Below are 40,542 nucleotides of genomic sequence, written 5' to 3'. Positions count from 1 at the left end.
TCCTCGTTCGGCGTCGAGGGCGCCGCGTACGCGGCCTGCTCGGCCACCGGCTCGGGCAGGGCGGCCCGGTCGATCTTCCCGTTCGGGTTGAGCGGAAGCCGGTCCAGGGCGACGACGTGCGCCGGGACCATGTAGTCGGGCAGCCGCTCCCGCAGCGCCGAGCGCACGGCCGCGGCCTCCACGGTGGCGGGCGTCACCCAGGCGGCGAGCTGCCTGGCCTTGCCCTCGCCGACGGGCAGCACCACGGCCTCGGCCACCTGGGGCAGCGCCCGCAGCGCGGTGACGACCTCGCCGAGCTCGACGCGGTAGCCGCGGACCTTGACCTGGTCGTCGACCCGGCCGCGGAACTCGATCTGCCCGTCGGCGGTGAGACGCAGCAGGTCGCCGCTGCGGTAGCAGCGTCCCTGGCCGGTCAGCGGGTCGGGGACGAACCGTTCGGCGGTCAGCTCGGGCCGGCCGATGTAGCCGCGGGTGACTCCGGGGCCGCCGACGACCAGCTCGCCGGGCACGCCGGGCGGCACCGGCCGCATTCCGGCGTCCACCAGGTGCCCGTAGACGCCGGGCAGCGGGCGGCCCAGCGGCACGATGCCGGTCCGCCGGTCGGCGGGGATCTCCTCGGTGTCGCACACCAGGCAGATCATCGTGGACTCGGTGTGCCCGTAGTGGCTCTGGATCCGCAGCTCGGGCCGGGCGGCGCGGGCCCGTTCCACCAGGTCCCACGGGCACGCCTCGCCCGCCAGGATCAGCAGCCGGCGCGGCAGCACGGCGGCCAGGTCGCCGCCCGAGGCCAGCAGCTCCAGGTGGCTCGGGACGCACTTGACGACGTCCACCCGGTGCTCGGCGAGGTAGCCGGCGAACGCGGCCGGGTCCATCGCGGTCTCCCGCGGCACCAGGTGCACCGTCCCGCCGGTGGTCAGCGCACCGAACACGCAGGTCAGGCCGAAGTCGGCGGCCGGCGTGGAGACCACCGCGAACGACCCGCCGGGCACGCCGATGCGCGGCAGCATGCCGCCCAGGTAGTTCAGGACGCCGCCGTGCTCGGCGGCCACCGCCTTGGGCGTGCCGGTGGACCCCGACGTGAAGATCACGTGGTGCAGGTGCTCCGGCAGCACGTCCACCCTGGGCCGGGTGTCCGGCAGGGACGGCGGCCGGTCCAGCGCCAGCACCTGCCTGCCGTCCCCGATCAGGGGCGCGAACTCGCTCACCGTCACCACGGCGCGCACCCCGGCGGCCTCCAGCATCGCGGCGATCCGCGCCGCCGGGTACGCCGGGTCCATCGGCAGGTAGCCGCCGCCCGACTTCTGGATGCCGAACAACGCGCACGCCAGGTCCGCCCCCGGCTCCAGCAGCACGCCGACCGGCTCGTCGGCGCTCACCCCGGCTTGGATCAGCCAGTGCGCGATGCGGTTGGCGGCCGACTCCAGCTCCGCGTAGGTCAGGGCGCGGTCGGCGCCCACCACGGCGGGCGCGTCCGGAGTGGTGTCCACCCAGCGTTCGATCAGGTGGTGCACCGCCCCGGCGGGCGGCTCCGGCGGCGGCCCGCCGGCCAGCGCCGGGCCGGTCACCGGCTCCAGCGGCACCGCGCCCACCGGCGCGTCCAGGTCGGCGAGCAGCCCGTCGAGCTGGGCGGCGTACCAGCGGGTCAGCTTGGCCGCGGTGCCCGGTTCGAAGAGGTCCGTCCGGTAGGCGAGCCCGCCGCGCAGCGGCGCGCCCGGCCCGTCGTCCACGACGTGCCAGCTCAGGTCGAACTTGGTGGTCAGCTCCGGCAGGTGGATCTCGGACGCCTCCAGGCCGGGCAGCTTCGCCCCGGCCACGCCGGGGACGTAGTTGAGCATCACCTGGAACAGCGGAGTGGCGGCCAGGTTCCGCTCCGGCCGCAGCCGGTCCACCACCCGGTCGAACGGCGTGCCCGCGTGCGCGAGCGCGCCCAGCGCGGACTCCCGCGCGCGGGCCAGCAGGTCGCGCCCGGTCGGGTCGCCGCCCACGTCGGTCCGCACGACCACGGTGTTGAGGAAGCAGCCCACCACGCCTTCGGTGTCCGGGTGGTCGCGTCCGGAGACCGGCACGCCGACCGCGATGTCCGCGCTCGCCGACAGCCGGGCCAGCAGCGCCTGCAACCCGGCCAGCAGCACGATGAACGGCGTGGACCGGTAGGCGGCGGCCACCGTCCTGATCCGCTCGCTCAGCTCAGCCGGGAGCTCCAGGTCGAGCGCGGCTCCGCCCGGGTCGGGCACCGCGGGGCGCGGCCGGTCGGTGGGCAGGTCGAGCACCGGCGGCAGGCCGTCCAGGTGCCCGGCCCACCAGTCCAGGTCGGCCGGGTCGGGGACGGGCGACACCTCGGCGTACTGCGCCGGGGGCGGGTCGAGCGGCGGGCGCAGGCCCAGGCGGGCGGCGTACAGGCCGGACAGCTCCGCCAGCAGCAGCCCGCGCGTCCACGCGTCGGTGGCGATGTGGTGGAAGGTGAGCGAGAGCACGTGCTCGTCCTCGTCCCCGGGATCGCCGACGGCGAGCAGCACCGCCCGCATCGGCGGCTCGCGGTCCAGCGCGAACGGCGTCGCCAGGTGCCCGGCCAGCACGTCCTCGACCTCGGACCGGTCCACGCGCGCGGTGGAGACGGGCACCTCGGCGGCGTCCCGCACCACCATCACCGGCTCGGGGCCGGAGTCGTCGACCACGCCGCGCAGCACGTGGTGCCGTCCGGCCAGGTCGCGCACCGCGTCCAGCAGCGCCTCCGCGCGCAGCGGGCCGCGCAGCCGCAGCGCCACCGGCACGTTGTAGGCGCTGCTGTCCGGTTCGAGCTGCGCCAGGAACCACAGCCTGGCCTGCACCCCGGACAGCGGCACCGGCCCGTCCGCCGGCGCGCGCCGCACGCACGCCGCAGCGGCCGGACGGGGCAGCGCGGCGGCCAGGTCGGCCAGCACCGGGTGCTCGAACAGCAGCCGCACCGGCACCGCCGCGCCCAGCCGCTCCCGCAGCCGCCCGGCCACCCGGGTCGCGGCGAACGAGTGCCCGCCGAGGGCGAAGAAGTCGTCGTCCGCCCACACCTCGGCGAGTTCGAGCACGTCGGCCCAGACCTCGCCGACCAGGCGCTCGGCGGGCGTGCCCAGCGGCACCCGCACCGCGGGCGCCGCCTCGGGCACGGGCAGCGCCGCCCGGTCCACCTTGCCGTTCGGCGTGAGCGGCAACGCCTCCAGCACGCCGATCGCGGCCGGCACCATGTAGTCGGGCAGCCGCTCGCGCAGCGCCGAGCGCACGGCCGCGGCCTCCACGGTCGCGGGCGTCACCCAGGCGGCCAGGCGGCGCTCCAGGCCGTCGCCGACCGGCTGCACGTACGCCTCCGCGACCTGCGGCAGAGCCCGCAACGCCGCGACGACCTCGCCCAGCTCGACGCGGAAGCCGCGCACCTTCACCTGGTCGTCGATGCGTCCCAGGAACTCGATCAGCCCGTCCCCGGTCACCCGGACCCGGTCGCCGGTGCGGTACCAGCCGCCGGTGAAACGCTCCGCGGTGAGGTCGGGACGGCCCAGGTAGCCGCGGGCCACGCTCGGCCCGCCGATCCACAGCTCACCGGGCACGCCGGGCGGCAGCGCCCGTCCGGACGGGTCGGCCACCCGGCACACCACGTCGGCCAGCGGGCGGCCCAGCGGCGCCCGGCCCGGACCCAGCTCGGCCAGCGCCTCGCCCGCGTCGCAGGCCAGCACCGACACCGTGGTCTCGGTCGGGCCGTAGTGGATCTGCACCTCCAGGTCCGGCCGCGCCGCCCGCACCCGCGCGACGAGGTCCGCCGGCACCGCCTCGCCGGCCAGGATCAGCAGCCTGCCGGGCAGGGCGGCCGTGCCGAGGAGTTCGAGCTGGCTGGGCACCATCTTGATCGCATCCACCGGGTGCGCCGCCAGGCGGGCGGCGAACGCGGCCGGGTCGGTGGCCGTCTCGTGGTCGATCAGGTGGAGGGTGGCGCCCGTGGTCAGCGCGCACCACACGTTCGTCATGCCCAGGTCGGCGGCCGCGGTGGAGACCAGCGCGAACGACGTCAGCCCCGCGGGGAGGACCTCGGCCACCGCGCCGAGGTAGTGCGTGATGTGCCGGTGCTCGACCGCGACGCCCTTCGGCCGCCCGGTCGAGCCCGAGGTGTAGATCACGTACGCCAGGTGCTCGGGCCGCACCGCCACGCCGGGACGCTCGCCGGACGCCTCCGCCGCGGCGGCGAGCTCGGCGCCGGCGAGCACGATCCGCGCTCCGGCGTCGGCCACCACCGCCTGGTTGCGCCGCTCCGGGTAGACCGGGTCGAGCGGCAGGTAGGCGGCGCCCGCCTTGAGCACGCCGAGCATGGCGACCACCAGCTCCGGCCGCCGCTCCAGCAGCACGCCGACCGGCTCCTGCGGCCGCACCCCGTTCTCCAGCAGCCAGTGGGCCACCTGGTTGGCGCGGCGGTCCAGCTCCGCGTAGCTGAGCGGGCCGACCGCGACCGCGTCGGGACGGGCGTCGGCCATGCGCTCGACCAGCGTGTGCAGCGGCACGTCCACGGGCAGGACGGCGTCCGGGCCGCGCAGGTCGTCGCCGGCCGGCAGCCGCACCGGCGCGCCGGGGTCGGTGAGCATGCCGTCCAGCAGCTCCAGGTACCAGCCGGCGAGCCGGCGCACGGTGGCCTCGTCGAACAGGTCGGTGCGGAAGCGTAACTCGCCCGAGAAGCGGGTGCCGTCGTCGCCGAGCTCCAGGTTCAGGTCGAACTTGGCGGTCGGCGCAGGCGGCGTCCCGGTCTCGACCGCCAGCCCCGGCAGCGACGGCGGCGTGCCGGTGTCGTAGACGTTGAGCATCACCTGGAACAGCGGCGTGACCGCGAGGTTCCGCTCCGGCTGCAGGCGCTCCACGACCCGCTCGAACGGCGTGCCGGCGTGCGCGAACGCGTCCAGCGCCGCCGTGCGCGCCCGCGCCAGCAGCTCGGCGCCGGTCGGGTCGCCCGAGGTGTCGCCGCGCACCACCAGCGTGTTGATGAAACAGCCGACGACCCGCTCGGCGTCGGGGTGGTGGCGGCCCGCGTGCGGCACGCCGACGGCGATGTCGTCCACGCCGGACAGGCGGCTCAGCAGCGCCTGCAGCCCGGCCAGGAACACCATGAACGGCGACGTCCCGGCCACCGCGCGCACCTTCGCCGACAACGCCTCGGGCACCTCCACCGCGACCGCCGCCCCCTCCCAGGTGGGGACGGCCGGGCGCGGGCGGGCGAGCGGCAGGTCGAGCACCGGCGGCAGGCCCGCCAGGCGAGCGGCCCACCAGTCGAGGTCAGCGTCGGGCCGCCCGGCCTCCCACGCGGCGACGTCCGCGTACTGCAGGGCCGGGGGAGCGGGGGGCGGCTCCAGGCCGAGGCGGGCGGCGTACAGGTGGGCGAGATCGTCCAGCAGCACGCGTTCCGACCAGGCGTCGGTGGCGATGTGGTGCAGGGTGAGCGCGAGCACGCACTCCTCGTCGCCGAGCCGGTAGAGCGTGGCCCGCAGGGGCGGCTCGGCGTCCAGCCGGAACGGCCGCCAGGCGTGTTCGGCCAGCTCCCGTTCGAGCTCCGCCGGGCCCGCGTCCGACAGGTCGACCACGGGCACCGGCACGGCGGCGACGGGTCGCACGCGTCCGTCCTCGATGACGCCGCGCAGGATCCAGTGCCGCTCGGCCAGGTCGGCCGCCGCGCCGGTGAGGGCGGGGACGTCCACCGGGCCGCGCAGCCGCAGCGTCAGCGGCACGTTGTAGGCGGGCGTGCCGGGTTCGAGCTGGGCCAGGAACCACAGCCGCTCCTGCGCCGGCGACAGCGGCATGTCCGCGGCCGACGTAGCCGGGATCCGGGGGACGGCGGCCTGCTCCTTCTGCTTCAGGGCGGCGGCGAGCCTGGACCGGACGAGTTCGGCGATCCGGTCCTCACGTACCTCGGTCATCCCTCGTTCCCCTCGATCAGGTCGGCGGCCAGCAGTTCCTCCAGCGCGGTGGCGAAGTCGGCCAGCACCGGCCGGTCGAACACCAACCGCACGGGCACGGTGACCTGCAACATCTCGCGCAGGCGGGCGGCCACCCTGGTCGCGGCGAAGGAGGCTCCGCCGAGGGCGAAGAAGTCGTCGCCGGCCCACACCTCGGGCCGTTCGAGCACCTCGGCCCAGACGGCGGCCACCAGGAGCTCGGCCTCGGTGGCGGGTTCGACCCGCGCCGGGGCCGGGCCGGTGTCCGGCTCGGGCAGCGCGTGGCGGTCGACCTTGCCGCTGGGCAGCGTGGGCAGGGCCGGCAGCACGACCCAGCGGCGCGGCACCATGTGGCCGGGCAGCCGGGACCGGGCGTGCCGCTCGACCGCGGCCAGGTCCGCCGTCTCCGGCGCGACGTAGCCGACCAGGTGGGCCTGCGCGTCCGTGCCCGCCACGGTCACCGCGGCCTCGGCGACCTCGCGCAGCACGGCCTCGACCTCGCCCAGCTCGATCCGGTAGCCGCGGACCTTCACCTGGTGGTCGCGGCGGCCGTGGAACTCCAGCGTGCCGTCCGGCCGCCGGCGCGCCAGGTCGCCGGTGCGGTAGCAGCGGCCGTCCGGCGTGAACGGGTCGGCGACGAAGGCGGCCGCGGTCAGGTCCGGACGGCCCCGGTAGCCGCGGGCCACCCCGGCGCCGCCCAGCAGCAGCTCGCCGACCGCGCCCGGCGGCACCAGCCGCAGCCGCGCGTCGACCACGTACGCCCGCTCGCCCGGCATCGGCGACCCGATCGGCACCCGGTCGCCCTCGTGCGCGCGCACCCGGTGCAGCAGGGAGGTGACGGTGGTCTCGGTGGGCCCGTAGGCGTTCCACAACTCGCCGACGCGCAGCAGGACCTGCTCGGCCAGCGCCGGGTCCAGCGACTCCCCGCCGGCGACGGCGCGCAGCGCGGGGTCACCCGCCCAGCCGGCCGCGATCAGCATCCGGTACGCGGTCGGCACCAGGTCGACCACCGTGGCCCCGCTGGTGGCGATCAGCTCCGCCAGCGCGTGCCCGTCGGTGGCCGTGGCCCTGTCCACCACCACGGACGTGCCGCCGGCGGCCAGGACGCTCCACAGCTCGGAGGCGGAGACGTCGAAGCTCAGCGGCGCGACCGCGGGCTGCACGTCGGCCGGGCCGAGGCGGAGCGTCGAGATCATGCCGGCCACGAGGGCGGCCAGGGCGCCGTGGGTGACCTCGACCCCCTTGGGCGTGCCGGTGGAGCCGGAGGTGTAGGTGACGTACGCCAGGTCCTCGGCGCGCACCTCGGGAAGGTCCGCGCGGGGGCCGGCCGCGAGCCGGTCCGCGTCGAGAGGCACCGGCCCGTCCCCGCCGGGCGCCGTCTCCAGGGGCGCCGTCTCCAGGGGCGCCGTCTCCAGGGGCGTCTCGCCGCGGGTGAGGACCACGCGGGCGCCCGCGTCCGCGGCCAGCAGGCGCAGCCGCTCGGCCGGGTGTTCCGGGTCCAGCGGCAGGTACGCCGCACCCGCCCGCCACACGCCCAGCAGCGCCGCGGGCAACATCTCGTCCCGCGGCACGTGGACGCCGACCACGTCGCCGCGCGACACGCCGTGCGCCAGCAGCCCGGCCGCGATCCGGTCGGCGCGGTCGTTCAGCTCGGCGTGGCTCAGGGTGACGCCGTCCGGGCCGACCACCGCCCTGCCCGCCCCGCCCGCCGTGCCGGTGGCGTGTGCGGCGAGCGACAGCGGCACCGGCGGCAGGTCGTCCGGCAGCAGGGGGCCGGCCGCGCGGGCCAGCAGCGCGGCGCGTTCGTCCGGGGTGACCGGCTCGAACGTGGCGATCGCCAGGTCCGGCTCGGCCACCACGCGGCGCAGCAGCCACAGCAGCCGGTCCAGGTACGCCCCGGCCGCCTCCCGGCCGAGCAGCGCGACCGCGTACTCCAGGTGCAGCTCGGCGCCGGCGGCCGTGCGGTTGACGAGCACGCTGAACTCGTGGACCGCCGCGCCCGGACCGATCTCGGTCAGCAGTTCGAGGCAGCCGGCGCGCACCGGCACCTCGGCGTGCTGCATGGCCAGCAGCACCGGGGCGCGGGGCACGTCGGCGGGCGGGACCTCCTGGTGGACCAGCGCCCGCGTGGCGGCCTGCCCGGCCTGCCGGACCAGGTCGCGGAAGGTCGGCGCGGCGTCCGGCCGCAGCCGCACCGGCACGGTGTCGATCAGCGGCCCGACGACCCGGGCCAGCTCCGGCCGGGCGCGCCGCGCCGCGACCATGCCGACCAGCGTGTCCGGCTCCCCGGCGACCAGGGCGAGCGCGGCCAGGTAGACCGCGTACGGCGTCGCGCCGCACGCGCGGGCCAGCGCGGCCACGCCGTCCGTGAACTCCTCGGTGAGCGGCCTGATCACCCGGCACGTCGTCAGGTCGCCGGGCGGCGGCCCCGCCACCGGCGCCCCCGCCAGCTCGCCGCGCCAGAACTCCCGCAGCCGCGCGAGGTCGGGCCGGTCCTCCTGCTCGCGCACCGCCACGTCGCCGAGCTGCACCGCCGGCTCGGGGACGGGCTCGCCCGCCAGCTCGGCGGCCAGCTCGTCCATCAGCACGCCGGTCGAACCGCCGTCGAAGGCGATGTGGTCCGTCACGAGCACCAGCTCGGCCACGCCCTCTCCGACGGGGCACAGGCTCGCGCGCAGCAGCGGCACCTCGGTCGTCACGTCGAACACGTGCTCCACCGCGGCCCGCGCCACCTTCACCGGGTCCGCGCCCGCCGGATGCTCGACCAGGGGGACGGCGACGGGCGGGTGCACGACCGCGTACGGGACGCCGTCCTCGCCGACGGAGACCGTGCTGCGCAGGGCCTCGTGCCGGCGCAGGACCGCGTCCAGCGCCCGGCGCAGCGGCGCGCTCCCGCTCAGGCCGCGCACGCGCAGCCGGATCGACACGGTGGTGACCGGGCTGTGCGGGTGGAGCTGGCGCAACGTCCAGAACTCGCGTTGCGCGGCGGTGAGCGGGTGCCGGGTCCGGCCGGTCCGCCGCACCGGCGCCGATCCCGGCTCGCGCAGGCGCGCCGCCAGCCCGGCCGCGGTCGGCTCGGTCAGGAACGTCGCCAGCGGCACGGTGTGCCCCAGCCGCCGGGACAGCTCGGTCACCACCCGGGCGGCGGCCAGCGAGTGCCCGCCCAGGTCGGCGAACCGGTCGTGCACGCCCACCTCCGGCAGGCCCAGCACGTCCGCGATCACCTCGGCCACCTGGCGCTCGTCGTCCGTCCGGGGCGCGACCGGCGCCGCGGTCCCCGTCCGGGCGGCGCCCAGCTTGGGCAGGGCCGCGCGGTCCACCTTGCCGGTGGGGGCGATCGGCAGGTCGCCGGTCACGCCGATCCTGGCCGGGACCAGGTGGTCGGGCAGCCGGTCACGCAGCCAGTCGCGCAGCTCGGGCTCGCTCACGCCGGAGGCGGCCACGTGCGCGACGAGGTAGGCGATGCCGTCGTCGTCGGTGTGCGCCAGGACGACGGCGCGGCGCACCGCGGGATGGCGGTCCAGCGCGGACTCGACCTCGCCCAGCTCCACCCGGTAGCCGCGGATCTTGACCTGGTCGTCGGCGCGGCCCACGTAGCGCAGCTCGCCGTCCGCCCATCGGACCAGGTCGCCGGTGCGGTAGACGCGGGTGCCGTCCGGGTCGGTGCCGAACGCCTGCGAGTCGTGGCCCAGGTAGCCGCGGGTCACGTTCGGCCCGCCGATCCACAACTCGCCGACCTCGCCCTCGGGGACCGGCCTGCCGTCGGCGTCGCGCACGCTGAGCAGCGCGCCCGCCATCGGCCCGCCCAGCGGCGGGTCGCCCTGGTGGTCGCGGCTCACCTCGAACAGGGTGGAGCCGGTGGTGCACTCGGTGGGGCCGTACATGTTGAGCACGCGGCGCACGCCGGGGTTGGCGTACACGCGCGCGACCAGCGCGGCGGTCAGCCGTTCGCCGCCGGACAGCACCATGCGCACGCTGTCCGGCAGCGGCTCGCGCAGCAGCACCGACAGCGCGGACGGGACGCCGAAGACCGTGCGCACCTCGTCGCGGGCGGGAAGCGTGGGCAGCGCCAGCACGTTGTCCGCCATGATCACGGTCCCGCCCGCGAACAGCGGCGTGAAGATCTGGGTGATCGAGGCGTCGAAGCAGATGGAGGAGCCGGCGAGCATGCCGCTCAGCTCCTCGGCGGTGTAGGCGGACGCCTCCCAGCGCACCAGGTTGAGGGTGTTGCGGTGCTCCACGACCACGCCCTTGGGACGGCCGGTGGAACCCGAGGTGTAGATGACGTACGCGGCGTCGCCCGGTTCGCCGGGCACCCGCGGCCCGTGCGCGGCGGGCGTCACGTCGTCGACGAGCACGGTGTCCGCGCCGGTCGGCGCCGCGGTCTCGCGCCGCGCCGCCGAGGTGACCACCGCGGTCATGGCGGCGTCCTCGGCCATGAAACGTAAGCGCTCGGCCGGGTAGGCCGGGTCCAGCGGCACGTAGGCCGCGCCCGCCTTGAGCACCCCGATCAGCGCGGGCACCAGCCACTCGTCGCGGTCGAGGCAGATGCCCACCAGGTCGCCGCGTCCCACACCCCGCGCGGCCAGGGCGTTGGCGATCCCGTTGGCCCTGCGGTCGAGCTCGGCGTAGGTCATCCGGCTCGTGCCCGCGACGACGGCGAGGCGATCGGGTGTCCGCCGGCACTGCGCCTCCAGGGCCTCGTGGAGGCGTCCCGGCGAGTCGGTGGGAGGGCGGTTCGCGCCCGTCACATCCGTAGTCATGTGTCCTCTTTCCAGCAAAGATCAACGTGCCCGGGTGGGCGGTCCGGAACAGCCCGTTCCTCGGGGACGCACGCGGGCCCGGGCGAGGTCGTCGCTGGGCGCGTGGGGTCGTGCGGGCGGTTCAGTGTCGCGCGGTCGCGGGGGTGGCGGGGGGTTTTCGCGGCAAATGTCGGAGTCTGCGGTTACGTGCTCCTTTCGCCCATGGTCGTCCGCGCAACAGGATCGGTGACCCGGCTTGCCGCTGACTTGGAACCTGCCATGATCTTGCTTGCAGGAGGGGCGTCATCGGCCGGTGGCGGCCGCGCGGCTCGGCAGGCGGTCAGCGACGTCCCGGCGCCCGGCGTCGGCCGGAGCGCGCGAACCTCCTGGACCGGCGACAGGCAGACCCCGGGCTCCGGACGTGGGCGAGGAGCGCGGCCTTCTCGCCACTGCCCCGGAACGCCGCACCGACATGATCCTCTTCGCCGGGGCGGTCCCGCAATCGGGGTTGAGGCGCGAAAACCGTGGACGGGCAAGCACATCCGTCGCGGGACCCCACGGGACGGTGAGGTCGGGAGCGCGACGGGAAAGGCCCGGCCCTCGGGGCGTCGGCGCACGGGAGGGCTCGGAAAAGGAAAGCCCCCGCCGGGGCAGACCCCGGCGGGGGAGGGGCGGCGTCACGGACGCCGTGGTGCGCGCGGTCAGGGACGGCGCGGCCGCCGCACGCGAGACCGCGGCGTCACGGACGCCGTGATGTGCGTGGTCAGGGACGGCGTGGCCGTCCCGCTCGCCGCCCGCACGTGGCGCCGCGGCGTCCGGGCCCTGCTCCCGCCCGTGATGGCCAGGCCGCGGACGCGGCCGACGGGCAGGAGCGGAGGGACGTCACGCGGCTGCGACGTGTCGTGCTGGGACTTGTCGTGCTGGGACGTGTCCTGCTCAGCCGGTGTAACGCGGCTTGACGGCGACCGGCTCCTTCGGCCCCGCCGTCTGCTTCACCGTAGGACGGCCTTCGGCGGGCACCGGGGAGGGCGCCGCGGAGGGGCCCCCGGCGGGCACGGCGGCGGGCACGGCGGCGGGCACTGCGGCGGGCTTCTTGGGCTCGGCCGAGGCCGTCCCCGACAGCCCGGCGAGACCCGCCGCGAGGGCCAGCGCCGCGACGCCGCCGACGAGCATGGTTCTGATCTTCATAGGGTTCCTCTCATCCTTCGAGCAGGGCCTCAGCCCTTGACGACGACCGGAGTGCCGATCGCCAGGTTCTTCGCCATCCAGGTGATGTCGTCGTTGCTGACCCGGACGCAGCCGTGGCTGGCCCGAGTGCCGATGGCGGAAGGCTTGTTCGTCCCGTGGATCGCCAGCTGGCCGGGGCCGCCGGCGAAGCTCTTCAGCACCGGCGAGAAGCCGCTCAGCCCGAACGCGTAGGCGCCGTAGGCCCCGCCGTCACCGGTGGGCCTCACCAGCTCGGTGAAGAAGTAGCGGCCCGGCGGCGTCGGCGTCCCGGCCTCGCCGGTCGCGACCCTGCCCGTCCTGACGGGCCGGTCGCCGTCGTAGACCGTGAAGCGGAACGCCCCGCGGTCGATCTCCACGCGGTGGGAGGTCTCCGCGAGCGTCACGTCGGCGGCCTTGATCCAGCCCTTGCTGCCGTTGGGCCGGATCGGCAGCAGCACCCGGAGCCAGTCGCCCTCGTCGCGGTCCACCAGGAAGACGCGCGTCGCGCCGTAGTCGTTGGGACTGGTGATCGTCCTCTGGGGCGCGCCCTTCTTGTCGCGGTAGATCGTGATCCGGGCTCCCCTGACGCTCGCGATCTTCGCTCCGGCGCCGCCCGCCGGCTCGGTGCGCGCGGCGCTGCCCGCCGTGGTGCTCGCCGGGGTGGCCGCCGTGGCGCCCGCGGGCCGTACGGCGCTGTCCGCGCTGCCCGCGCAGCCCGCAGTCAGGAGGGCGAGTGCCGTCGCCGTGGCCGTACGAAGCAGGTTGGTTCTCACCCGGCGCAGCCTGGCGGCAGAATGTGTGGAACCTGTTTGCCTGTCATGCGGATCCCGTATGCACTCGCGGAGTGCGCATAACCTCGGGCCATGTGCGCGTACGTACTGGTCGCCGAGGACGACCCCAAGCAGGCCGAACTGCTCAGGCGCTACCTGGAGCGGGAGGGCCACGAGGTCCGCGTCGTGCACGACGGACGTTCGGCGATCGACGAGGCCCGGCAGGGGGACCCCGGCCTCGTGCTGCTCGACGTGATGATGCCGAAGGTCGACGGGCTGGACGTCTGCCGGGTGCTGCGCGCCGAGTCCGACCTGCCGATCCTGATGCTGACCGCCAGGTCCACCGAGGACGACCTGCTGCTCGGGCTCGACCTCGGCGCCGACGACTACATGACCAAGCCGTACAGCCCGCGCGAGCTGATGGCCCGTGTGCGCACGCTGCTGCGCCGTGCCGGCAGGTCGCCGGAGGCCGGCCGGCTGTTCCGGGCCGGTGACCTGGTCGTCGACCCGGTCAGGCACACCGTCACCGTGGCGGGCACGCCGGTCGACTGCACGCTCGCCGAGTTCCGGATCATCGAGACGCTGGCCGCCGAGCCGGAACGGGTGTTCACCAGGAAGCAGCTGCTGGAGCGCGTCCACGGCTTCGACCGCTTCATCACCGAACGCACGGTCGACGTGCACGTGATGAACCTGCGCAAGAAGATCGAGCCCGACCCGCGCCGCCCGTCCCGGCTGCTGACCGTGTACGGCGTCGGCTACAAGCTGACCCAGGCATGAGGTCGCTGTTCGTCAGGCTGCTCACCAGCTCGGCCGTCGTGGCGGTCTGCTCGATCACGGCGACGGCGTGGCTGGCGGCGAGCAGCACCTCCGGCGCGATCCAGCGCGAGCAGGGCCAGACGCTGGCCAGCGACGCCCAGATCAACAACAGCCTGCTCGGCTACGCCGCCCGCCATCCCGACTGGTCCGGCGTCGCCGCCACCGTCCGCGACCTCGCCGCCGCCAACAACCGCCGCGTCGCGCTGACCACCGAGAAGGGCGCTCTCATCGCGGACTCGGCGGCCGCCGGGACCCCGCTGCCCGCCAGGGTGTCGGCCGTCGTCGATCCGCTGGCCGTGGACGTGACCCTGGTGCCGGGGGCGGCCGAGGACCGCATCGATCCGCGCGCGGTGGGCCCCTTCCTGCTGCCCGACCGTGACCGGGTCCGGCTGGGGAAGGCGGCCGACGCCTACGCCGCCTGCATGAGACGTACCGGGCAGGCCGTCAGGACGACCGTCTCCCGCACCGGCAGGCCGTCCGTGACGACGACCGGCGAAGGGATCCCGCAGGAGCCGAGCCCGGTCCCCGCGGTGAAGGCCCCCTGCGACGCCGTCACCTTCAACACGCCGACACGCACCGAGAAGGCCGCGTTGAAGCAGCTCAACCTCCTGGTCGGCAGCTGCCTGAAGGGCAAGGGCGCGGAACGCGGCTCGGTCGGCCTCGACTTCACCTGGGTTCCCAAGGAGAAACGGCCGGGTCCGGCGGCCGCCGAACCCGGCCAGACGATCTCCTCCTGCATCGTCGCGGCCCGCAAGGAACAGCTCGACCCCTACGTCGCCCCCGCCGCCTACCTGTACATCGGTTCCCCCGCCGAGGCCACCGGCCCGCGCATCCCGCTGCCCTCGATCGCCGGCGCCGCCCTCCTCGTGCTCGTGCTGACCGTCGGCGTCAGCGTCATGGCGGCCAGGCGCCTGGTCGGCCCGGTCAACGCGCTCACCCACGCCGCCCGGCGGATGCGCGACGGGGACAGCTCCGCCCGCGTCCAGGTCAGGACGACCGGCGAGATCAGCGAGCTGGCCACGGCGTTCAACGAGATGTCCGAGCACCTCCAGCGCATGGAGGAGCAGCGCAAGGCCATGGTCAGCGACGTCTCCCACGAGCTGCGCACCCCGCTGAGCAACCTCAGGGGCTGGCTGGAGGCGGCGCAGGACGGCGTCGCCGAGCTGGACCCCGCGCTGATCGCCTCCCTGGTCGAGGAGCTCCTGCTGCTGCAGCACATCGTGGACGACCTCCAGGACCTCGCCCTCGCCGACGCGGGCAAACTGCGCCTGCACCTCGAACCCGTGCACCTCGGCGACCTCCTCGACCAGGTGGCCACCGCCCACCGAGGCCGCGCCGAGGCCGCCGGCCTCACCCTGACCACCGGCGTCATCGGCGCCCCCGCCCTGACCGCCGACCCCGTACGGCTCCGCCAGGCCATCGGCAACCTCGTCACCAACTCCCTGCGCTACACGCCGGCCGGCGGCCGCATCACGCTGGGCGCCCGCCGGGACGGCGATCACGTGGTCATCGAGGTGACCGACACGGGGATCGGCATCCGCGCCGAGCACCTTCCGCACGTCTTCGACCGGTTCTGGCGGGCGGAGAAGTCCCGCAACCGCCGCACCGGCGGCAGCGGCCTGGGCCTCGCCATCGTCCGAGACCTGGCCGAGGCGCACGGCGGCACCGCCACGGCCGCCAGCACCCCGGGCGTGCGCACCACCTTCACCTTGCGCCTTCCGGCACGACCGTGATCCTGTGAGGACGGGTCCTAGGGTGACGGTATGGCGGGATCGGCGGTGGTCGTGCGGACGCAGGAGCAGGTGCGGCAGCGGAACCTGAGCGAGGTGCTGCGGCGCGTCCACCACGAGGGGGCGGTGTCGCGCGCGGCGCTCGGCCGCCTGATGGGGCTCAACCGCAGCACCATCATGGACCTGACCGCCGAGCTGGCCGCGGCCGGGCTCGTCCGCGAGGGCGTGCCCGCCGGGCGGGGGCGGGCGGGGCGGCCGTCCATCGTCGTCATGCCCGAGCAGGGCACGGTCTACGGGCTGGCGTTCGACGTCGCCGTGGACCGGCTGGTCGCGGCCCGCGTCGGGCTGGGCGGCCGGGTCCTCGACCGCAGGGAGGCCGTCCGCGCCCGCGCCGGGGTCGACCTGGAGGACGTCGTCGGGGTGCTGGCCGCCTTCGGCCGCGAGCTGGTCGCCGGGGCCGGGCCGGGCTCGTTGTGCGTGGGGGTCGGCGCCTCGTACTGCGGGCTGATCAGACGCACCGACGGCGCCGTGCGGTACGGGCCGCACCTCGGCTGGGTGGACCAGGCGTTCGGCGCGGAACTCGGCGCCGGGCTCGGCCTCGGGCTGCCCGTCGAGGTGGGCAACGAGGCGCACCTGGGGGCGATCGCCGAGCACGTGCGCGGCGCGGGACGAGACGTCGACAACCTCGTCTACCTGCACGGGGACGTCGGCGTCGGCGGCGGGATCATCGTCGGCGGCGAACTCCTGGACGGCGACACGGGCTACGGCTGCGAACTCGGGCACATGCTGGTCAACCCCTTCGACGGCCGGCCCTGCCTGTGCGGGTCGCGCGGCTGCCTGGAGGCCGAGGTGGGGGAGGAGGCGCTGCTCGACTACGCGGAACGGTCCGGCGACCTGGTCGGCCGCGACGGCATCCGGTCCGTCGTCGCCCTCGCCCGCGCCGGTGACGCCAGGGCGCGCGACGCCCTCGACCGCGTCGGCGACTGGCTCGGCGTCGGCGTCGTCAACCTCATCAACCTGTTCAACCCGGCGCTCGTGGTCTTCGGCGGGATGTTGCGCGACGTCTACCCCGGCGCCGAGCCACGCGTCCGCGCCCGGATCGACGCGCACGTGCTGCCGGTGTCGCGGGAACGCGTCCGCCTGGCCGTGACGGCCCTGGGCGACGACACCACGCTCGCCGGAGCCGCCGAACTCGCCTTCGCCGGTCTCCTGGACAACCCCCTCACCACCTTGACCGCCCTTCGCTGAGACGGCCGTCCGGCTGCTGCCGATCGCGGCGGGCGCACGCGCCCCCGGTTCGATCCGCGGGCCCGGGGGGCGTGCGCCGCACGGGGTCAGGCGTAGAGGAAGTAGTAGCTGTACTTGCTCTCCCACTGGCATGAATAGTCGTCCCACCAGTTCTGGTCGACGCCCTGGGTGCCGATCCGCTCGCACTCCGCGTGCTCCCTGAAGACGCCCGCCAGTTTCTCGGCGTTCGCCGGGGCGGCGCCGATCGTCAGCGACACTCCAAGGACCATGACGGCCGAGACGAGAACAGCGCGTGCCTTTCGCATTCGTCCTCCTGCGACTGGGGAGATCATGTCGGTGGACATTATCACTCACCGCTCCGGCGGGATTGTCGCGTAGGAATCGCGGGCCCGCCGGGTCATGAAACTTTCATCGGCGTGAAAGACGCCGTGGGGGTGTATCCGACCGCCTGTGCACGCCATGGATGATCTGGGATCGTCTCCGCGCCTTACAGCCCCAAAGTACGATTTATGCCGCTTTCCCGTTCTAAGGGAAACGAAACTTCGAAAACTTTGACCATCGTCGCGTTGGTGGCATATCGTCGCCCCGCCCATATCGATGTGAGCCGCGACACTCGAACAGGACGTTGTTCTCACAGGCGCGACAGGCCGGCGTGCTCATCACGGCCGCCCTGCCATCGACCGAGACACGGACGGCCACCCGGGGAAGCGGCGACCATCCGACCCAACCGGAGTCGCACCATGCAAGCTCGAATCCGCACGGCCGCCGTCGGCTTGGCGATGACCGTGCTGGCCGCCGTCGGTGTGCCGGCGGCCTTCGCGCCGCCGGCACACGCGACGCAGACGATCACCGACATCGCCTACGCGCCCGCGCAACCGGCCGGCAGCAGAGGGCATCTGCTGGATCTCTACCTGCCCGCCACCGGCATCACGCCCCGCCCCCTGATCATCTGGCACACCGGCTCGGCGTGGAGCAGCGACGACGGCAAAGCCGGCGCGGACGCCATCGCCGCGATCTTCAACCCGCTGGGCTTCGCGGTGGCCGGCGTCAGCGTGCGCTCCAGCGCCCAGGCGATCTTCCCGGCCCAGGTGCACGACATCAAGGCGGCGATCCGCTGGCTGCGCGCGAACGCGGCCACGTACCAGCTCGACCCCAACCGATTCGCGATCATGGGCGACTCCTCGGGCGGCTGGCTGACGGAGATGGCCACGCTGTCCGGCGGCGTGTCGGCGCTGGAGGGCACCATCGGCACGACCGGCGTCTCCAGCGCCGTGCAGACGGGGCTCGCCTTCTACAGCCCGACCGACTTCCTGCAGATGAACGCGCAGAACCTGCCGACCGGCGGGCTGGACCACAACTCTCCCGCCTCGCCGGAGTCCCTGCTGGTCGGCTGTCCCATCCAGACCTGCCCGGCCACGGTGGCCCAGGCCAACCCGATGACGTACGTGGACGCCAACGACCCGCCGCTGATGTTCCTGCACGGCCAGGCCGACTTCCTGGTGCCGCACGGGCAGAGCGTCCTGCTCTACAACAAGATCAAGGCCCAGTGCGGGTCGGCCACCTTCGTCTCGGTGCCCGGCGCCGACCACATGATGCCCCAGGTCATGGACCCCGCCCATTACGGCACGCAGACCGTCCGCACCACCAAGAACTGCGGCGAGACCGTCGGCACCGGCACCCTCGACCCCACCTGGCCCAACTTCACGACCTTCTTGCGCGGCGGGCTCAAGATGGGCACCTCCTGCGAGGTCAGCTACGCCACCGAGGTCTGGAACGGCGCCTTCAACGGCAGCCTGACCATCAGGAACACCGGCACGACCCCCATCTACGGCTGGACCGTCACGTGGGCCTGGTCGGGCAACCAGCTGATCACCAACGCCTGGAACGCCACGGTGACCCAGACCGGCACGCAGGTGACCGCCCGCGACGCCGGCACCAACACCTACATCGGCCCGGGCTCCAGCCAGAGCCTCGGCTTCTCGGCGTCCGTCACCGGGACGAACGACATTCCCGCCCAGTTCAAGCTCAACAACATCGTCTGCACGAGAGTGCCCTGAGCCGACCCGGGTTCCGCCGCCGCGGATTCCCGAATTTTATTCGGCGAATCCGCGGGCGGGGAGCTGAATAGCGGCTTTCCCTTATTGCGCCACGTTCCGTCGAACCTCGGTCACGGAAGGTCGCGGATCACCTTATTGCTTTATTCGGCGGGCCGCCCCTATCCTTACCCGGGACGGCCCGCCGGCTCATTTACCGTCGTATTCACCGACCGGCCGGGGGCCACGTGACTCCTGGCCGGAAATAAATCGGATAAGCGCTTTTCCCTGGCGCGGGCCGTTGTCCGGGATTCGTCGATGAGTTAGGGGGCGTGTGCGTACACCCAACATGTTCGTCAGGAGCCTGGGCGTTTACGTGCCTGACAGCGTGAGCGTCGAACAGGCCGTCCGCGAGGGCTGGTACCCGGCCGCGGACGCCGAGAAATACCGGCAGATCGGCGCGGCGGTGGCCGGCGACATGCCGGCGCCGGAGATGGCGCGGCTCGCGGTCCTGGACGCGTACGAGCGGTGGGGCGAGTCCTCCCCGCGCGATCTGGACCTGCTGCTCTACCCGTCGGTCTGGCACCAGGGCCCCAACGGCTGGCAGCCCCAGCACTACCTGCAGATGCACCTCCTCGGCGGCGGCGTGCCGGCGCACGAGATCCGCAGCGGCTGCGTCGGGATGATCAGCTCGCTGGAGCTGGCGGCGAGCTACCTCCAGGCCGACGCCGACCGGCGGACGGCCATGGTGGTCTCCGCCGACAACCACGGCACTCCGCTGGTGGACCGCTGGCGGATGACCCCCGGGGCGCTGATCGGCGACGCCGCGGCCGCGCTCGTCCTCGGCAAGGACTACGGCATGGCCGAGCTGCTGTCGGTGAACATGACGGTGATCCCCGAGGCCGACGCGGTCAACGACGGCGCCTACCCGCTCTTCCCCCCGGACGCCACCGTCGGCAGGGGGCTGAGCTTCGGCGACCGGCACGAGGAGTTCCGCCAGCGGCTGCTCAAGGCGCAGGGCACCGGCATCCACCTGACGATCCAGAAGACGATGATGCAGCAGGTCGAGCAGACCCTGGACGAGGCCGGGATCGGCTTCGGCGACATCACCAGGGTGGCCTTCCCGCACGGCCGCCGCGAGGACCTGGACGGGCAGATGTCCTGGCTGGGCATCGACGAGGACCAGACGACCTGGGACTACGGCCGGCGCGTCGGCCACTGCGGCGCGGTCGACCAGTTCATCGCCTTCGAGCACCTGATCGCCACCGGCGGGCTCGTGCCCGGCGACCACCTGCTCATGGTCGGCTTCGGCTCCGGCACGTCGGTCGCCGCGGCGGCGTTCCGGGTCCTGTCCACCACGCCCGTCACGGAAGGAGCACGCGCGTGAGCGACGACCTCACCCGGCGGCTGGTCGACTTCGTCCAGGACAACCTCGTCCTGGACGGCGACGACGTCAAGGTGGACGAGACCACCCCGCTCCTCGTGTCGGGCCTCCTGGACTCCCTGCGCACGGCGCGGCTGCTGAACTTCCTCAGGAAGGACGTCGGCGTCCGGGTCACCGCCGCCATGCTCGACCCCGAGAACTTCAGGGACGTCGCGACCATCGTGACGATGGTCAGAGAACTCCGATCCGCTTAGCCGGGACGAGGACGGAAGCCATGCGGTACGCGGACACCTACATCGGCGGCGTGGGAACCTACCTGCCCAGGACCGTCGTCAGCGTCGAGAAGGCCGTCGCCAAGGGCTGGTACCCGGCGGAGGACGCCGAGCTGCACAACCTGGCGGGGACGGTGGTCGCCGGCGACGTGCCGGCTCCCGAGATGGCCCTGCACGCGGCGCGCAGCGCGATCAAGCGCAGCGGCCGGGCGCCGGGCGACCTCGATCTCCTCCTGTACACCTCGACCTGGCACCAGGGCCCGGACGGCTGGCCCCCGCACTCCTACCTGCAACGTCATCTCGTCGGCGGGGACGTCCTGGCCACCGAGATCCGGCAGGGCTGCAACGGCATGTTCATCGCCCTGGAACTGGCGGCCGGCCACCTGGCCGCCGCGCCCGGCAGGCAGGCCGCCCTGCTGGTCGCCGCCGACAACTACGGCACCCCGCTGATGGACCGGTGGCGGATGGGGCCCGGCTACATCGGCGGGGACGCCGCCGCCGCGCTCGTGCTCACCAAGGACCGCGGGTTCGCCCGCCTGGCCTCGGTCTGCACGACGACGGTGGCCGGGGCCGAGGAGCTGCACCGGGGCAGCGAACCGCTGTTCCCGCCGGGCGTCACGGTCGGGCGCCGGATGAGCTTCGCGGCCCGCAACGAGCAGTTCCGGCAGCAGGTCATGCCCAAGGGCGAGGCCACCGCGGCGTTGTTCAACATCCAGCGGGCGCTGATGGAGATCGTCGAGCGCGTGCTGGACGAGAGCGGGATCGAGGCCCGCGACCTGACCCGCGTGGCGTTCATGAACTACTCCGAGGAGATCGTCGAACAGCGGTGCATGGCCGTGGTCGACCTGCCCATGTCCCGCTCCACCTGGGACTACGGCCGCACCATCGGCCACTGCGGGGCGAGCGACCAGGTCCTCTCCCTCGACCACCTGCTCACGACCGGGCAGCTAGGCCCCGGCGACCACCTGCTCATGCTCGGCACCGGGCCCGGGGTGACCGTCTCCGGGGCCGTGCTCGAAATCCTCGAAACTCCTCATTGGGCCTGACATCGAAGGGAAACGAACGCAGATGGTCGACACTCCGCGCGGAGCCCGGGTGGAACCAGTCGCGGTGGTCGGGATCGGATGCCGTCTTCCCGGCGACGTCCACTCGCCGGACGAGTTCTGGGACCTGCTGTGCGCCGGCCGCAACACGACCGGGCCGCTGCCCGCCGAACGCTGGCGCGGCTACGAGACCCGGAGCCCCGAGCACGCCGCCGCACTGCGCGACGCCGTACGGCACGGCAGCTTCCTGAGCGACATCGAGGGCTTCGACGCGGAGTTCTTCGGCCTGTCGCCCCGCGAGGCCGAGCTGATGGACCCGCAGCAGCGCATCCTCATGGAGACCGCGTGGGAGGCACTGGAGCACGCCGGCCTGCCGCCGCACGAGCTGGCCGGGACCGACGCCGGGGTGTTCGTCGGCGTCTGCACGGCCGACTACGGCGGCCGGCTGCTGGAGGACCTGCCCCAGATCGAGGCGTGGACCGGGATCGGCGCCGCGACCTGCGCCGTGGCCAACCGCATCTCCTACTCCCTCGACCTGCGCGGCCCCAGCATGGCGATCGACACCGCCTGCTCGGCGTCGCTGGTCGCGCTGCACCTGGCCGCGCAGAGCCTGCGGCTCGGCGAGAGCGATGTCGCCCTCGCCGGCGGCGTCAACCTGCTGGTCACCCCCGGCCAGACCCTCACGCTCGGCACCGCCGGAGCCCTGGCGCCCGACGGGCGGTCGAAGTCGTTCGACGCGGCGGCCGACGGCTACGGCCGCGGCGAGGGCTGCGGCGTGATCGTGCTCAAGCGCCTGTCCGACGCGCAGCGCGACGGCGACCGCGTGCTCGCGCTGGTCATCGGCAGCGCCGTGAACCAGGACGGGCACACCAACGGCATCATGGCGCCGTGCGGCGAGGCCCAGGAGCACGTGATGGCCCGGGCGTGCCGGCAGGCGGGCGTCGCGCCGTCCACCGTGGACTACGTCGAGGCGCACGGCACCGGCACCCGGCTCGGCGACCCGCTGGAGGCGGGCGCGCTGTCCTCGGTGTACGGCGCGGGGCGGCCCGCCGGCGACCCGTGCCTGATCGGCTCGGTCAAGTCCAACATCGGCCACCTGGAAGGCGCCGCCGGCATCGCCGGCGTCATCAAGGCGGTGCTCGCCCTCGACCGCGGGGAGATCCCGCCGAGCGTGTTGTCCTCGCTCAACCCGGCCGTCCCGTGGGAGTCCTCGGGGCTGCGCGTGGTGACGCGGCGATCGTCCTGGCCGGAGCGCGACCACCCGCGCCGGGCGGGCGTCTCCAGCTTCGGGTACGGGGGCACGGTCGCGCACATCGTGCTCGAACAGGCCCCGCCGGCCCGCCACGCGGCCGCGCAGGAGGAGCCGCCTCCCCGCGCGGAGCGGCTGTTCCCGCTGTCGGCGGCGTCGGAGCAGGCCCTCCGGCAGTACGCGGGCCGGCTCGCCGAGCACTTCGGCACGGGCCTCGACCCGGCGTCGGCGGGGCACACGCTGGCGCTGCGGCGCACCCATCTGGCCCGCCGCGCCGTCGTGATCGGGACGGACGGCGACGAGCTGGCGGCCCACCTGCGCAGGCTGGCCGACGACGTGCCGGCCGAGGCGGTCCTCACCGGGGACGTGCTGCCCGACCTCGGCCCCGGCCCGGTCTGGGTGTTCTCGGGGCAGGGCTGCCAGTGGCCGGGGATGGGGCGGGAGCTGCTCGCCGTGCCGGACTTCGCGTCCCTGGTCGACGAGGTCGAGCCGATCTTCGCCGAGGAGATCGGCTTCTCCCCGCGGCAGGTCCTGGCCGACGGCGATCTGGACACGATCGACCGCGTGCAGACCATGATCTTCGTGATGCAGCTGGGCCTCGCCCGGCTCTGGAACGCGTACGGGGTCGCTCCGCGGGCCGTCATCGGCCACTCCGTCGGCGAGATCGCGGCGGCGGTGACGGCCGGCGCGATGAGCGTCGCCGACGGCGCCCGCCTGATCTGCCGCCGCTCGCGGCTGCTGCGGCAGGCCGAGGGCAAGGGGGCCATGGTGATGGTCGGCCTGTCCTTCGAGGAGGCGGCCGAGCGGCTGGCCGGGCGGACCGACCTGGTGGCCGCGATCTCGTCGTCGCCGGGCTCCACCGTGTTGTCCGGCGACGTCGCCGCGGTCGAGGCCGTGGTCGAGGACTGGCCGGCCGAGGGCATCGTGGTGCGGCGGGTGGCCTCGGACGTCGCCTTCCACAGCCCGCAGATGGAACCGCTGGCCGTCGAGCTGGCCGCCGCCGTCGCCGGCCTGTCGTTCGGCCCGCCGCGCATCCCCATGTACACGACCGCGCTGGCCGACCCCCGGGCGACGCCGGTGCTGGACGGCGCGTACTGGGCGGCGAACCTCCGTGACCCCGTGCGGCTGACCGCGGCGACGACGGCCGCGGCCGAGGACGGCCACCGCGTGTTCCTGGAGATCTCCCCCCACCCGGTGGTCGCGCACTCCGTCACCGAGACGCTGTCGGAGAACGGGTTCGAGGACGTGTTCGTCGGCACCACGCTGCGCCGGAACCAGCCGGAGCTGCCGGCCTTCCTCGCCGCGGTCGGCACGGCCCACTGTCACGGCGTCGAGGTGGACTGGAACCGGCTGCAGCCGTACGGCGGCCTCGCCGACCTGCCGCCGTACGCCTGGCAGCACCGCCGCCACTGGCGCGGGGACTCCGGCGACGACGACAACCGCGGGCACGACGTGCGCTCCCACACCCTGCTCGGCGCCGGGACCAGCCTGGCCGGCAGCCGGACCCGCGTGTGGCGGACCAGCCTGGAGGACGCCAACCGGCCCTACCCGGGCAGTCACACCCTCAACGGGGTCGAGATCGTGCCCGCCGCCGTGCTGGTCAACACGTTCCTGCACGCGGCCGAGGACGAGGACGTCACGCTCACCGGCGTGGAGATGACGCATCCGCTGATGACCGCGGAACGCCGGCAGGTCCAGGTCGTGCACGAGCCTCCGGCGGTACGGCTCGCGGCCCGTACGCCGGCCGGCCCCGGCGAGCCGGAACCGGCCTGGCTGGTGCACGTCACCGCGGAGGTGGCCGCTCCTGGCCAGGTCAAGCCCGACGTGCTGCCCGACGCCGGCGCTCTGACCGCGATCGATCCCGGGTTCGTGCAGCGGCGGCTGGCCGCCGTCGGCGTGCCCTCGACGGGCTTCGACTGGACGATCGAGACGCTGCTGGGCGGCGACGGCGCGCTGCGCGCCACCGTCCGCACCGGGGACGCCGAGAGCTGGGCCCCGGCGCTGGACGCGGCGATGTCCGTCGCGCCCTGCGTATTCCCCGGCGACCCGGTGCTGCGCATGGTCGTGCACATCGACGAGGTCGTGCTGACCGGCGCCCCACCCGCGACGGTGGTCATCGACGCGGCCGTGGACCGGGCCGCCGACGACATCGTGCGCGTGTTGCTGGCCGACCCGGACGGCCGGGTGGTGGGTCACCTCACGGGGCTGCGCTACCCGGTGATCGACGCGCCGGTCCCGGCGGAGGAGGAGCTGCGCGGGCCCGCGGGGTCGTTCGCCGGGCTGACGGCGGAGGACCTGCGCGAGCGCGTCCTGCCCGAGGTGCGGGCGGAGATCGCGGCCGTGATGCGGCTGGCCCCCGAGGACCTGGCGGTCCGCCGTCCCCTGGTGGAGCAGGGGCTGGACTCGGTGATGACGGTCATGGTGCGGCGGCGTCTGGACAAGCGCTTCGGCTGCCGGCTGCCCGCGACCCTGCTGTGGCAGCAGCCCACCATCTCCGCGATCGCGGACCGGCTGGTGGAGCTGCTCGCGGCGGCCGGGCCGGAGGCGGCGGCGGAGGCCGTACCGGAGGGCATGCCCGCGATCGGCGGGTGAGAGCGCCGCGGGCGGCCCGGCGGAGGAGCTCCCCGGGCCGCCCGCGGCGTGCCGTCAGGAGCCCGCCGACCGGCCGAGCCGGCGGAGCTGGTGGTCGAGGACCGTGGTCGCCTCGGCGATGTCCAGGTCCCCGACCAGCACGCCGTCGGCCAGCCCGCGCGCGAGCGCGAGCAGCACGTGCGCCTCGGCGCCCGCCTCGACGCCGGGGTCCGCGGCGGTGGCGGCCACGAGCGCGGCGATCTCGCGGTGCACCGCGTCGCCGCCCGCGCGGTACAGCTCGCGTACGTCGGGATCGGCGACGGCTCTGGCCAGGAACGCGTGCCCGGCCAGCAGCAGCACGGGAGCGCGCGAGCCCAGCTCGACGACGGCCAGCAGCGTGCGCCGCAGCGTGTCGGCCGGCCCGGCGGCCTCCCGCAGCGCCGCCCGGAGATGGCCTTCGATCTCCTGCCTGAGCAGCCGCGCGCTCGCCCGCATCAGGTCGGCCTTCGCCCCGAAATAGTGCTGCACGAGCCCCTTGGAGACGCCGGCCTCCTGGGCGACCCCTCCGATGCTCACGCCGGCCAGGCCGTCGCGCGCGCACAGCCTGAGCGCGGCATGGGCGATCTCGGCCCGCCGCGCCGCGTGGTCCACCTGTTTCGGCACGGCCCCCCTCTCTTTGCGATACGAGTGTATCGTGACGTTGTTGCGATACGATCGTATCGCGAAGGGCGAACGAAGGATCCGCACGTGAACGACCTTGTCGAACCCAACATCGGAGCCGCGTTCCGCGCGCGGCGGCTCGGCCACTTCCGCGACGCCCCCGCCTTCGCGCGCTACCGCGACGCCTACGATGACGCCATGGCCCGGCTCCCCGAACCCGGCCAGACCCACGACGTGGTGACCGAGTTCGGATCAGTCCGGGTCTACCGGTTCGGCGGCGGCGACGGCGTGCCGCTGCTCCTGCTGCCGGGGCGCACCTCGGCCACCCCGATGTGGGAGGCGAACCTGGCCGGCCTCGTCGCCCGGCGGACGGTCTACACCGTCGACCTGCTCGGCGAGCCCGGCCTGTCGGTGCAGACCCGGGCGTTCACGAGCGCGGCGGACCAGGCGGCCTGGCTGGCCGGGCTGCTGGACCGGCTCGGCCTCGACCGGGTGCACCTCGTCGGGGTGTCCATCGGCGGGTGGAGCGCCTTCCATCTGGCCCTGCGCGTGCCGGAGCGGATCGCCTCGGTGAGCGTGCTCGATCCCGCGAACCTGTTCGGCCGGATCACCTGGAAGGTCGTCGTCTTCTCGCTGGGCTCGGTGGTGCCGTTCTTCCCCGAGTCGTGGCGCAGGAAGCTGCTGAGCTGGATCTCCGGCGGGGCCGACGCCTCCGCCGACGAGCCCGTCGCCAACCTGATCTCGGCCGGGATGCGGGACTTCACCGCGTTCCTGCCCCCGCCCACGTACCCCACGGACGACCAGGTGGCCGGGCTCGACGTGCCGGTGCTCGCGCTGATCGCCGGGCGCAGCATCATCCACAACCCGCGCAAGGCCGCCCTGCGGGCCCGCCGCCTGCTCGCCCGGGGCGTCGTCGAGTTGTGGCCGGACGCCTCCCACGCCCTCAACGGCGAGTTCCCCGACCGCGTCAACACCCGGGTCCTCGCCTTCGCCGACGAGGTCGACCGCGCAGGCGACACCGCAGGCGACACCGCCGGCGACACGCCCTGACGCCACGAGCCGGGGCTGCTCAGCCGGACTGCTCGCGGATCTCCCTGGTGGCCGAGCGGTAGGCGCGGGCGACGCCGCCGAGCATGCCCAGCATCAGCGGCACCTGCTCCTGCGTGAACTGCCCGCGGATCTGCTCCAGGTGCCGCTCGGAGGTGACGCGGGTGGCGTGGTACTCGGCCATGCCACCCTCCAGCAGCTCCACCGTGACCATGCGCCGGTCGCGCTCGCCGCGTACCCGCCGCACGTAGCCGGCCTTCTCCAGGCGGTCGATGAGCCGGGTCGCGGACGCGGACGGGAGCCCCAGTTCCTCGGAGATCGCGCCCACCGGGAGGGGGCCGCGCATCTCCAGCAGGATGAGCGCGGCCACGTCCACATGGTGCACGCCGAGCCGGTCGGCGATGGCCTCGATGTGCAGCATGACCGCGATCAGGAACTCGCGGTAGACGTCCGCTTCTGGGTGGTTGTCGGTCACTCGCCCCAATGTACTTCACAGCGATGTATCTTTGAATCGAAGTAACTTCGTTTTGGAGATAATATGGACGTTGTCGTCATCGGCGCGGGCGTGGGCGGCCTGGCCGTCGCGCGCAGCCTGCTCGCCGCCGGCCACCAGGTGCGGATCTACGAACAGGCCCCCGCGATGCGCACGGGCGGCGCCGGGTTGAGCATCTTCAGCAACGGCGCCGCGGTGCTGCACGATCTCGGTGTCACCCTTGACGGCGTCGGCGGCCGGTTCGACCGGATCGACGCGCTGACCGCCGACGGCCGGCTGCGGCTCACCTCCGACATGGCCCACGCGGCCGCCCTCTACGGTTTCCCGAACAAGTCGGTCTCCCGCCGTCTCCTGCTGGACCGGCTGGCCGACGGGCTGCCCGGCGACCTGATCCGCTACGGCACGGCCTGCCGGACCGTGACCCAGGACGCCGACCGGGTGACCGTGACCTTCGACGACGGCTCGACGGCCACGGGCGACCTGCTGATCGGCGCCGACGGCCACCACTCGGTCGTCCGGCGCGAGTTGTGGGGCGACGTCCCCATCCGGACGGCCACGTTCGGCACCTGGCAGGCCCTGAGCCGGATCGACATCGACCTCGCCCGCACCCACCTGCACCTCATGATCACCGGTAAGGAGGGCGCCTGCGGGATCATCCCCGCCGGTGACGGCAAGCTCCAGTGGTGGTTCGACGTGCGCTGGTCCCCGGGCGAGCCGCGTCCGGCCGAGCCCCTGGCCGAGCTGCGGCGCCGCTTCGGCCACTGGGCGTCGCCCGTCCCCGAGCTGCTCGCCCAGGCGTCGGAGGCCGATCTCGACTTCTTCGGCCATCACTGGCAGAAGGTGCGCCGGGAATGGGGCAAGGGCCGCGTCACCCTGCTCGGCGACGCCGCCCACCTCATGCCGCCCACCCTCGGACAGGGCGCCAACCAGACCCTGGAGGACGTGTGGGTGCTCGGCCGCGAGCTGGCCGAGGGCGGCGACCCGGCGCAGCGGCTGCGCGCCTACGAGCGGGCCCGCTACCCGCACGTCAACCTGGTGTCCAGGCTGGCCCGGCGCAGCCCCGCCAACTGGCGCATCCCGCCGTTCGTCGGCCGGATGGTCTCCGAGACGTCCCAGAGCGGGTTGCTCGCCCGCTTCAGCAACCGCCTCACCGCCGCCCTCGCCCCCTGAGCGCGGGCACGCCGGGCCGCTGGCTGCGGCGTCGGTGATAGGCGTAGGCGACGGCGGCGAGCAGCGGCCCCCACAGCAGGAGCGGAAGGTAGCAGACGGCGAAGATCGCGGCCTCCCAGCCGCCCGCCCGGCTGGGGAAGTCCGGCGGGATCGGCTCGCCGCGCATGGTCACCCCGGCGAGCTCGGTCACGAAGGCCGAGGTCCACAGGACCGTCAGGAGCACGGCGCCCGACGCCGCCGGAACGACGGCGGCCGGCGTCGGCACCCTGCGGCCGCGCAACCCGGGGACCCAGCGGGGGAACCGCTCACCCCACGCGGCCACCAGCCCGACGGCGGTGAACGCCGCCAGCTCCGACACGATCGACAGGATCACGATGTACAGCCGTTCACCGAGCCCGATCCCGCGGTCGAACGCCGCGGGCAACCGCCACAGGCTGGACGGCAGCACGGTGAACGGCACGGCGTAGGCGGCGATCCGCGCCCAGCGGGGCACCCCGGCCACCGGCGCGTGGGCGGCCCGCCACGCCGTGCGCAGCCGTCCGCCGGTCACCGGCGATCCCGCGGTAACGGTGGCCACGGGGAGCGGCGCCGCGGCGCCGCGCGAACGATCAGTTCTCGTCATGGCGCTCACGCTAGGAACGACCGGGCCGCCCTGCCTCCCCCCGGCGGGGGAGTGCGGCCACGGAGGCGTCGGCTAACGTCGGTCCACGTGAAACGCCCTCTCACCCAGGCCGTGCGGGCCGGGGTCTACCAGCTCCTGGGCGCCGCGCTTCTGGCTCCGGTCGCCGCCGGGCTCGGCCTGCCGATCCTGGCCGAGCTGACGCCGGGCCGCCTGCTGGTGCTGTGGGCGGCGTGCCTGCCCGCCTCGGTGCTGCTCGCGCTGCTGCCGCTGACCCGCCGTCTGGAGGTGATCGCGCTGTCGGACCTGCTCGACGTGGACGTGCCCGAACGCGGTGACCGCCTCTACCTGGTGGCCCTGACCAGCCTGCACCTGTTCGTCGGCGGGACGCTCAGCGCGGCCGTCCTGGCGTTGTCCCCCGGGCTGCTGCCGCGGGCGTGGCAGGCGGCGCCCGGCCAGGTGGCCGAGGTGCTGCTGCTCACCGCCGTCGTGCTGGCCGCGATGGTCGCCGCCGGGCTCGGCCAGCGCTGGGTCGCGCGGCGGCTGCTGCGTTCCGAGCCGTCCCGGCTGATCGACGAGCTGGGCCGCCGCCAGTCGCTCGCCCTGGAACTGCACGACTCCGTCGGCCACGCCCTCAGCGTCGTCCTGGTGCAGGCCATGGCGGCCGAGGCGGCGCTGCGCCGCGCCGCCCCCGAGCTCGCCGTCCAGTCGCTCGGCCACCTGACGACCACCGCCCGCAACGCTCAGCAGGAGCTCGACGTGCTGCTCGGCGTGCTCGACGACGGCGCGGCCGGCCGGACGCCCACCCTGGAGGCGCTCGGCACGCTCACCCGCGGCCTCGACGTCCGGGTCAGCGTCGGCCACCTCGGCAAGGTGTCGCCCGCGACCTCGCGGGCCGCCTTCGCGATCGCCAGGGAGGCGCTCACCAACGCCCTGCGGCACGGCCACGGCCCGGTCACGCTCGCCGTCGCCGCCGCCGAACGACTGACCCTGACCATGGACAACGCGACTCTCAGCACGCCGGGGGAGCCGGGGCGCGGCCTGACCGGCATGCGCATGCGGGCCCGGCTCGCCGGCGGGACGTGCACCTGGGAGGAGGTGGGCGGAACGTGGCGCGTCCGGGCGAGCCTGCCGCTGTGATCCGGGTCGTCCTGGCCGACGACGAGCAGCTCATCCGTTCGGGCTGGGCGACCATGCTCTCCCTGCACGACGACATCGAGGTGACGGCCGAGGCCGCCGACGGCCGTGCGGCGGTCACGGCCGGCGCCGGCGCGGACGTCGTGCTGATGGACATCCGCATGCCGGTCATGGACGGCCTGGCCGCGACCCGGGAGCTGGCCCGCCGCTCGCCGAAGACGCGCGTCGTCATGGTGACCACGTTCGAGAGCGACCAGCTCGTCTGGGGGGCGCTGCGCGCGGGAGCCGCCGGCTACGTGCTCAAACGTTCGCCCGCCGGCGAGCTGGTGGAGGCGATCCGCCTGGTGCACCGGCGCGACGCGGTGCTCTTCCCCGACGCGCTGCGCCGCATCGCCTCGCCGCACGTCGGCAGCGCCCGGCAACGCCTGCCCGTCGAGCCGACGCCGCGCGAGCTGGACGTCCTGCGGCACATCGCGCTCGGGCGGAACAACGCGGAGATCGCCGCCGCGCTGCACGTCACCAGGGAGACGGTCAAGACGCACGTCGGCAACCTCCTGGACAAGCTCGGCGCCCGCGACCGCACCCAGGCGGCGGTGCTCGCCTACGAGCTCGGCCTGGTCGGCCCGGCCGGGGAATGATCACTCTTGGGAGGGAGGCGAGGTCCCGTATCCCGCTCAAGAGCGAGACGGGAGTTCGCCCGCTCCGGCGATGTCCGCAAGGCCGCCGAAAACCAGGATGGGGGGAGGTCGTCACCGCTAAGGAGTCAACGAGATGAACCCCCGCATCGCCTTCGTCGCCGCCCCTGTGCTCACCTTCACCTACGGCGTCCTCCGCATCCTGGACGGCCTGGACGGCAGCCGCGGCCCCGGCCTCGCCTGGACGACCGGGCACCTGGCCTTCATCGGCGCCCTGGCGTTCTTCGCCGTGGCCTTCCACGAGATGCGCCGGCTGGCCGGTCGCGGCCGCCTGGCGACCGGGCTGGCCGTCGCCGGACATGTCGGCATCGCCACGCTGATCGCCCAGTTCTCCATCGACATCGTCGTGGGATTCCGCTCGGCCGACCACGCCGCGATGGGCGTGCTCTTCGACCAGGTCCAGTCGGTTCCCGGGGTGCAGCAGGTGGTCTACGACTTCGGGCCGATGTTGTTCTTCGTCGCCCAGATCGGCCTGGTCCTCCAGCTCGCCGTCCAGCGCCGCGTCAAGGCGTGGACGCCCGTCCTGGTGGTCGCCGACGTCCTGGTGCCGTTCGTGGAGAAGGACCTCATGCCGCTGGGCGCCGCCTGCCTGCTGGTCTCCTTCCTGGCGATGGCCCGGGTGTCGCGCGCGTCCCGTGCGGCCGACGGACGGCACCGCGTGGCCGCGCCCGCCGTGCCGTCCGCCGTGTGACGCTGTGCGCCCGCCGGCGTACGACGGGCATATAGTTCAAGAGCTGAATCAGTGTGGGCGGCGGGGGAGTCGTGGCGGAGCTGGAGATCGATTGGCCGGACCCCGAGGGCCAGGAGATCGTGGAACGCCTGTTCGCCGCGGACGCCGCCCTGCGGGCGCACTTCGACGAGACGGCCGCCGCGGTCGGTCTCACCGTGCCGCAGGCCCACACCCTGCTCCAGCTCGGGCAGCCGCTGCGCATGGGCCAGATAGCCGGCCAGCTGCACTGCGAGCCCTCCCACGTGACCGGCATCGCGGACGCGCTCGAACAGTGCGGTTTCCTGCGCCGGGAGCCTGACCCGGCTGACCGGCGGGCCAAGCGGCTCGTCCTCACCGAGTCCGGCCAGGAACTCCGCGGCCGCCTCCTGGCCCGCCTCTTCGAACGGGCGCCGATCATCTCGGTGCTCGACGACGACCAGCGCACCGCGCTGCTGTCGCTGCTCCGCCTGGCTCAGTCGGCCGCCGGCCCGCGCCCCCGCCGCTGACCTCCGGGCGATCGCCCGCCCTCCTCCTCGCCGCCGCTGCGCCGCCCCCTTGGTGCGTCGCGCGAAAAACTTCTGGTAGAACATACTTCAGTCACTGAAGTATTGAATGTTCTATCGCGGGGAGCTCGCGTTCATGTCCATCGCCATCGTCGTCCTGTCCCTCCTGCTGGCTCTCGCCTTCGCCGGCGCCGGCTTCCCCAAGCTCACCGGCAAGGAGGCCATGGCGGCCCAGCTGGGCAAGCTCGGGGTGTCGCCCGGCCTCATGCGCGTCATCGGCGCGCTGGAGATCCTCGGAGCCGTGGGGCTGGTCGCCGGACTGTGGGTCGAGGTCCTCGGGGTCGCGGCCGCGGCCGGCCTGGCGCTCCTCATGGCCGGCGCCGTCGTCACCCACCTCAGGGCCCGCGACGCCGCCAAGGACACCCTGCCGTCGCTGCTGCTGATGATCCTCAGCGCTGCCGCCTTCGCCCTCGGCCTGGCCGCCCTCTGACCCGAGCCCCGGGCTCACCGGCCGGGGGCGGCGACGGGCAGGGTGAGGATCATGGTGAGACCGCCCCCAGGGGTCTCGTCGGGCACGAGCGTGCCGCCCATGGCCTCGGCGAGCCCGCGGGACAGGGCGAGCCCGAGCCCGACGCCGGAGTGGTTGTCGCGGTCGCCGAGCCGCTGGAACGGCTGGAAGACGCGGTCGTGCGCCTCCGGCGGGATGCCGGGGCCACGATCCATCACCCGGATCTCGACGTGGTCGCCGTGCCCGCTCGCGGTGACCAGCACGGTCCGGCCCGGCGGGCTGAAGCGCACGGCGTTGGACATGAGGTTGACCAGGACGCGTTCCAGCAGCGCAGGGTCGGCCAGCACGTCGGGCAGCTCGACGGAGACGTCGCCTTCGACGCGGTCCCGCAGCGGGCCGAGATCGTCGATGGCGCGCGGCACGACCTCTTCCAGCGCCAGCGGCTGCGCGCTCACCCCGAGCACGCCGGCCTGCAGCCGGCTCATGTCCAGCAGGTTCGCCACCAGCCGGTCCAGCTTGTCCAGCGACTCCTTCGCGGTGGCGAGCAGCTCGGACCGGTCCCGTTCCGACCAGGCGACGTCGGTGCTGCACAGGCTCTCGACGGCGGCCTTGGCGGAGGCGAGCGGCGTGCGCAGGTCGTGGCTGACGGCGGCCAGCAGCGCGGTGCGCATCCGGTCGGCCTCGGCGAGCGGGCGGGCGAGCTCGGCCTCCTGCCGCAGACGTTCCTGACGCAGCGCGACGGCGGTCTCGGCGGCGAACGCCTCCAGCACCGTGCGGTCGGCGGCCTCCAGCGGCTCGCCTCTGGCGGCCAGGACCAGCTCCTCGTCGATGACGACGTCGGTGTCGGACCGCCCCGGGCAGGTGGCGGGGGCGCCGCCGGAGGTGGCGACGATCCGCCAGGCGTCCGGGTCGGACTGCTGGTCGGGCACGCGCGCGGCCTCGGGCCGCCGTTCCAGCAGGGTGACGGAGGTCAGGCCGAAGGTCTCGCGCATGCGTTCCAGCAGCGAGGACACCGCGGCCTCGCCGCGCAGCACGTGACCGGCCATGGTGGACAGCAGCTCGGCGTCGGCGCCGGCCCGCGCGGCCTCCCTCGTCCGGCGGGCCGCGATGTCCACGATGGTGCTCACCGCCGCCGCCACCAGCACGAACACGACCAGCGCGAACAGGTTCTCCGGGGCGGCGATGGTGAACCGGCCGACCGGCGCGGTGAAGAACCAGTTGAGCAGCAGCGAGCCGCCGACGGCCGCGGTGATGGCCGGCCACATGCCGCCCACCAGGGCCACCCCGACGGTCAGGCACAGGAAGAACAGGATCTCGCTGGGCAGCGACAACAGGTCGCGGAACGGCGCCAGCGCGGCCGTCAGCAGCGGCATCCCGGCCACTGCCAGCGCCCAGCCGCTCGCCCGCCGGGTGCGGGTGAGCGCGGCGCGCGTGCGGGCGGGCCGGCGGCGTCCGCGCTTGGCCTCCTCGTGCGTGATCATGTGCACGTCGATCGAGCCGGACCGGGCGGTGGTCTCCACGCCGACGCCCCGGGAGAAGATCTGCGCGAACCGCCCCCTGCGCGAGGCGCCGAGGACGAGCTGGGTGGCGTTGACGCCGCGCGCGAAGTCCAGCAGCGCCCGCGGGACGTCGTCGCCGACGACCTGGTGGTAGCTGCCGCCCATGTCCTCCACCAGCGTGCGCTGGCGGGCCAGGCTGGCCGGGTCGGCGCCGGCCAGCCCGTCGGCGCTGGTGACGTGCACCGCCAGCAGGTCGGCGCCCTTGGTCCGGGCCGCGATGCGGGCGGCCCGCCGGACCAGTGTGTCGCCCTCGGGCCCGCCGGTCAGGGCGACCACCACCCGCTCGCGGGTCTCCCAGGTGGTGGCGATGCCGTGGTCGGCGCGGTAGCGGTCGAGCTGGTCGTCCACCTTGCCGGCCACCCACAGCAGCGCGAGTTCGCGCAGCGCGGTGAGGTTGCCGACGCGGAAGTAGTTGGACATGGCGGCGCTGACCTTCTCCGGCGCGTACACGTTGCCGTGCGCCATGCGGCGGCGCAGCGCCTCCGGCGACATGTCCACCAGCTCGATCTGGTCGGCGCGGCGCACCACCTCGTCGGGCACGGTCTCGCGCTGCGGCACGCCGGTGATCTCCTGGACGACGTCGTTGACCGACTCCAGGTGCTGGATGTTCACCGTGGAGACGACGTCGATGCCGGCGTCCAGGATCTCGTCGACGTCCTGCCAGCGCTTGACGTTCTTCGAGCCGGGCACGTTGGTGTGGGCCAGCTCGTCGATCAGCGCCACCTTGGGCCGGCGCGCGATGACCGCGTCCACGTCGAGCTCGGTGAAGGTGGCGCCGCGGTGGACGACCGTTCGGCGCGGGACGATCTCCATGCCCTCCAGGAGGGCGGCGGTGCGGGGACGGCCGTGGGTCTCGACCAGGCCCACGACCACGTCCCGGCCGCGTTCCCGCGCGCGGCGGCCCTCGCCGAGCATCGCGTACGTCTTGCCGACCCCGGGCGCCGCCCCGAGATAGACCCGCAACCGCCCCCTCATGTCACTGCCCGTCGAGGGCGAGGTTGAGGTCGAGCACGTTGACCACCGGTTCGCCCATGAAGCCGAGCGCCCGGCCGGTGGTGTGCCGCTGGATGAGCCGTTCGACCTCGGCCCGGTCCAGGCCGCGCTCCTCGGCGACGCGGGGGGCCTGCAGCTCGGCGTAGGCGAGGGAGATGTGCGGGTCGAGCCCCGAGCCGCTTGCGGTCACCGCGTCGGCGGGGACGACCGCCGTGGCGTTGCCCCGGACGGGGACGGTCCGCCCGGCCGCGTAGTCCTCGCCCGGCTTCGCGCACTCCACCCTCAGCCGCTGGTACGCGGCCACGAACGGGGTGGCCGGGCACGCCTGGTTGACGCTGACGGCCCGGTCGGGGAAGACCTTGAGCACCGCGCCGACCCCGTCCGGGGTGCAGTACGGGCGGGCGCCGCTGACGCCCTCCAGCTCGCCGGCCGCCTTGGAACGGGCGCAGACCCGGGTGAGCAGCGACTGCCGGCCCTCCCCACCCGCGACCGGCAGCGTGTCCACGACGTCCTGCGGGCCCAGGTTGCTCGCGCCGGACGCGGTCGGGTCGTAGCCGTCGCCCGCCGCCGACGGGCGGGACTGGAAGTACTTCCTGACCGGCCTGCCGTCGGCGTCGGTGAAGGACTGGCCGATGAGCGCGCTGCCCACGGCCCTGCCGTCCTTCTCGACGATCGAGCCGTTGGCGCGCCCGTTGAACAGGGCCTGGGCGACCCCGGTGGTGACCAGCGGGTAGACGATGCCGAGCAGCGCGGTCAGGACGGCGACGGCGCGCAGGGCGGCGAGGTGCCGGCGGAGCCGGCTTGGCAGGCGTTCCATTTATGACATCCCCGGAAGGAACTGGATCAGCAGGTCGATGAGCTTGATGCCGATGAAGGGGGCGACGATGCCGCCCAGGCCGTAGACGTACAGGTTGCGCGAGAGCAGCTTGGACGCGCTGGACGGCCGGTACCGGACGCCTCTGAGCGCCAGCGGTATCAGCGCGACGATGACCAGCGCGTTGAAGATCACCGCGGCCAGGATCGCGGACTGGGGGCTGGACAGGCGCATGACGTTGAGCGCGTCCAGGCCCGGGTAGACGGCCGCGAACATGGCCGGGATGATCGCGAAGTACTTCGCGATGTCGTTGGCGATCGAGAACGTGGTCAGCGCGCCCCGCGTGATCAGCAGCTGCTTGCCGATCTCGACGATCTCGATGAGCTTGGTCGGGTTGGAGTCCAGGTCGACCATGTTCCCGGCCTCCTTGGCGGCCGAGGTGCCGGTGTTCATGGCCACGCCGACGTCCGACTGGGCCAGGGCGGGGGCGTCGTTGGTGCCGTCGCCGGTCATCGCGACCAGCCGGCCGCCCTCCTGCTCCTTCCTGATCAGCGCGAGCTTGTCCTCGGGGGTGGCCTCGGCCAGGAAGTCGTCCACGCCGGCCTCGTCGGCGATGGCCTTGGCGGTGAGCGGGTTGTCGCCGGTGATCATGACGGTGCGGATGCCCATGCGGCGCATCTCGTCGAAGCGTTCCCGCATGCCCTGCTTGACGACGTCCTTGAGGTGGATGACGCCGAGCACGCGGCCCCGCTCGGCCACGACCAGCGGGGTGCCGCCGGAGGCGGAGATGCCGTCCACGATGTGGCCGACGTCGTCGGTGGGGTGGCCGCCGTTGTCGCGCACCCACTTCATGACCGCGGTGGCCGCGCCCTTGCGGACCTCGCGGCCGTCCAGGTTCACGCCGGACATGCGGGTCTGGGCGGTGAACTGCACCCATTCGGCGCCGTGGATCTCGCGTTCGCGCAGGCCGTACCGCTCCTTGGCGAACACCACGACCGAGCGGCCCTCGGGCGTCTCGTCGGCGAGGCTGGAGAGCTGGGCGGCCTCGGCGAGCTCCCGCTCGCCGACCCCGGCCACGGGGACGAACTCGGCCGCCTGCCGGTTGCCCAGCGTGATCGTGCCGGTCTTGTCCAGCAGCAGCGTGGACACGTCGCCGGCCGCCTCCACCGCGCGGCCGGACATGGCCAGGACGTTGCGCTGCACCAGACGATCCATGCCGGCGATGCCGATGGCCGACAGCAGCGCCCCGATCGTGGTGGGGATCAGGCAGACCAGCAGCGAGACCAGCACGATGCCGGTGACGCCGTTCGCGTCGAGCGCGATCGAGTCCGGCACGCCGGGGTTGATCTGCTTGGAGTAGACGGCCAGCGGCTGCATGGTGACGGTGGCGACCAGGAAGACGATCGTCAGGGCGGCCAGCAGGATGTTGAGCGCGATCTCGTTGGGCGTCTTCTGCCGGTTGGCGCCCTCGACCAGGGCGATCATGCGGTCGACGAAGCTCTCGCCGGGCTTCTGGGTGATCCTGACGACGATCCGGTCGGAGAGCACCTTCGTGCCGCCGGTCACCGCCGAGCGGTCGCCGCCCGACTCGCGGATGACGGGTGCGGACTCGCCGGTGATGGCCGACTCGTCCACCGAGGCGATGCCCTCGACCACGTCGCCGTCGCCGGGGATGATCTCGCCGGCCTCGACCACCACCAGGTCGCCCTGCCGCAGCTCGGGCGCGCCGACCGTGTCCCACCCGCCCTCGGCGTCGCCGCGCAGGCGGCGGGCCCGGGTGTCGGTCTTGGCCCTGCGCAGCGTCGCGGCCTGCGCCTTGCCGCGCCCTTCCGCGACGGCCTCGGCCAGGTTGGCGAAGATCACGGTCAGCCACAGCCACACGACGGTCGCCCAGGCGAAGAACGACGGCTCGACGATCGCCAGGACGGTGGTGAACACCGCGCCGACCTCGACGATCAGCATGACGGGGTTGCGCCACAGCGTGGCCGGGTTCAGCTTCCTGACCGCGTCGGGAAGGGACCTGACGAGCTGGCGGGGATCCAGCAGGCCGCCGCCCACGCGGCCGTCCCGCCGCGCGGGGGAGGGTTTGTCCAGTACGGGGGTTGACATGTCAGGACAGTCCTTCTGCGATCGGGCCGAGCGCGAGTGCCGGGAGGAAGGTGAGGGCGACGAGGACGACCGTCACGCCGACGACCAGGCCGACGAACTGCGGCCGGTGGGTGGGCAGCGTGCCGGCGCCCGCGGGGACGGGCGACTGCACCGCCAGCGAACCGGCCAGGGCCAGCACCAGGATGATCGGCAGGAACCGGCCGAAGGCCATGCACAGGCCGAGCGCCACGTCGTACCAGGGGGTGTTGACGGTGAGGCCGGCGAAGGCGGAGCCGTTGTTGTTGGAGGCGCTGGTGAAGGCGTACAGGACCTCCGACAGGCCGTGCGGGCCGCCGTTCAGCATGCTCGCGCGCCGCTCCGCCGAGCCCATCGCGCAGGCCGTGCCGACCAGCACCAGGGCCGGGGTGACCAGGAAGTACAGGGAGGCGAGCTTGATCTCCCGGGCGCCGATGCGCTTGCCCAGGTACTCGGGCGTGCGGCCGACCATCAGGCCCGCCACGAACACCGTGATCACGGCGAGGATCAGCATGCCGTACAGGCCCGAGCCGACGCCGCCGGGCGCGACCTCGCCGAGCATCATGTTGACCAGCGTCATCATGCCGCCGAACGGCGTGTAGGAGTCGTGGAAGGAGTTCACCGCCCCGGTGCTCGTGAGGGTGGTGGCGGCGGCGAAGGTGGCCGAGTTCGAGACGCCGAAGCGCAGCTCCTTGCCCTCCAGCGCCGCCCCCGCCGCCTGCGGCACGGTGGCGTTCCCGGACAGCTCGAAGACGTTGGTGAGCAGGACGCTCGCCAGCGCCAGCACGCCCATCACCGCGAGGATTGCGTACCCCTGCCGGACCTGGCCGACCAGCCGGCCGAAGGTGCGGGTGAGCGAGAACGGGATCACCAGGATCAGGAAGATCTCGAACCAGTTCGTCCAGCTTGTGGCGTTCTCGAACGGGTGGGCCGAGTTGGCGTTGTAGAAGCCGCCGCCGTTGGTGCCCAGTTCCTTGATGACCTCCTGGGAGGCGACCGGGCCGCCGGTGACGCCCTGCGTGCCGCCGGTCAGCGTGCTCACCTCGTGCACGCCCGAGAAGTTCTGCACCAGGCCGCCCGCCACCAGCACCAGCGCGCCGACGAAGGCGATCGGCAGCAGGATGCGCAGGGTGCCGCGGACCAGGTCCACCCAGAAGTTGCCGATCGTGCCCGACCTGCGGCGGGCGAACCCGCGGACCAGGGCCACCGCGACCGCCATGCCGACGGCCGCCGAGACGAAGTTCTGCACGGCCAGGGCGGACATCTGGGTCAGGTGGCCCATCGTGGACTCGCCCGAGTACGCCTGCCAGTTGGTGTTGGTGACGAAGCTGATCGCGGTGTTCCAAGCGATGTGATCGGTGACCGGCTCCATGCCGAGGCTCAGCGGCAGCTTGTCCTGCAGGCGCTGGAGGCCGTACACGACCAGGACCGAGACCACCGAGAACGCCAGCAGGCTGCGGGCGTAGACGGGCCAGCTCTGCTCGGCGTCGGCCCGCACTCCCAGCAGGCGGTAGACGCCGCGCTCGACGACGTTGTGCTTCGTCGTGGAGTAGACGCGGTACATGTGGTCGCCGAACGGCTTCCAGACCAGGGCCAGCGCCGCGATCAGGGAGACGATGAAGATCATTCCGGCCAGGGTCGTGCTCATCAGAACCGCTCCGGGAACAGCAGGGCCGCGATCATGAAGATCACCAGGCCGGCGACCACGACGAGACCGGCGGCGTTGACGGCGCTCACAGCCGCTCCACCGCCCGCACGACCAGCCCGAAGACCACGAAGATCGCGATCGTCAGGGCGACGAAGACGACGTCGGCCATCCCCACTCCTCAGCTCGATGATGAGATCGCCGCCGCCCCTCGACGGGCGGCCGCAGGTCCAGCAAACGCCGGAAAATGGGGTGTTTTGTCGTTCTTGACGGTTTCCATACGGCCGTCGGCCGAATCTTGACGGCCTCCCTACGCGGCCCGGTCCGGGGTCGGGAGGATCGTGCACGGTCCAGGGTTTGGAGGATCGTGCGCGGTCCGGGTTCGGGAGGATCGCGCGGTACGGGCCGCGCTTCGGTCACGGCAGGAGGTCGCGCCAGCGTTCCGCCGACGCCAGGGCGTCCAGGCTGATCCGCTCCAGGAACGCGCCGCCCCTGGCCAGACGCCGGCCCGCGGGCGTGTCGAGCCCGAGCGTCCGCCCCGCCGCCTTGGCGACCTCCGCCGCCGCGAGCGTCTGCCGCGCGCTGATCACCGTCGAGTGGTACCAGGCGTCGTCGTCGACCACGTAGACGTCGCGCCGTCGTTGCGGATCGCGTTCGCGCCTGATCAGGCCCTGCTGGGTCAGGTAGCCCACCGCCGTGGAGATCGAGGCGGGGCTCACCTTCAGCCCGCGCGCCAGCTCGGCCGCGGTGAGCCGGCCGTCCTCGCTCAGCCACAGGCCGATGAGCACGCGCGCCACCATCTTGGGCAGGCCCATCGCGACCGCCATCTCGACGGCCCCCTCTTCCGCCTCGAAGACCTCGCGGTC

Annotated in this window: 29 protein-coding genes (1 of these 29 only partly in view); 15 read left to right on the top strand and 14 right to left on the bottom strand. The window is 73.8% G+C overall.

Annotation, left to right across the window (positions count from 1 at the left end; all coding sequences use genetic code 11):
* The 4 genes from ACFYYW_RS30930 to ACFYYW_RS30915 all read right to left on the bottom strand — a co-directional run.
* Positions 1-5,918 (bottom strand): amino acid adenylation domain-containing protein (locus ACFYYW_RS30930; protein ID WP_387653809.1); only part of this gene is annotated, 5,918 nt, incomplete at its 3' end.
* On the bottom strand, positions 5,915-10,699 hold the full coding sequence (locus ACFYYW_RS30925; RefSeq protein WP_387653806.1) for an amino acid adenylation domain-containing protein: 4,785 nt from the start codon (positions 10,697-10,699) through the stop codon (positions 5,915-5,917). The genes ACFYYW_RS30925 and ACFYYW_RS30930, both read right to left, overlap by 4 nt.
* Positions 10,700-11,614: 915 nt before the next feature.
* Positions 11,615-11,866, bottom strand: coding sequence for a hypothetical protein (locus tag ACFYYW_RS30920; protein ID WP_387653803.1), 252 nt, complete (start codon positions 11,864-11,866; stop codon positions 11,615-11,617).
* Positions 11,867-11,895: 29 nt separating this feature from the next.
* Positions 11,896-12,657, bottom strand: a complete 762-nt coding sequence (locus ACFYYW_RS30915; RefSeq protein ID WP_387653800.1) for a L,D-transpeptidase — start codon at positions 12,655-12,657, stop codon at positions 11,896-11,898.
* 90 nt (positions 12,658-12,747) lie between these two features.
* Here ACFYYW_RS30915 and ACFYYW_RS30910 point away from each other — a divergent pair, with 90 nt between their 5' ends.
* Genes ACFYYW_RS30910 through ACFYYW_RS30900 form a run of 3 tightly spaced genes read left to right on the top strand, consistent with a single transcriptional unit; the run spans position 12,748 to position 16,448 of the window.
* Positions 12,748-13,431 (top strand): response regulator transcription factor, encoded by a 684-nt coding sequence (locus tag ACFYYW_RS30910; protein ID WP_352330464.1) that lies wholly within the window; start codon positions 12,748-12,750, stop codon positions 13,429-13,431.
* On the top strand, positions 13,428-15,203 hold the full coding sequence (locus ACFYYW_RS30905) for a sensor histidine kinase (protein WP_387653797.1): 1,776 nt from the start codon (positions 13,428-13,430) through the stop codon (positions 15,201-15,203). Before ACFYYW_RS30910 ends, ACFYYW_RS30905 begins: the two co-directional genes overlap by 4 nt.
* 30 nt (positions 15,204-15,233) lie before the next feature.
* Positions 15,234-16,448, top strand: coding sequence for an ROK family protein (locus ACFYYW_RS30900; protein ID WP_387653794.1), 1,215 nt, complete (start codon positions 15,234-15,236; stop codon positions 16,446-16,448).
* 86 nt (positions 16,449-16,534) lie between these two features.
* Here the strand turns inward: ACFYYW_RS30900 and ACFYYW_RS30895 are convergent, their stop codons facing one another.
* Positions 16,535-16,753, bottom strand: a complete 219-nt coding sequence (locus ACFYYW_RS30895) for a hypothetical protein (RefSeq protein WP_352327660.1) — start codon at positions 16,751-16,753, stop codon at positions 16,535-16,537.
* A 435-nt stretch (positions 16,754-17,188) separates the two neighbouring features.
* On the opposite strand from ACFYYW_RS30895, the gene ACFYYW_RS30890 reads away from it, so the two are divergent.
* The 5 genes from ACFYYW_RS30890 to ACFYYW_RS30870 all read left to right on the top strand — a co-directional run bounded on the left by ACFYYW_RS30890 (position 17,189) and on the right by ACFYYW_RS30870 (position 25,021).
* Positions 17,189-18,505: a cellulose binding domain-containing protein gene (locus ACFYYW_RS30890; RefSeq protein ID WP_387653790.1), complete on the top strand. Its 1,317-nt coding sequence runs from the start codon at positions 17,189-17,191 to the stop codon at positions 18,503-18,505.
* A 352-nt stretch (positions 18,506-18,857) separates the two neighbouring features.
* Entirely contained in the window at positions 18,858-19,868 is a 1,011-nt protein-coding gene (locus tag ACFYYW_RS30885; protein WP_387653787.1) for a ketoacyl-ACP synthase III family protein, read from the top strand.
* Complete coding sequence (locus tag ACFYYW_RS30880; RefSeq protein ID WP_352327657.1) at positions 19,865-20,119, top strand: hypothetical protein; 255 nt, start codon at positions 19,865-19,867, stop codon at positions 20,117-20,119. Before ACFYYW_RS30885 ends, ACFYYW_RS30880 begins: the two co-directional genes overlap by 4 nt.
* Before the next feature lie 20 nt (positions 20,120-20,139).
* A complete protein-coding gene (locus ACFYYW_RS30875; RefSeq protein WP_387653784.1) occupies positions 20,140-21,183 on the top strand; it encodes a ketoacyl-ACP synthase III family protein in 1,044 nt (347 codons plus the stop codon).
* A 49-nt stretch (positions 21,184-21,232) separates the two neighbouring features.
* On the top strand, positions 21,233-25,021 hold the full coding sequence (locus ACFYYW_RS30870; RefSeq protein WP_387653781.1) for a type I polyketide synthase: 3,789 nt from the start codon (positions 21,233-21,235) through the stop codon (positions 25,019-25,021).
* 54 nt (positions 25,022-25,075) lie between these two features.
* Here ACFYYW_RS30870 and ACFYYW_RS30865 read toward each other — a convergent pair whose 3' ends face one another.
* Positions 25,076-25,663, bottom strand: coding sequence for a TetR/AcrR family transcriptional regulator (locus ACFYYW_RS30865; protein WP_387653778.1), 588 nt, complete (start codon positions 25,661-25,663; stop codon positions 25,076-25,078).
* Between the two features lie 84 nt (positions 25,664-25,747).
* On the opposite strand from ACFYYW_RS30865, the gene ACFYYW_RS30860 reads away from it, so the two are divergent.
* Complete coding sequence (locus ACFYYW_RS30860) at positions 25,748-26,710, top strand: alpha/beta fold hydrolase (protein WP_387653775.1); 963 nt, start codon at positions 25,748-25,750, stop codon at positions 26,708-26,710.
* Positions 26,711-26,729: 19 nt separating this feature from the next.
* Here ACFYYW_RS30860 and ACFYYW_RS30855 read toward each other — a convergent pair whose 3' ends face one another.
* On the bottom strand, positions 26,730-27,182 hold the full coding sequence (locus ACFYYW_RS30855) for a MarR family transcriptional regulator (RefSeq protein ID WP_352323765.1): 453 nt from the start codon (positions 27,180-27,182) through the stop codon (positions 26,730-26,732).
* A 63-nt stretch (positions 27,183-27,245) separates the two neighbouring features.
* On the opposite strand from ACFYYW_RS30855, the gene ACFYYW_RS30850 reads away from it, so the two are divergent.
* A complete protein-coding gene (locus tag ACFYYW_RS30850) occupies positions 27,246-28,370 on the top strand; it encodes an FAD-dependent oxidoreductase (protein WP_387653772.1) in 1,125 nt (374 codons plus the stop codon).
* On the opposite strand, the gene ACFYYW_RS30845 is transcribed toward ACFYYW_RS30850, so the two are convergent.
* Positions 28,348-28,992 (bottom strand): hypothetical protein, encoded by a 645-nt coding sequence (locus ACFYYW_RS30845; RefSeq protein ID WP_387653769.1) that lies wholly within the window; start codon positions 28,990-28,992, stop codon positions 28,348-28,350. The two genes, ACFYYW_RS30850 and ACFYYW_RS30845, sit on opposite strands and share 23 nt — an antisense overlap.
* An 87-nt stretch (positions 28,993-29,079) precedes the next feature.
* Between ACFYYW_RS30845 and ACFYYW_RS30840 the strand changes: the two genes are divergently transcribed.
* The 5 genes from ACFYYW_RS30840 (at position 29,080) to ACFYYW_RS30820 (ending at position 32,523) form a co-directional block, all read left to right on the top strand.
* Positions 29,080-30,129: a sensor histidine kinase gene (locus ACFYYW_RS30840; RefSeq protein ID WP_387653766.1), complete on the top strand. Its 1,050-nt coding sequence runs from the start codon at positions 29,080-29,082 to the stop codon at positions 30,127-30,129.
* On the top strand, positions 30,126-30,764 hold the full coding sequence (locus tag ACFYYW_RS30835) for a response regulator (protein ID WP_387653764.1): 639 nt from the start codon (positions 30,126-30,128) through the stop codon (positions 30,762-30,764). Before ACFYYW_RS30840 ends, ACFYYW_RS30835 begins: the two co-directional genes overlap by 4 nt.
* Before the next feature lie 133 nt (positions 30,765-30,897).
* Positions 30,898-31,512, top strand: coding sequence for a hypothetical protein (locus ACFYYW_RS30830; RefSeq protein ID WP_387653761.1), 615 nt, complete (start codon positions 30,898-30,900; stop codon positions 31,510-31,512).
* Between the two features lie 71 nt (positions 31,513-31,583).
* The gene (locus ACFYYW_RS30825; RefSeq protein ID WP_387653759.1) at positions 31,584-32,036 is read left to right on the top strand and encodes a MarR family winged helix-turn-helix transcriptional regulator; all 453 of its coding nucleotides are present in this window, start codon (positions 31,584-31,586) and stop codon (positions 32,034-32,036) included.
* A gap of 133 nt (positions 32,037-32,169) precedes the next feature.
* Entirely contained in the window at positions 32,170-32,523 is a 354-nt protein-coding gene (locus tag ACFYYW_RS30820; protein ID WP_387653756.1) for a DoxX family protein, read from the top strand.
* A 14-nt stretch (positions 32,524-32,537) separates the two neighbouring features.
* Here the strand turns inward: ACFYYW_RS30820 and ACFYYW_RS30815 are convergent, their stop codons facing one another.
* The 6 genes from ACFYYW_RS30815 to ACFYYW_RS30790 all read right to left on the bottom strand — a co-directional run.
* Positions 32,538-35,075, bottom strand: coding sequence for an ATP-binding protein (locus ACFYYW_RS30815; protein WP_387653753.1), 2,538 nt, complete (start codon positions 35,073-35,075; stop codon positions 32,538-32,540).
* A 1-nt stretch (position 35,076) separates the two neighbouring features.
* Positions 35,077-35,910, bottom strand: a complete 834-nt coding sequence (locus ACFYYW_RS30810) for a potassium-transporting ATPase subunit C (protein WP_387653750.1) — start codon at positions 35,908-35,910, stop codon at positions 35,077-35,079.
* Positions 35,911-38,016, bottom strand: coding sequence for a potassium-transporting ATPase subunit KdpB (gene kdpB / locus ACFYYW_RS30805; protein WP_387653747.1), 2,106 nt, complete (start codon positions 38,014-38,016; stop codon positions 35,911-35,913). It abuts the gene before it with no gap.
* A gap of 1 nt (position 38,017) precedes the next feature.
* The gene (kdpA, locus tag ACFYYW_RS30800) at positions 38,018-39,679 is read right to left on the bottom strand and encodes a potassium-transporting ATPase subunit KdpA (RefSeq protein ID WP_387653744.1); all 1,662 of its coding nucleotides are present in this window, start codon (positions 39,677-39,679) and stop codon (positions 38,018-38,020) included.
* Positions 39,679-39,768 carry a K(+)-transporting ATPase subunit F gene (kdpF, locus tag ACFYYW_RS30795; RefSeq protein WP_352323775.1) on the bottom strand — a complete coding sequence of 30 codons (90 nt, stop codon included), beginning with the start codon at positions 39,766-39,768 and terminating at the stop codon, positions 39,679-39,681. Before kdpF ends, kdpA begins: the two co-directional genes overlap by 1 nt.
* Before the next feature lie 324 nt (positions 39,769-40,092).
* Positions 40,093-40,542, bottom strand: partial view of a helix-turn-helix domain-containing protein gene (locus tag ACFYYW_RS30790; RefSeq protein ID WP_352323776.1) — the 3' portion only. It continues 213 nt past the right edge of the window; only the last 450 of its 663 coding nucleotides appear in the window; its start codon lies beyond the right edge, outside the window; the stop codon is at positions 40,093-40,095.

Origin of the sequence: Nonomuraea sp. NPDC001831, from assembly GCF_042892035.1 — a bacterium.
GTDB lineage: Bacteria > Actinomycetota > Actinomycetes > Streptosporangiales > Streptosporangiaceae > Nonomuraea.
The sequence above is the reverse complement of the archived record's forward strand: the minus strand, read 5'-3'. Positions and strand labels throughout refer to the sequence as shown.

Bases quoted from the DNA above. Each gene is read 5' to 3' on its own strand.
- ACFYYW_RS30905 (WP_387653797.1), top strand. From the start codon at position 13,428: ATGAGGTCGCTGTTCGTCAGGCTGCTCACCAGCTCGGCCGTCGTGGCG.
- ACFYYW_RS30810 (WP_387653750.1), bottom strand. From the start codon at position 35,910: ATGGAACGCCTGCCAAGCCGGCTCCGCCGGCACCTCGCCGCCCTGCGC.
- kdpB (WP_387653747.1), bottom strand. From the start codon at position 38,016: ATGTCAACCCCCGTACTGGACAAACCCTCCCCCGCGCGGCGGGACGGC.
- ACFYYW_RS30920 (WP_387653803.1), bottom strand. From the start codon at position 11,866: ATGAAGATCAGAACCATGCTCGTCGGCGGCGTCGCGGCGCTGGCCCTC.
- ACFYYW_RS30820 (WP_387653756.1), top strand. From the start codon at position 32,170: ATGTCCATCGCCATCGTCGTCCTGTCCCTCCTGCTGGCTCTCGCCTTC.
- ACFYYW_RS30895 (WP_352327660.1), bottom strand. From the start codon at position 16,753: ATGCGAAAGGCACGCGCTGTTCTCGTCTCGGCCGTCATGGTCCTTGGA.
- ACFYYW_RS30875 (WP_387653784.1), top strand. From the start codon at position 20,140: ATGCGGTACGCGGACACCTACATCGGCGGCGTGGGAACCTACCTGCCC.
- ACFYYW_RS30910 (WP_352330464.1), top strand. From the start codon at position 12,748: ATGTGCGCGTACGTACTGGTCGCCGAGGACGACCCCAAGCAGGCCGAA.
- ACFYYW_RS30815 (WP_387653753.1), bottom strand. From the start codon at position 35,075: ATGAGGGGGCGGTTGCGGGTCTATCTCGGGGCGGCGCCCGGGGTCGGC.
- kdpA (WP_387653744.1), bottom strand. From the start codon at position 39,679: ATGAGCACGACCCTGGCCGGAATGATCTTCATCGTCTCCCTGATCGCG.
- ACFYYW_RS30850 (WP_387653772.1), top strand. From the start codon at position 27,246: ATGGACGTTGTCGTCATCGGCGCGGGCGTGGGCGGCCTGGCCGTCGCG.
- ACFYYW_RS30830 (WP_387653761.1), top strand. From the start codon at position 30,898: ATGAACCCCCGCATCGCCTTCGTCGCCGCCCCTGTGCTCACCTTCACC.
- ACFYYW_RS30925 (WP_387653806.1), bottom strand. From the start codon at position 10,699: ATGACTACGGATGTGACGGGCGCGAACCGCCCTCCCACCGACTCGCCG.
- ACFYYW_RS30900 (WP_387653794.1), top strand. From the start codon at position 15,234: ATGGCGGGATCGGCGGTGGTCGTGCGGACGCAGGAGCAGGTGCGGCAG.
- ACFYYW_RS30845 (WP_387653769.1), bottom strand. From the start codon at position 28,992: ATGACGAGAACTGATCGTTCGCGCGGCGCCGCGGCGCCGCTCCCCGTG.
- ACFYYW_RS30890 (WP_387653790.1), top strand. From the start codon at position 17,189: ATGCAAGCTCGAATCCGCACGGCCGCCGTCGGCTTGGCGATGACCGTG.